58 protein-coding genes and 1 pseudogene are annotated in these 53,245 nt (G+C 63.7%); 22 read left to right on the top strand and 37 right to left on the bottom strand.

Annotated features, from left to right (window positions below):
* Positions 1-343: 343 nt before the first annotated feature.
* From JC607_RS20165 to JC607_RS20155, 3 genes are all read left to right on the top strand, one after another.
* Positions 344-514: a hypothetical protein gene (locus JC607_RS20165; RefSeq protein WP_198838625.1), complete on the top strand. Its 171-nt coding sequence runs from the start codon at positions 344-346 to the stop codon at positions 512-514.
* A 119-nt stretch (positions 515-633) separates the two neighbouring features.
* Positions 634-882, top strand: coding sequence for a type II toxin-antitoxin system ParD family antitoxin (locus JC607_RS20160; RefSeq protein ID WP_198838624.1), 249 nt, complete (start codon positions 634-636; stop codon positions 880-882).
* The gene (locus JC607_RS20155) at positions 879-1,172 is read left to right on the top strand and encodes a type II toxin-antitoxin system RelE/ParE family toxin (protein ID WP_198838623.1); all 294 of its coding nucleotides are present in this window, start codon (positions 879-881) and stop codon (positions 1,170-1,172) included. Before JC607_RS20160 ends, JC607_RS20155 begins: the two co-directional genes overlap by 4 nt.
* A gap of 294 nt (positions 1,173-1,466) precedes the next feature.
* On the opposite strand, the gene JC607_RS20150 is transcribed toward JC607_RS20155, so the two are convergent.
* From JC607_RS20150 to JC607_RS20075, 16 genes are all read right to left on the bottom strand, one after another.
* A complete protein-coding gene (locus JC607_RS20150; protein WP_198838622.1) occupies positions 1,467-1,706 on the bottom strand; it encodes a hypothetical protein in 240 nt (79 codons plus the stop codon).
* 132 nt (positions 1,707-1,838) lie between these two features.
* Positions 1,839-2,054, bottom strand: a complete 216-nt coding sequence (locus JC607_RS20145) for a hypothetical protein (RefSeq protein WP_198838621.1) — start codon at positions 2,052-2,054, stop codon at positions 1,839-1,841.
* A gap of 25 nt (positions 2,055-2,079) precedes the next feature.
* Entirely contained in the window at positions 2,080-2,421 is a 342-nt protein-coding gene (locus JC607_RS20140) for a single-stranded DNA-binding protein (protein WP_198838620.1), read from the bottom strand.
* A 52-nt stretch (positions 2,422-2,473) separates the two neighbouring features.
* The gene (locus JC607_RS20135; RefSeq protein WP_198838619.1) at positions 2,474-3,499 is read right to left on the bottom strand and encodes a type IV secretion system protein; all 1,026 of its coding nucleotides are present in this window, start codon (positions 3,497-3,499) and stop codon (positions 2,474-2,476) included.
* Positions 3,499-3,912 carry a hypothetical protein gene (locus JC607_RS20130; protein WP_198838618.1) on the bottom strand — a complete coding sequence of 138 codons (414 nt, stop codon included), beginning with the start codon at positions 3,910-3,912 and terminating at the stop codon, positions 3,499-3,501. Before JC607_RS20130 ends, JC607_RS20135 begins: the two co-directional genes overlap by 1 nt.
* Before the next feature lie 14 nt (positions 3,913-3,926).
* The gene (locus JC607_RS20125; RefSeq protein WP_198838617.1) at positions 3,927-4,931 is read right to left on the bottom strand and encodes an ATPase, T2SS/T4P/T4SS family; all 1,005 of its coding nucleotides are present in this window, start codon (positions 4,929-4,931) and stop codon (positions 3,927-3,929) included.
* Entirely contained in the window at positions 4,931-6,244 is a 1,314-nt protein-coding gene (locus JC607_RS20120; RefSeq protein ID WP_198838616.1) for a TrbI/VirB10 family protein, read from the bottom strand. The genes JC607_RS20125 and JC607_RS20120 overlap by 1 nt, the downstream gene beginning before the upstream one ends.
* Positions 6,241-6,966, bottom strand: coding sequence for a TrbG/VirB9 family P-type conjugative transfer protein (locus JC607_RS20115; protein ID WP_198838615.1), 726 nt, complete (start codon positions 6,964-6,966; stop codon positions 6,241-6,243). The genes JC607_RS20120 and JC607_RS20115 overlap by 4 nt, the downstream gene beginning before the upstream one ends.
* An 8-nt stretch (positions 6,967-6,974) precedes the next feature.
* Positions 6,975-7,622, bottom strand: a complete 648-nt coding sequence (locus tag JC607_RS20110; RefSeq protein ID WP_198838614.1) for a virB8 family protein — start codon at positions 7,620-7,622, stop codon at positions 6,975-6,977.
* A gap of 17 nt (positions 7,623-7,639) precedes the next feature.
* The gene (locus tag JC607_RS20105; protein ID WP_198838613.1) at positions 7,640-8,410 is read right to left on the bottom strand and encodes a type IV secretion system protein; all 771 of its coding nucleotides are present in this window, start codon (positions 8,408-8,410) and stop codon (positions 7,640-7,642) included.
* The gene (locus tag JC607_RS20100; protein WP_198838612.1) at positions 8,407-9,552 is read right to left on the bottom strand and encodes a lytic transglycosylase domain-containing protein; all 1,146 of its coding nucleotides are present in this window, start codon (positions 9,550-9,552) and stop codon (positions 8,407-8,409) included. Before JC607_RS20100 ends, JC607_RS20105 begins: the two co-directional genes overlap by 4 nt.
* Before the next feature lie 218 nt (positions 9,553-9,770).
* Positions 9,771-12,161, bottom strand: a complete 2,391-nt coding sequence (locus JC607_RS20095) for a type IV secretion system protein B4 (RefSeq protein WP_198838611.1) — start codon at positions 12,159-12,161, stop codon at positions 9,771-9,773.
* A complete protein-coding gene (locus JC607_RS20090) occupies positions 12,151-12,429 on the bottom strand; it encodes a type IV secretion system protein VirB3 (protein ID WP_035715013.1) in 279 nt (92 codons plus the stop codon). Before JC607_RS20090 ends, JC607_RS20095 begins: the two co-directional genes overlap by 11 nt.
* Positions 12,430-12,454: 25 nt before the next feature.
* Entirely contained in the window at positions 12,455-12,742 is a 288-nt protein-coding gene (locus tag JC607_RS20085; protein WP_198838610.1) for a TrbC/VirB2 family protein, read from the bottom strand.
* Positions 12,742-13,314, bottom strand: a complete 573-nt coding sequence (locus JC607_RS20080) for a lytic transglycosylase domain-containing protein (RefSeq protein WP_370584901.1) — start codon at positions 13,312-13,314, stop codon at positions 12,742-12,744. Before JC607_RS20080 ends, JC607_RS20085 begins: the two co-directional genes overlap by 1 nt.
* Before the next feature lie 82 nt (positions 13,315-13,396).
* Positions 13,397-13,732 carry a hypothetical protein gene (locus tag JC607_RS20075; RefSeq protein WP_198838609.1) on the bottom strand — a complete coding sequence of 112 codons (336 nt, stop codon included), beginning with the start codon at positions 13,730-13,732 and terminating at the stop codon, positions 13,397-13,399.
* Between the two features lie 592 nt (positions 13,733-14,324).
* On the opposite strand from JC607_RS20075, the gene JC607_RS25530 reads away from it, so the two are divergent.
* The 4 genes from JC607_RS25530 (at position 14,325) to JC607_RS20055 (ending at position 17,902) form a co-directional block, all read left to right on the top strand.
* Positions 14,325-14,969 (top strand): hypothetical protein, encoded by a 645-nt coding sequence (locus JC607_RS25530; protein ID WP_233093040.1) that lies wholly within the window; start codon positions 14,325-14,327, stop codon positions 14,967-14,969.
* 228 nt (positions 14,970-15,197) lie between these two features.
* Positions 15,198-16,031 carry a hypothetical protein gene (locus JC607_RS20065; protein WP_198838608.1) on the top strand — a complete coding sequence of 278 codons (834 nt, stop codon included), beginning with the start codon at positions 15,198-15,200 and terminating at the stop codon, positions 16,029-16,031.
* A 70-nt stretch (positions 16,032-16,101) separates the two neighbouring features.
* Positions 16,102-16,752: a TetR/AcrR family transcriptional regulator gene (locus JC607_RS20060; protein WP_198838607.1), complete on the top strand. Its 651-nt coding sequence runs from the start codon at positions 16,102-16,104 to the stop codon at positions 16,750-16,752.
* On the top strand, positions 16,745-17,902 hold the full coding sequence (locus JC607_RS20055; protein WP_198838606.1) for a DUF418 domain-containing protein: 1,158 nt from the start codon (positions 16,745-16,747) through the stop codon (positions 17,900-17,902). Before JC607_RS20060 ends, JC607_RS20055 begins: the two co-directional genes overlap by 8 nt.
* A 160-nt stretch (positions 17,903-18,062) precedes the next feature.
* Here JC607_RS20055 and JC607_RS20050 read toward each other — a convergent pair whose 3' ends face one another.
* From JC607_RS20050 to JC607_RS20015, 8 genes are all read right to left on the bottom strand, one after another.
* Complete coding sequence (locus JC607_RS20050; RefSeq protein WP_198838605.1) at positions 18,063-19,838, bottom strand: ABC transporter ATP-binding protein; 1,776 nt, start codon at positions 19,836-19,838, stop codon at positions 18,063-18,065.
* Positions 19,831-20,910: a HAMP domain-containing sensor histidine kinase gene (locus tag JC607_RS20045; RefSeq protein WP_233093039.1), complete on the bottom strand. Its 1,080-nt coding sequence runs from the start codon at positions 20,908-20,910 to the stop codon at positions 19,831-19,833. Before JC607_RS20045 ends, JC607_RS20050 begins: the two co-directional genes overlap by 8 nt.
* On the bottom strand, positions 20,900-21,598 hold the full coding sequence (locus JC607_RS20040) for a response regulator (RefSeq protein ID WP_198838604.1): 699 nt from the start codon (positions 21,596-21,598) through the stop codon (positions 20,900-20,902). The genes JC607_RS20045 and JC607_RS20040 overlap by 11 nt, the downstream gene beginning before the upstream one ends.
* Entirely contained in the window at positions 21,595-24,705 is a 3,111-nt protein-coding gene (locus JC607_RS20035; RefSeq protein WP_198838603.1) for a multidrug efflux RND transporter permease subunit, read from the bottom strand. Before JC607_RS20035 ends, JC607_RS20040 begins: the two co-directional genes overlap by 4 nt.
* A gap of 11 nt (positions 24,706-24,716) precedes the next feature.
* A complete protein-coding gene (locus JC607_RS20030; RefSeq protein WP_198838602.1) occupies positions 24,717-25,892 on the bottom strand; it encodes an efflux RND transporter periplasmic adaptor subunit in 1,176 nt (391 codons plus the stop codon).
* Positions 25,893-26,077: 185 nt separating this feature from the next.
* On the bottom strand, positions 26,078-27,412 hold the full coding sequence (locus JC607_RS20025) for an efflux transporter outer membrane subunit (protein WP_198838601.1): 1,335 nt from the start codon (positions 27,410-27,412) through the stop codon (positions 26,078-26,080).
* A gap of 1 nt (position 27,413) precedes the next feature.
* Positions 27,414-29,342, bottom strand: a complete 1,929-nt coding sequence (locus JC607_RS20020; RefSeq protein WP_198838600.1) for a MacB family efflux pump subunit — start codon at positions 29,340-29,342, stop codon at positions 27,414-27,416.
* The gene (locus JC607_RS20015; RefSeq protein WP_198838599.1) at positions 29,336-30,526 is read right to left on the bottom strand and encodes an efflux RND transporter periplasmic adaptor subunit; all 1,191 of its coding nucleotides are present in this window, start codon (positions 30,524-30,526) and stop codon (positions 29,336-29,338) included. Before JC607_RS20015 ends, JC607_RS20020 begins: the two co-directional genes overlap by 7 nt.
* 283 nt (positions 30,527-30,809) lie before the next feature.
* Here JC607_RS20015 and JC607_RS20010 point away from each other — a divergent pair, with 283 nt between their 5' ends.
* On the top strand, positions 30,810-31,403 hold the full coding sequence (locus JC607_RS20010) for an SDR family NAD(P)-dependent oxidoreductase (protein WP_198838598.1): 594 nt from the start codon (positions 30,810-30,812) through the stop codon (positions 31,401-31,403).
* A gap of 61 nt (positions 31,404-31,464) precedes the next feature.
* Entirely contained in the window at positions 31,465-31,923 is a 459-nt protein-coding gene (locus JC607_RS20005) for a carboxymuconolactone decarboxylase family protein (protein ID WP_198838597.1), read from the top strand.
* Here JC607_RS20005 and JC607_RS20000 read toward each other — a convergent pair.
* Positions 31,920-32,456: a TetR/AcrR family transcriptional regulator gene (locus tag JC607_RS20000; RefSeq protein WP_198838596.1), complete on the bottom strand. Its 537-nt coding sequence runs from the start codon at positions 32,454-32,456 to the stop codon at positions 31,920-31,922. The two genes, JC607_RS20005 and JC607_RS20000, sit on opposite strands and share 4 nt — an antisense overlap.
* A gap of 85 nt (positions 32,457-32,541) precedes the next feature.
* On the opposite strand from JC607_RS20000, the gene JC607_RS19995 reads away from it, so the two are divergent.
* Genes JC607_RS19995 through JC607_RS19990 form a run of 3 tightly spaced genes read left to right on the top strand, consistent with a single transcriptional unit; the run spans position 32,542 to position 34,637 of the window.
* Positions 32,542-33,927: an MFS transporter gene (locus JC607_RS19995; protein ID WP_233093038.1), complete on the top strand. Its 1,386-nt coding sequence runs from the start codon at positions 32,542-32,544 to the stop codon at positions 33,925-33,927.
* Complete coding sequence (locus tag JC607_RS25525) at positions 33,888-34,067, top strand: hypothetical protein (RefSeq protein WP_233093037.1); 180 nt, start codon at positions 33,888-33,890, stop codon at positions 34,065-34,067. Before JC607_RS19995 ends, JC607_RS25525 begins: the two co-directional genes overlap by 40 nt.
* Before the next feature lie 30 nt (positions 34,068-34,097).
* A complete protein-coding gene (locus JC607_RS19990) occupies positions 34,098-34,637 on the top strand; it encodes a GNAT family N-acetyltransferase (protein ID WP_198838595.1) in 540 nt (179 codons plus the stop codon).
* 14 nt (positions 34,638-34,651) lie between these two features.
* Here the strand turns inward: JC607_RS19990 and JC607_RS19985 are convergent, their stop codons facing one another.
* On the bottom strand, positions 34,652-35,866 hold the full coding sequence (locus tag JC607_RS19985) for a benzoate/H(+) symporter BenE family transporter (RefSeq protein WP_198838594.1): 1,215 nt from the start codon (positions 35,864-35,866) through the stop codon (positions 34,652-34,654).
* A gap of 207 nt (positions 35,867-36,073) precedes the next feature.
* Between JC607_RS19985 and JC607_RS19980 the strand changes: the two genes are divergently transcribed.
* Entirely contained in the window at positions 36,074-36,592 is a 519-nt protein-coding gene (locus JC607_RS19980; protein ID WP_198838627.1) for a GntR family transcriptional regulator, read from the top strand.
* Here JC607_RS19980 and JC607_RS19975 read toward each other — a convergent pair.
* Positions 36,577-37,038, bottom strand: a pseudogene (locus JC607_RS19975) (IS481 family transposase); the annotation flags it as partial. The gene JC607_RS19980 and the pseudogene JC607_RS19975 overlap by 16 nt on opposite strands.
* Positions 37,039-37,206: 168 nt before the next feature.
* On the opposite strand from JC607_RS19975, the gene JC607_RS19970 reads away from it, so the two are divergent.
* The 3 genes from JC607_RS19970 to JC607_RS19960 are packed head-to-tail and all read left to right on the top strand — an operon-like array spanning position 37,207 to position 39,354.
* Positions 37,207-38,553 (top strand): hypothetical protein, encoded by a 1,347-nt coding sequence (locus tag JC607_RS19970; protein ID WP_198838593.1) that lies wholly within the window; start codon positions 37,207-37,209, stop codon positions 38,551-38,553.
* Positions 38,550-39,077, top strand: coding sequence for a DUF2249 domain-containing protein (locus JC607_RS19965; protein WP_198838592.1), 528 nt, complete (start codon positions 38,550-38,552; stop codon positions 39,075-39,077). The genes JC607_RS19970 and JC607_RS19965 overlap by 4 nt, the downstream gene beginning before the upstream one ends.
* Entirely contained in the window at positions 39,070-39,354 is a 285-nt protein-coding gene (locus tag JC607_RS19960) for a metal-sulfur cluster assembly factor (protein WP_198838591.1), read from the top strand. The genes JC607_RS19965 and JC607_RS19960 overlap by 8 nt, the downstream gene beginning before the upstream one ends.
* Before the next feature lie 37 nt (positions 39,355-39,391).
* Here the strand turns inward: JC607_RS19960 and JC607_RS19955 are convergent, their stop codons facing one another.
* Positions 39,392-40,597 (bottom strand): NnrS family protein, encoded by a 1,206-nt coding sequence (locus JC607_RS19955; protein ID WP_198838590.1) that lies wholly within the window; start codon positions 40,595-40,597, stop codon positions 39,392-39,394.
* 208 nt (positions 40,598-40,805) lie between these two features.
* Between JC607_RS19955 and nirK the strand changes: the two genes are divergently transcribed.
* The 4 genes from nirK to JC607_RS19935 all read left to right on the top strand — a co-directional run bounded on the left by nirK (position 40,806) and on the right by JC607_RS19935 (position 44,220).
* Positions 40,806-41,930, top strand: a complete 1,125-nt coding sequence (gene nirK, locus JC607_RS19950; protein WP_198838589.1) for a copper-containing nitrite reductase — start codon at positions 40,806-40,808, stop codon at positions 41,928-41,930.
* An 81-nt stretch (positions 41,931-42,011) separates the two neighbouring features.
* Positions 42,012-42,830, top strand: a complete 819-nt coding sequence (locus tag JC607_RS19945) for an SUMF1/EgtB/PvdO family nonheme iron enzyme (protein ID WP_198838588.1) — start codon at positions 42,012-42,014, stop codon at positions 42,828-42,830.
* A gap of 107 nt (positions 42,831-42,937) precedes the next feature.
* Positions 42,938-43,645 carry a Crp/Fnr family transcriptional regulator gene (locus tag JC607_RS19940; RefSeq protein WP_370584898.1) on the top strand — a complete coding sequence of 236 codons (708 nt, stop codon included), beginning with the start codon at positions 42,938-42,940 and terminating at the stop codon, positions 43,643-43,645.
* Between the two features lie 137 nt (positions 43,646-43,782).
* Complete coding sequence (locus JC607_RS19935) at positions 43,783-44,220, top strand: pseudoazurin (RefSeq protein WP_198838587.1); 438 nt, start codon at positions 43,783-43,785, stop codon at positions 44,218-44,220.
* A 6-nt stretch (positions 44,221-44,226) separates the two neighbouring features.
* On the opposite strand, the gene JC607_RS19930 is transcribed toward JC607_RS19935, so the two are convergent.
* Entirely contained in the window at positions 44,227-44,892 is a 666-nt protein-coding gene (locus tag JC607_RS19930; RefSeq protein WP_198838586.1) for an NnrU family protein, read from the bottom strand.
* 32 nt (positions 44,893-44,924) lie between these two features.
* Here JC607_RS19930 and JC607_RS19925 point away from each other — a divergent pair, with 32 nt between their 5' ends.
* On the top strand, positions 44,925-45,641 hold the full coding sequence (locus tag JC607_RS19925) for a Crp/Fnr family transcriptional regulator (protein ID WP_198838585.1): 717 nt from the start codon (positions 44,925-44,927) through the stop codon (positions 45,639-45,641).
* A gap of 7 nt (positions 45,642-45,648) precedes the next feature.
* On the opposite strand, the gene JC607_RS19920 is transcribed toward JC607_RS19925, so the two are convergent.
* The 6 genes from JC607_RS19920 to JC607_RS19895 are packed head-to-tail and all read right to left on the bottom strand — an operon-like array spanning position 45,649 to position 51,033.
* A complete protein-coding gene (locus tag JC607_RS19920; protein WP_198838584.1) occupies positions 45,649-45,894 on the bottom strand; it encodes a cytochrome C oxidase subunit IV family protein in 246 nt (81 codons plus the stop codon).
* 5 nt (positions 45,895-45,899) lie between these two features.
* Entirely contained in the window at positions 45,900-46,436 is a 537-nt protein-coding gene (locus tag JC607_RS19915; protein ID WP_198838583.1) for a cytochrome c oxidase subunit 3, read from the bottom strand.
* 14 nt (positions 46,437-46,450) lie between these two features.
* The gene (locus tag JC607_RS19910) at positions 46,451-48,373 is read right to left on the bottom strand and encodes a nitric oxide reductase activation protein NorD (RefSeq protein ID WP_198838582.1); all 1,923 of its coding nucleotides are present in this window, start codon (positions 48,371-48,373) and stop codon (positions 46,451-46,453) included.
* Between the two features lie 4 nt (positions 48,374-48,377).
* Positions 48,378-49,193 (bottom strand): CbbQ/NirQ/NorQ/GpvN family protein, encoded by an 816-nt coding sequence (locus tag JC607_RS19905; RefSeq protein ID WP_198838581.1) that lies wholly within the window; start codon positions 49,191-49,193, stop codon positions 48,378-48,380.
* A 4-nt stretch (positions 49,194-49,197) separates the two neighbouring features.
* Positions 49,198-50,568: a cbb3-type cytochrome c oxidase subunit I gene (locus JC607_RS19900; protein WP_198838580.1), complete on the bottom strand. Its 1,371-nt coding sequence runs from the start codon at positions 50,566-50,568 to the stop codon at positions 49,198-49,200.
* Positions 50,569-50,580: 12 nt separating this feature from the next.
* Positions 50,581-51,033 carry a cytochrome c gene (locus tag JC607_RS19895; protein WP_198838579.1) on the bottom strand — a complete coding sequence of 151 codons (453 nt, stop codon included), beginning with the start codon at positions 51,031-51,033 and terminating at the stop codon, positions 50,581-50,583.
* Between the two features lie 141 nt (positions 51,034-51,174).
* Between JC607_RS19895 and JC607_RS19890 the strand changes: the two genes are divergently transcribed.
* Entirely contained in the window at positions 51,175-51,432 is a 258-nt protein-coding gene (locus JC607_RS19890; protein WP_198838578.1) for a hypothetical protein, read from the top strand.
* On the opposite strand, the gene JC607_RS19885 is transcribed toward JC607_RS19890, so the two are convergent.
* Both JC607_RS19885 and JC607_RS19880 read right to left on the bottom strand, forming a co-directional pair.
* Entirely contained in the window at positions 51,424-52,623 is a 1,200-nt protein-coding gene (locus JC607_RS19885) for an NnrS family protein (RefSeq protein ID WP_198838577.1), read from the bottom strand. The two genes, JC607_RS19890 and JC607_RS19885, sit on opposite strands and share 9 nt — an antisense overlap.
* Complete coding sequence (locus JC607_RS19880; RefSeq protein ID WP_198838576.1) at positions 52,620-53,096, bottom strand: ATP-binding cassette domain-containing protein; 477 nt, start codon at positions 53,094-53,096, stop codon at positions 52,620-52,622. Before JC607_RS19880 ends, JC607_RS19885 begins: the two co-directional genes overlap by 4 nt.
* Positions 53,097-53,245: the final 149 nt, after the last annotated feature.

Genomic DNA, 53,245 nt, shown 5'->3' with positions numbered 1-53,245 from the left:
CGGTCGGTGGGGTCCCTTTTGGACGCCGATCACCCCAGAAGCGGGGTCCTTATTGTAAGCCGTTCAACACCTGCTCACCCGCGCGCCAAAGGGGTCACTTTTGGACGCCGATCAGGGGGCCCGTTTGGATGCCGATTGACAGGTACCGATCCGGATCGGAGTTCGGAAATGGCTCGTACCTGAGTGAAGCAGTCCGTCCCCAGGAACGCCGACTGCGAAGGATGGTCATGAACGATGCGGCCACCGCGCGACGTCTCATGGCGCTGGAGTTGACGCGCGGTGCACCGAGCTGGGCAGCTGCTGCTGAATGGGCCGCTGATCGCCTGGTCCGGGAGAGAAGCTGATGACGTACTCAGAGAGCGCCGAGGGTGTGATCGTTACCAGGGCGCGGGCGCTGCTGGAGCTCCAAAGGCATGGGGTTTTTCGCGCTGAAGACATTGCGGAATTTCTCTTCGATTGCGGTGATCTGGAGAGCTACGATGCAGGAGATGTCCTGCGGTGGTTGGGCTACTGAAACCCTCGATTTGAGTTTTTGTAGGAACGGGCCCTCCTGCCCTCTGGACATGATGAGATTGCCTTTTGGTACTTGTTGGTATACTCTGACCCCTGTATAGAACTTTGAGGGGGATCGCGATGGCCCGTAATACGTCTGTGTCCCTTGGGGATCACCTTACAACCTTCATTGATGCTCAGGTACAGGCAGGTCGTTACGGATCGGCCAGTGATGTGGTCCGGGCAGGGTTGCGGCTCCTTCAGGAGCACGAGGCAAAAGTTAGGCTACTGGAGGCGTCCCTGATCGAAGGGGAAAACTCTGGTCCGCACCGCCCCTTCGATTTCGAGGCTTTCAAAGCACGTAAGCGCGCGGAGTATGAGGGTAGATGAAGGCCCTTTCCTTCACACCTTTGGCGGAAGCTGACATCGAGGCAATCTGGGATTACAGCGCTGAGAATTGGGGTCTGGAACAGGCCGAACTCTATACCGACGAAATCCGCCATGCCTGCCACGCACTGGCGTCCGGCAGAAATCTCGGGCGCGCGACGAATGTTCGCCCCGGCTATCGAAAATGCACCACCGGTTCGCATGTTATATACTTTCGCGACCGGGGCGATTGGCTGGAGATCGTCCGTATCCTCCATGTCGCGCAGGATGCTGAGCGGCACATAGTGGGTTAGAGATAAATCGGTCGATTTGGGCAGCGACTCTGTGTATGAGGCATCGAGCCAGAAGTGATTGCGTAGGTATTGGGGATCCGCAGCCCCATGTATTGAGTCTGCGATCTCCGCCCGGACGTCAGGGGCTTTTCATATCCCCTGCGCCAGAACCTCAGCCGAAGCGAAACATGCGGCCCTTACCTGCCGGCCGGCCTCAATCTTTGCCGCATGGCCGGATCCCCGGATGCCGACGTTCGACGCGCGCCGCAGCGAAGTACCGGCCATGACTGCATGGCTGTGGGCGCGCGAGCGGGATTAAGCATCAGGATGATCTGGCCAACTTTTCATTGCAAGTTCGATCGCAGCCTCCAACTCTTCGCGGCTTGCTCCATCACGTGCGGACATGGCGATTCCTAGTAGAAATGTGTTGAACATCGTGGCGACAGCTCGCGCATCGGTAGCCGGCGGCAGATGCCCCGACGATGCCGCACGTCGAATCTGGACAATCATCGCGTCGAAATTGGCTTTGCGTTCTGCTGCGATATCGGCCTGCACCGTAGTGAGATCGCGCTGATCGGTCGCTGACCCGCTGCCCTGTTTGTCGTTTGAGAAAGCCGTGAGCCTCGTCGCTCACGGCTTTTGTCGTTTCGGCTTAATCTCGGGATCATGTCGTCTGAAGGAGCCGTCTCAATCTGGGTCAAAGAGCAACGGCGGACCGGGATAAGGATTGGCGGGCCCATAGGCCACGCCGGCCTCCACGAAAAACCCAAGATGCCCGAGCAGCCATGCGCGATGCCAGTCTGATCTCGCCAACAGCCAGCGCAGCCAGCCGGGCGGGCGATAGCTGGAATAGCCCGCGAGCCAAACCCGATGCAAAAGGTTATCCCGGACGCGGGCCAGCAAGGCCAGACTTCCTGGCTATCCGGCCTCAGACATCCTTTCCGATTGGGACCACTGCAAACCGGTCGGCAGTCAGCGAGGTCTCATAGATCGTCTGACCGTCTTTTTCATAGTTGCTCTCGGCGATCCGTCCCCGGACATGCACCAGATCGCCCGGTTTCAGATGCTCCTTGAGCCAGGCGAAGCCTGCGGTACTGCGCTCAAAAAGGGTCACGGTGTTCCAGTCTGTGCGCTCGCGGAGTTCGCCACTGTCTTTGTCGCGCCAGCTGTCTGTGGCCGCGATGCTGACCTTCAGCACCTTGCCGCCCCCAAGCTCGGTTCTGCGCCCGACATATCCCTGAATCTGGAATTCAGCGTGGGTGTAAAACATCTCTTCTCTCCTCGTTACGATACAAGCTTAGACATGGAGGCCGCTCCTGGCGTTACTTGCCGAGGCGGCGGGCCCGCTCGGCGACGCGGGCGATCTGGCCACCGGCGGCCAGTGCAGCGGACTTCACAACGGGGGGGCTCTGCGCGATCTGGCGGCCGACCCTTTCGCCGGTGCTGAGGTTGCCCAGCCTGTCCCGGGACTGGACACTTCGGGTGTTCATCATACCCCGCGTCATGGCGGCAGTGCCCGCGGCTACAGCAGGGCCGGCCACCACCATGAAATTCCCCGAGATCCCGCGCACGATCAGCGGCGTCGCCGCAACGAACCCCTTGGCAAGGAATACGATGACGAAGAAGGGAACCAGTGATCCGATATTGGTCGCCGAAGCCGGGTCTCCCATTTGGGCCAGCAGCGCATTGGCCATGCCGACGACCGTCGAAAACATGGCAGCTATCACCACCGGGTAAAAGGCGTAGCTGACCGTGGTGGAGACCCAACGATGGAAGAAGTCCCTGGTTGCATCGAAGAGCGACAGAGCGATCATCACCGGCGCCAGACCGAGCATCAGCGAGAGCATCATCTTTGCGAAGATCAGCACGATCCCGGTCATGAAGCCGAGAATGCTCAGGAGAATGAGGCCGATACCCGCGAGGATCGCACCGGTCATCCAGCCAAGATTATCACCAATAACATTCAGATAGCCGGTAAACTGACCTATCAGATTGTCGAACTCACCCGCGAAATGGGAAGCGCCAGCTCCGCTGCCGCCAATGGAGCTGACCAGCGCGCCTGCGATGTATTCGAGCCCACCGATCACCGCGTTGGCGACGGCGTTGAAATGGGTCCAGTTAAAGGCAAAGAAACCGATCAGGGTCAGCTTCAGCAGGTACCAAAAGAAGGTCGCACCATCCATGCTGCGATACTGGAAACCCATGTTGATGCAGAGGCCGATAAGGGAAAGGGTCACCATCAGCAGGGTGATCGTGCCGATATTGCCAGCCACGGCCCCAAACTGCGATTCCGCAGCCGAGACGAGGAAGCCATCGGCAGATCCGACCATCCAGCTGACGACGCCCATTACCAGTTATCCTGCGCTTCGCAGATTGCTTTGACGGCCTGGCGCAGTTCACCCGCCTGTTCTCGTAGCGCCTGCTGGGCTTGCGTGTGCTCCGGCGCTGAGATGTCTGCGAACCGCTCGGTATACTCTGCCTCAGCCAGAGCCCATTCGGGAAAGCGGGTTTCGCAGGAGCAGTCTTTGCTGGCCAGAATGGCCTCCCAGGACCGCAATTCATAAAGTCCCATCAAAGTCAGAACCTTGTATGCTTCACGCGGAGCGATCTCCTCGACCCATGCCGGGCGCGCGGGCCGATCATTGCAGATCCGGTAGCGCTCTGGCTCGATAGTGACGGTCAAATCACCGGTGATCGGGGTCTGGGCGAGCGTCGGGCAGGCAATCGTCGCAAGACTTGCGGCAAGGCAGAGCATTCTCATGGGGTTTCCCTTCGTCATTCGGCAGCCATCCTGGCCTCAGCCTCTTCCTGACCAATGCCGGGCAGATAAAATTCGGTGATGCCTCTGGCCCCCTCATGGCGGCCGGCCTGAATGATCACATCGATGGAACCCTCGATGTAGGTGATCATGTCGGCATAGGTCATCGGAAGGTCCGTCTTCAGGGCAGCAATGGCAAGACGGCGGACGGCAAGTTGCGGCGTTTCGGCATGAAGCGTGGTCAGAGATCCGCCATGGCCGGTGTTGATTGCCTCGAGGAAGGTGAGGGCTTCCTTGCCGCGCACCTCGCCCAGCACAATCCGGTCTGGCCGCATCCGCAGCGTCGAGGTCAGGAGGGCATCAGCGCTGCGTGCTTCAGATTCCCGGTCAGAGATCAGCGTCACGACATTTGGCTGTTCAGGCCGGAGTTCCGCAGCCTCTTCGATGGTCAGGATGCGCTCCTGATCCGGGATGAGGGAGAGGATCTTGCGAGCGGCGACGGTTTTACCGGTGGAGGTGCCTCCGGAGATGATCATGTTCAACTTGTTCTCGACACAAAAGCGCAGCGCCGCCTCGATTTCACCGGATGCCACCACTTTCCGAAGGGCAAGATTGCGTTCTTTCCGTAGCCCTTCGAGGCTGCGTTCTCGCCCGTAGAGAAATCCAAGTCTGATCTGTTCGAGGGGAAGCGTCGAGAAAAAGCGAAGCGAGATGGAAAATCCGCCCTCGACCGCCGGCGGCTGGATAACCTGCGCTCGGATCGGCCGATCCCCCCAAAGGATGCTGACCGAGACGATGGGCTTGCGGGCGCTGAGCGTCGTGTTCGCCGCCGAGGCAATCTGGTTCCCGAGGTCTCTGATCTCGATCTGCGTAAGCGGCTGCCCCAGGTCCCGCATGAAATGATCACCCTGGAACTCGCCCCAGACCCGACCATCGGGGTTAATGCAGATCTCGATCACATATGGGCTGCGGATAGGGTCCCCCAGTCGGGCCAGCGAGGCTTCGAGGTAACTTGCCGCCATCAGAGGATCTCCAGATCGCGGTCAACCATCACTGTGATCCTGGCACCCTGCGGCACCCGGATCACCGGCCGGATCGAGAGGTAATCCTGCATCACACTGCGGCTGGCATCGCGAAGATCGGAGGCGACATCGCCGGCAGCGTCCGAAGTAGTCTCATCGTCGATACTGGCTGCGGCAGCAGCGGGCACGGCGCCGATCAGTGAAATCAGGGCCGCCGAGCCAAAACGCTGGCCAAAACGGGTATCGACATCGCCGGTGACGCCGGAGCGGCCGAGTTCGTCGCCGCCGAAGGCACTGATCTGAACCGTCTGGTTGTCAGGAAGGATGATGCGATCCCAGCCCACCATAACACGTGATTGCGCCAATGAGACCTCGGAGCGGTATCGTCCGATCAACTGCGCGCCACGCGGGATGAGCACCCGGCTGCCGTCAAAGGAATGCACATCCTCGGAAACCACGGCGCGGATCACGCCGGGCAGCGTGCTGTCCATTGCGGTTTCAAGGACAGCCTGAATCATCGTGCCCTGAACCACAGTGTGGCTCGGGTTGACGATGATTTCCGCCCGGGTGGAGGGTGCGGCGGCAGCGCCACTGCGCACAAATGCCTCATCATCACTCAAGCGGGCAGCCTCGGCTTCGGTTTCTCCATCCGTTCCTCCTCCCATGCCTGACCAGGCCAACATGGGGGAGGTCACCCGCGCCTCGCGGGCGGCGGCCTCCGCGGCGCGGCGGCGCTCGAGTTCCGCAAGCCGTGCATCTTCCTCACCCCCCGAGGGTGTGCCGAGGCGGGCAATCTCCAGGTCCATGCCGATCCGTTCCAACTCACGCTCGCGCTCAACAAGTTGCCGCTCAAGGGCGCTGCGCGCTTCCGCCGAGGCTGCTTCCAGCGCGGCCATTTGAGCCGTCAATTCGGTGATGGCCGCCTGCGCTGCCGGATCCCCGGCCTCTGCCGGCCTTGAACGCAACTCGGCCAGTTCAGCCTGCAGGGTGGCAAGGGCTTCTCGCAACTCGAGCTCAGATGCGCTTGGCCCTTCGGGCACCGGCTCCGCAGCAGGTGTGGGTTCAGCAACTGGCGTGGCAGGAAACTCCCCAAAACCTGATCCAGTGGTCTGAAACTCCTCTGCCGCCGCGGTCGGCATTGCCGGCTCGGGCTTTGGCTGCATCAGCATCCAGGCAAAGCCGCCGATTGTCAGAATGGCTGCACTGCCGAGCAGAGCCGTGAAGAGGGAAGGACGGGCGCGGGCCTTCCGCTTTCCGGTTGACGCCTCAAGGGCAGCGAGCCGGGTGGAGAGATCCTGTGGTTCGCCGGTCATGTCCCGGCCCCGGTCGTACTATCCGACATATCCTGAATGCAGATCACCTCCTCGCCGAGGCGCAAGACCCATTGTCGGTGCACGCCGGAGACGCGGATGATGCCCTCTTCCTGCGCCACCGAATTGACCGTCCGCTCGCGCCCGCCGGTCCAGCGGAAGATCGCGGGGATTGGTGCGTTTTTGCCGAAGCGGAGATAGGTGAAGGTGCCGTCATCCCAGACCGCAGCCGGCGCAAACTCCGCCTGGCTGCTGACCGCATAATTGCTGTTCGGAGCGCCGGCTGCGACGGCATTGGCCGCAGGCGTGCGGCTCTCAGGGTAGCGGAACTGCACCACGTAATGCGGGGTCTCCCGCGCTTCGACCACGTGGAAGTAGTAGGATCGGCGGTTTGTATAGACTGTGATATTGGTCGCCACGCCGGAGGCTACGGGCTTGATCGCAAAAGCGCGCCCTCCTGGGACACCATCGAACTGGAAGCCGGAGGTATCGCCCGCGATGATCGAGCGGATGGTCTCTCCCTCGCCAAACTCGACCGAGGTCACCCGGGTCAGATTGGTGACGACACGGTAGACCTGACCATCCATCCAGGTGGCGATCCTCACCCGCTTGTCATGCGACCCGGCGCGCGGCGTGGTTTCTGCGAAGGCGGGCATGGCAGCCACGATGAGGGCCGCAGCAATGAGCCGGGCAGGGGAGAGAAAGCGGGGCAGGGGGTGCGTCATGAGGCGGTTCACTCGGGCCGGTCCGATCTGATGGCATATTGGGTGACAGTGAAGCCGAAGGGGTTCTGCCAGACATCATCGATGCTGCGGGCCCGCTCGGGCCGGAATTCGAACATCAGGGTGGCCGTGAAGAGTCCGACCTGACCGCCCTGCGGGCTGGTCAGGCGTTTTCGCAATCGGACCTGAGCACGGTTTTCACCGATCAACGTGATACTGGCGATTTCGACCGCCATCTCGGATGTGGCGCCGTAGCGCGCGGGCGGGAAATTCTCCTGCCCGCTGGTCCACATCGCCCGCATGCCGGCTTCGGCCGCGCCCGCTGATTGCGCCAGGACCCGGTTCACCCGCAGATCATTGTCGAGCTGATTATAGGTCTCGCGATCAAGGATATAGCGATAGACCTGCGCCTCGATCACCGCTGGTCGTTCCGAAAGCCGCACGGACTGAACTGTGGCATTCGGCAGCGCGAGGCCACTTTCGGGATCGTAGGGCACCACGACGGGCAGGGGGGGCTCGACAAAGATTGCGACGGCCGCCGCAGCAAGGCAGCCAACAACGCCGAAGCCCGCGCCTGCAATCCCCATTACGCGCCATTGCCGCTCGCGGCGCAGCGCGCCGTAGACCAGCTCTTCTTCAACCACTTCCCTGATGCTCATTGCCGGATCCGCCACCCTCACTCGAGGCTCGGCATGGTGAAATCCATGAAGCGCCGCTCTTCGGCGATGGTCGCGGCATCCACCACGCCCGCATTCCCGGCACCAATGGTCTGGATCGCCTCCAACTCCCACATGCGGGTCATGGCAATGGCCAGCTCCGCCGTGACGCGGGTGTTATGGTCCATCGAGGCCTTCAGATCCTCCATTTCCGGGATCATCGACACCAGGCGCTCGACCCGGGCCAGCGACTGCGCGGCTTCCGCATGGCTGTTCTGCGCGGCAGCCGAGAGCACGGCACCGGTGGTCGCCCGGGTGGCAACACCCTCTGCGCCCGGCTTTCCGCTGGTGGCGATTTCGCGCAGGGAGTCTTCGTCGAAACCAGCGCTCGCCAGTGCTGATTGCATCTGGGTGCGCATCGGACCGGCCGTGGCGCCGATCAGCTTGCTCCAGTCGCCTTGCTGGATACCGCGGATCAGGCCGGGGATGTCCTCAAACTTGGCCTCGAGAAGCTGGTCCAACTCGCCGCCCATGATGAGGCCGAGGATTTCGCGTGGACCGGTCAGCGAGGCATACATGATCTCGAGCTGGTCGAATTGCTGCTGAAGCAGGTCAAGCTGGTCCAGCGCATTCTCAAAAATGTCGGTCTGGATCCCGAAGTCTTCCAGCATCTGCTGGAACTGGCGGATTTCCTGGGCGATGTTCTGGGTATCGACCGTGGGCACACCCTGAGCTGATGCGCCGCTCACGAGGCTCAGGCAGATCGCGGTGCTGATCAAAAACCGTTTCATTGCAAATCCTTCAATCGGAAATCCATGAACTTTCGCTCGGCGGCCTGGGCCGCAGCTATCGCGATCTGTTCATCACTCAGGGGTTGGGTGCGGGCAGCTTTCAGCCGGGTGCGGATGGCGACGATCCGGGCCAGTTCGGCGCGTGCGTATGTGTTCAGGGCAAGGGATTCCTGCACATCTTCCGTTTGGCTGATAAGCTCTATTATGTCATGTAAGCGCTGTGCGGCAGCCTGAACCGACACCATGGAATAGTTGCCATAGACGCCGGATCCATGCGCCGAGAGGCTGAAACTCGCATTGGCCAGCAGGACCGGATCGATGGTTCCGAGCGCATCGGGGCCGCCCACCATCGCGAGGTAGCGGTTGTACTGCGCCGGAATGACCACGACATAGTTCTGGGTCTCGGCAAAGGGCGGCACACCACTGTATTGCTGCACGCGGCCCGGACCTGCGTTGTAGGCGGCCAGCGCATGGATGATGTCGCCATCGAACATGCCGAGCATCTGCGCAAGGTAACGCGCGCCACCGGTCACCTGCAGATAGGGATCATCATAATAGGCCGGATAGATGCCGAGATCGCCGGCGGTGCCGGGCATGATTTGCGTCAGACCAAAGGCCCCGACGCCGGACTGAGCACCGATCTGGAAGCGGCTTTCCTGCCAGATCAGCGCCTGAAGAAGGCAGCGCCATTGCACCGGCGTCAGCCCGGCACGCGACACGCCGGAAAGAGAATAGGTGTCGCGGGCTCCGCGGATGATCAATTCCTCGACTGTCTCTCGGGCGTCGCCAAACATACGGGTGGCGGCTGGATTACCGTCTTCGGTCGCATAGAGCGCCGATGCAGCCGTCTCTTCCCCATTCCCGGCTTCCAGCGCTGTGACCGTACCCGCGATGGACATATTGGCACCGATAGTCATTGCGCCGAGGATGCTTTCAAGCGAGGCCAATTGCTGGCGCTCGATCTCAGCCAACTCCTCCGCACGGCTCAGCCGGTCGCGCTGCAGCGCGATATCGAGATCACGTTGGGCGATCGTCGCCGCCGTTCTGGCAAAGCCCTGAGCATCAAAGGTCGGCACTCCCTGCGCACCCAAAGGCTGCGCGAGCGAAATGCCGATCATAACCTGTGGCAAGATCCGCGCCATGGCGTCAGCCTGCCGTGCCGATCAAGGTAAAGGCGCACGGGACTGCCGCTCGCGAGACCTCACCGCCCATGGTCGAGACCGTGACGCCGGAGGGACGCTCCGTAAAGCTGAAGCAATTGGCTCGTGGGGCCTGCCCGCCTGCACAGGCGGCAAGGAGCAGGAGACTGCCGAGAAGGGGAAGATGGATAAACCGGACACCGTTTACACGAGACATCACACTACACCTTCCAGAAATCAGGGCGGTCGCGGTAATCCGCCCCCACGAGTTGCTCGCCCTTCTCCATCCCGCCAAGGACGGTCACGAGAGGGCCGAGGGCTGAGAGATCGGCATCGATGACGACCGATCCACGGTCGTCGCGAACCAGCGCGAGGCGCGAAGAGGTGCCCACACCAAGAAGGACATCGAGTTCCTTCTCGCTGAGGCCCAGCATCGCGTAATCGGCCGCACTGGCACGGATGTTCGGCAGAAGGATCTGGGTTGGAACTGCCTCGACGATGGTCTTGCCGGTCCGGGTGCGTTCGAGCTGGCTCGCATACTGCGTCATCATCACGACGACGGCGTTCTGTTTGCGGGCCGTGACGAGCCAGTTGCTCAGTCGGTCCGCGAAATAGCCATTATCGAGCGCCTTCCAGGCTTCATCAATCAGGATCACCGTCGGGCGGCGATCCTCGATCACCCGCTCGACCCGGCGGAAGAGGTAGGACAGCACAGCCATCCGCTCGCGCTCGCTCTCTGAATCGAGAATGCCGGTCAGATCGAAGCCCGAGACCTCACCGCCGAGCGAAAAGCTGTCCTGCGCGTTGGCCCCGAAGATCCAGCCATAGCGGCCGGTCTCGGTCCATTCCTGCATTCGCTCGAAGAGATCGCCATCGTCGTCGGTCGAGACCAGCAGCGAAGCGAAGTCCGACCAGTTGCGTAAGGATGCGTGATCGGCACCGGCGTTCTGGCGCACGATCTCCTGCAGGCGGTTGGTCTGTATCGGGGTCAACGGCCGGTCGCGGCGTTCCAGCAGTGTCGCCAGCCAATCAGCCAGCCAGGCCTGGCCGCGATTGTCGATCTCGGTCTGGAGCGGGTTCAGCCCAGTGGGCTTGCCCGCACGGACCGTGGCATAGCTGCCGCCGAGAGCGCGGACGGCCATTTCCATGCCGGCACGGTAATCGAAGATGAAGAGTCGCGCCCCGGCTCGGCGGGCCATGGTCATCAGAAAGGCGGCGAGCACCGACTTCCCGGAACCGGGACGCCCGAGGATCAGCGTGTGCCCGCCGGTCGGCTCCTTCTCCGGCGAGCCCTGTTCGTGGAAACTAAAGCGAAACCCGCTGCGCTCTGGTGTCGGAAACAGAGCGATCGGCACGCCCCATGGCAGCTCCTCGCCGGTCTTGCCGAGCGGGGTGCGATGGAAGGTCGCGAGATCCGCGAAGTTGTGGTTCGTGATTGCCGCCTTGCGGCTCCGCGCGCCGGTGTTTCCCGGGTGCTGCGCCATGTAATGCGCGCGTGACCCGAAGCCTTCCGAGATCAGGTTGATGCCGGAGCTGGCGGAAATATTGCGGATCTCGGCGCAGATGTCGTCGACATGAGCACGGGTCCGGGCATAGACAGCCACGGTCATATGGTGCTCGCCGAAGATCAGCCGCTTCGATTCCAGATCGTCCTGCGCCAGTTCCAGCTCTTGCGCGAGGCTGACCGCACCATCATTGGCGGCCTGCATCAGCCGAAGCTGGCGTTTGATCCGACCCCCCATGATGTTCGAATTGGTCGGCACGAAGGAATGGGTGACCACCATGTCGACCGGCAGGTTCAGCTCATCAAGCATCAGGCTGTCGGTCTTGGGCGGGTAGTTCTTGATCGCGAAGATCGCGCCGAACTTCTCGCCCACGGCGCCGTCGGTCAGGTGGATCTCTGCGCCGCGGAAGGTCACCCGGGTATTGGCGACATCCTCAGAAAGAATACCGAGGCGCGAGGCCGGGAAGAGCGGGTGTTCCTCCCCAGTGTTCAGGCTGCCAAGGAAGCCGAGCAACTCGCCATTCTCGGCCGTAAGCAGGCGCGGCTTCAGATCGGAGAAGCTGGAGAGTATGAAGCCCACCACCTCATCGAGCTTGCGCAGCCGCCGCGTGGTATCGGCGGCAAGTCGGGCGCGCGAGGCAGCAGCGATGAAGGGAATGCGGCTTCCCGACTCGGGGCGCTTCAGGATCGAAAGCGTCAGCGTCTTGTCGCGCAGCCCGCCTTTCGAGAGCTTTCCCTGCCATCGCGCATCGACCGCAGCCGCGAACCCATCGCCCGGTATCGGCGGCAGGCTGGTGTCCACCGCCTTCGAGACCTTGTGCAGATAAAACGAGAACTCCGTCCCGACCTGCGCCACCACACCGGCCAGCAGTGCCCCGATCCGGTCGAGATGGCTGTCCTCGGAAGTCGTACTGTTCACCCCTTCGAGCCGGATGCATTGCATCAACTCATTGCCCCGGGTGCGGATCGTGTTGCCGGCAACAAGGCTGACATAGGGCAGCATATGTGCGAGCCGCTTCTCCTTCCCGGCCCAATCCGGCAGGACCGCGATCGGATCGGAGGCAGGCCCTGCCTCTGCCTTTACGGCGTTCACGGCATCATGGGGCATAGCTGTCTCCCCCATGGTGCTTGCGGTTCCGTGTCGGTGGGGTTTCCTGCAGCGTGATCACCAGCACGTCGAGGAAGTTCGGATCCCAATCTGCCGCTTTCCATAAGAGCGGCCAGGCAATCCCGGCCGCCACGACGATGATCCAGCTCTGCACCCAGAGGAACAGCATCGACGAGCCAAAGAGCCAGACCATGGCATACATGATCGGCAACCCCATCAGTTTGGGGGGCCGCAAAAGGCCGATGAAAACGCGCGACTGTTCCGCCATGATGCGTTGCCCCCAGTGCTTGGCCTCAGGTGGTCCAGATCGCGGCAACGATGGTCGGCGCGGCGGCAATGCCGGCGATTGCCACCAGCACCCAGAGCGCTTGGCGGAAATCGAGAATCCCGAAGAGCCAGGACAGGAACACCCCGATCAGCGCCAGCGTGCCGATCACGATGCCCAGGGGGCCGGTGATCGCATCGACAATGCCTTGCAGCAGTGTCTGCACCGGCGAGAGGTCGATGCTCTGTGCCAGCGCAGGACCTGCCAGCACCACAAAGGCCATCGCCATGACGGCCGTGACGGAGGGGGACTTCATCAACTCGTTCCTTTCAGCCGCGCAAAAACGGCCTGCACACGGGCTACATGGCCCTGGGTCTCAACATAAGGGGGGATGCCACCGTGGCGGCTGACGGCCTCGGGCCCGGCATTATAGGCGGCCAGCGCCAGTTCCGGCGTGCCGAAGGTCTCGAGCATCAACAGGAGATAACGAGCCGATCCGTCGAGATTCTGCCGCCAGTCATTCGGATCGACCCCGAGGAAGTTGGCGGTATCGGGCATCAGTTGGCCAAGGCCGATCGCGCCGGCGTGACTGAGCGCGGAAGGGTTATAGGCGCTCTCGACTTCAATATTGGCGCGGTAGAAGAGCGCCCAGTCGGTGACAGAGAGCCCTACCCGCCTCAGCGCGGCATGGCCACCATAGCGCAGCGCGGTGTCTTCGATACCTTGCAGGATCTCGGGACTGGCGGAGACAAGACGAGGCGCTGCGGCACTGGCACCAGCATCCTGCGGCGACGTGAAGAGGAAGAGGCGCTCCGGCGTCTCGGCGCCGAACTGGCGCATGAAACCAGTATCGGTTGACACCGAGGCCAGTTGGCCATCCAGCGCCACCCGGAAGACAAAACCCTCTGCCCTGGCCCCTGCCGGAGCGAACCCGGCAAGGACGCAAAGGGCCAGAAGGAGGGATGCAGCCTTAACACTGCTGGGCGGGCGCGGGCTCCGGCAGTTGGTGGAGAGAGCGTCCCCCTTCTTCGAGCGGAATATGCGCCGTGCGCATTCCGATATCCGAGAGGAAGCTGACCAGCCCGGCGATGGTCTTGAACTCGCGGGCCTTGATGTAATTGCGGCTGGTGACGACGATCTTTTCATCGCCGCCCACAGGCCCGATGGCCCGCACATACCAGGAGCCATACCAGGCATTGAGGCGCTTCTCGGCTGCGGTCCGGCAAACCACCTCGGCCGAATAGCCCTGTGCCAGCAGCTGTCGCAATCCGTCTTCCGTAACCACATTCGGGGCGTCTTCTAGCATGGTCTCCCCGCGGCTCCTCTCCATAGAATGGGTCAAGCCATGGGGAATCAAATCACCATAGCCGTATCATTACACCATTGTTGATAGCAATGATTATTTGTCGTATTGACGGCAGATCATCGCTCCATAAGGGTGGATAGCCCAAGACTGTGGCAAATCAAAGCAATGACGGGGCTTCGTCCGAAACATGGTGAAGATGCGCCTGCTACCCTGTGTTGTCGCGATCATGGTGAGTTGCTCCTCCGCCTCGGCATCATGTGATCCTCCCGAACGGCCATGGTTGCCAAGCGACCCCTCCGACGTACGCGCCTATGCCGATCTGATCCGGGAGGACTTCGAGGGCTACATCTCCGCAGTGCAGGAGTACTTTCGTTGCCTTGATGCCGAGCGCGCCCGGGCCTTCTCAGAGGCGCAGGAGGTCAGTCAGGACTATGGTCGCTTCCAGAGCGTGGTGGGACACTGAGGCGAAGATCGGACGCGCCAACCACATGACAAGCAATGCAAGAATGTTGCATTCAATAATGGTGCATCGTAGCGATAGGGGGTAGCTGAGTGAGTCGCCTTCATGTACCCTGCCCTTCGAACCACCGTTTTGACAGCCTCTCTGGCCCTGACCGTCGCAGTATCGAGCCCTGACCCCGTTCAGGCACAGACCTACCAGATCGACTGCGCCATCCTTCTGTGCCTCGCTGGCGGATGGCCAGGCTCGGCCCCCTGTGCGCGGGCCCGCGCCGAGTTCATTCGCCGCATCACGCCCTGGCCGGTCGAGCCGCCCCTGCAAATCTGGCGCTGCCCGATGGGCGCATCCTTTGGCGGCGCTGCGTCGCCCAGCCCGATGGAACGGCTCTATGACATTGCGTTCCGGGAGCCGCAGGAAAACGCTCGGCCCACTCCTGCCGAGGCTGTGCCCGGGTTGATCCTCGCGCAAGCTCAGGAGCAGGCCGATATCGACATCTCCGGCGATGCCTTCGACTTCGTGCGCAGCATCCGGGTCTACCACATCCAGTTCAGTCAGCATCAGAACCGCGATGGCGACTGTATCCGCAGCGATTCCACCCGTCTCGGCTCCTATGGCACCCAAGGCGACTATGGCTGGGCAAGATCCTCTGTTGCCGCTGTCCCAGAAGCCTCTGACCTCGCGGTGCCCGAGCATTGCGGCAGCTATTCCTGGCGCTCGGTCTTCGTGGACTGGCGCGATCATGCCGGGAACTATGGATCGGAAGAGGTGCGCTATTGAAAAGCCGCCGGGGCATTGCGGCCCCGGCGGCTCTCTGTGTCGGGGACGTTCGATCCCCTTTTTGAAGACGACGCCAGACCAAAGGTCCAACACCAAAACCTCAAAGAACACTCACCTAGCCAGAGTGTTCTAGACCATCCTTTGAGGTTGCGCAACCAATAATGTTCTATTGTTTGCGATGGTGATGTATTGCTGTGGGCCTGGCGCGTCGTATCGGAGACGACGACCATGGAACTCACCACTGGCGCCATCCTTCGCCTCATCACCAACACCGACCTCTCCTGCGCCGCACACAAGCTTGCGACACTCATTCTCGACGGCATCTCCTGGAAGGAAGGCTACAACGGCCTGCCCCTTGGCACCGCCGCCTTCACCCTGAGCGATCTCGCCGAACGGATGGATGTCTCGCGGCAGCATCTGCACAGCCTGCTGACGGAGCTGGCGGCTTCCGGGCTGCGCCTCCTGCGATGCCGAGGAAAGGGCAGGTTCGCGCCCTGGCTCTTCCGGTTCGGGTGCTGCGATGAGCCGGATCTCGACGATGAGATGTCAACCACAGCTGACATCTCGCCTTATATAAGAGATTCAAACAAAAATGTATTTCATGGAACAATCATGGTGGATCGAGACAATCCGGACGTGACAGCGCAATGGATGGGGTTGATCAGGGAGGCCAAGGCCGCCCTGCCCTGCCGTACGGCAAACAGTCGGCATATCTGGGAGCGGTTCCGGGAGTTCAATCGCCGGCGTGGCCATGAGTCTGTGCCTGCTGGGTATTTGTTGGGGTTCATGCGGAATTGGCGAGGCTGTGACGTTTCTCGAACCGACACGGTTTCCGAAGCCAGCAGAGCAATCACGCCGCAGGAAAACCAGATGCGGCAGCTGATGGCGCCAGCTCCGTTCATCAACCGATATTTTCACGAAAGCGATTTGAAACGGGCGGTCGGCGAGGAACGCTATGAAGAGCGCGTGAGAGATCTGCGCAACAAGTTCGGGTGTTCCCGGCTCCAGGCGCAGATGGTGGCGCACGGTATGGCCGTCGCGGCGGGCACGATCCTACGATGATGTTTCATTGCGCCTGTAATCTCTTCGTAAACCCTGCACGCAAAGCTTGCAGCGTGCAAACCATTGAACTATGGGCGGATATGATCTAAATGAGAGTAAATACTCTGGTTTAGATCACATGCGAAAACCCAATCCAGCCAGTCAGGCCGCGCAGCGAGCCCATCTTATCGACGCCGCAAGGCGCTGCTTCTCCCGGTCCGGGTTTGACGGTACCAGCACCGAGGCTGTTCGCCGTGAGGCAATGACCAGTTCGGGCAAGCTGTTTCACTACTTCCCGACCAAACAGGCGCTGATCGAGGCGGTAGTGGCGCTTGACACTGCGGCCACGATCGAATGGCTGACGGCGCTGCGGGACCAGCAGGATGCCGGCCTGGCCCTTCGGCAGCTGCTGTCGGATGTGGTGGCGACGGCTGCCGATACCGAGGGCCGCCGCCTGGTCCTTGAAATTTCCGCTGCCGCTGCGCGAGATGCGACGATTGCAAAGCTCAGCGGTGAGGCCGGCCGGGCCATGAGAGCGGCGCTTTCCGCGCTGATCGACCGACAGGATCCGCCATTCGCACTGCCTCAGGGCCAAATGGTGGCGCTGCTGTCCACCTGGATTGACGGTGTCTTCAGCCGCGCGGCCACCGATCCCGGATTTGCCCCCCAGATGATGACGGCCAGCATTCACGCCCTGCTGGCCAGGCTGCAACAAAACTTCAGGAACGATACCGATGTCTGAACGGATAGACACCATAGATGCCGTGCGCGGCTTTGCCCTTGCCGGAATTCTTGTCGTCAACAGCATGGTCTTCGCCTCGACCTGGTATGGCAGCGGACTGCCTTCACCCGATGCAAGCACCCTCGACAAGCTGATCGAAGGCGTGATCTCGGCACTGTTCGAGCTGAAATTCTATCTGCTCTTCTCGTTCCTGTTCGGCTATTCGGTGACCTTGCAGATGCAATCGGCCGCGCGCGCCGGAGCGGGCTTTCTGCCGCGTATGCTGCGCCGGCAGGCGGGTCTGTTCGTGATAGGGGCACTGCATGCCGTGGTCCTGTTTCACGGCGATATTCTTACCACCTATGCGGTTCTGGGCCTGATCCTTCTGGCGCTTCGCAAGCGCGGCGACCGGCTTCTGATCGGGCTGGCGGTGGTGCTGATTGCGGCAACGGCGCTGTTCTGGCTGGGCATCGCCATATGGCAGGCCGGCCTGCCGTCGCTCGACCAGACCGATATCGCGCGGGACAGGATCCTTGCTGCGGCCGTGACCTGGCGTGGTACGACCGCCGAAATCGTTGCGGCCCATATCGGCGCGTTGCAGGATTTCCTGCCGCTGCTATTGCTTTTGCAGGCCCCGACGGCGCTGGCCATGTTTTTGCTGGGCTATGTCGCGGGCCGAAGAGAGCTGTTCGCCCATCTGGATAGCCTCCGGCAGAACTGGAAGGGGACGGTGATGTGGGCTGGCCTGCTTCTCGGCCTGCCCGGCGCTCTCGCCTATGCGGCGGGTGCCACGCTGGCGCCGGGAAGCTATTTTGAAACCGCCGGGCTGGCGCTGTCCATCGTCACCGCGCCCTTCCTTTCCGCCGCCATGGTGTTTGGGGTGGTGCAGATCCTGCGGCACCCTGCCGCCACCGGACTGCATACGCTGCTGGCTGCGGCGGGGCGCATGGCGCTGACCAACTATCTGCTGCAATCGCTGCTGCTTGCGCTGGTGTTTCATGGTTATGGACTGGGCCTGGTCAACCGGCTTTCACTGGCTCAGGTGCTACTGGTGGGTGCCGTGATCTTCGGCCTGCAACTGGTTCTGAGCAAACTCTGGCTGTCCCGCTTTCGCTATGGACCGCTAGAATGGCTGCTGCGCGCGCTCACCCGGTTCTCTTTCTCGCCGTAACCGGGCCGGGCGCGCCCGGCTGTCCACAAATCCCTCGCCCGATGCGGTGTCGGTCCCGGTGGCGGGAGCGGAGGCCGCATCCCGAACCGGAACCATTCGCTTCCTGATCCCGAGCTATCAAACGACTGGACGATCTTATAGCCCGCGCCTGTCCGCGCAATTATCCCCCGCTGCCAACCAGCCCGGCGTAGACGCCGCTTTGCGCCACCAGTGTCTCGTGGGTTCCACTCTCGACCACCCGGCCATTTTGCATCACCACGATCAGGTCGGCTTCGCGGATGGTCGAGAGCCGATGGGCAATCGTGATGGTCGTGCGGCCTTTGGACATAGCCTCAAGGGCAAGTGACATTGCGCGTTCGGTTTGGGTATCCAGCGCGCTTGTCGCCTCATCCAGCAGCAGGATCGGCGGATCGCGGAGGATGGTGCGGGCCAGCGCGAGGCGCTGCTTTTCACCACCAGAAAAGCGATAGCCGCCCTCGCCGACCAGCGTATCATAGCCCTGCGGCAGGGACGCGATATGGTCGTGGATCTGCGCCACCCGTGCGGCGGCGATCATCTCCGCCTCCGTGGCGTCGGGGCGGGCGAAACGCAGGTTTTCGGCGACCGAGGCATGCAGCAGATAGGGTTCCTGTGACACCACGCCCAGCATCTGAGACAGCGTATCAAAACTCAGATCGCGCAGATCCACCCCGTCGAACCGGATCGCGCCCGCATCCACATCGTAAAGCCGCGCCAGCAGATAGCCGAGCGTGGTCTTGCCCGAGCCCGTCGGCCCCACGATGGCGATATGGCTGCCTGCCGGAATGGTCAGGCTGACATCATTCACCGCCGGGCCGCGACCATCGGCATAGGAAAAACGGACATTCTCCAGCCGGACCTCGCCCCGCATCGCATCCCGCGCGACGGTCACAGGCTCGGAGCGCTCGGTGATCTCGACCGGCTTGTCGATATACTCAAAGATCCGGGCAAATAGCGCGCGGGTCTTGCGCATATCACGCCCGATTTCCAGCAATTGCTCGAAGGGCCACAACAGCTGTTCCTGCAAGGCGATCATCGCCACCAGCGTGCCGATACTGGCCGGATTGTCCCCAAGCATGAGGAAACCACCGGCAAGCAACGTCAGCGCCGGCAGAGTCGCCAGGGCAAAGCCGATCAGCGACCACTGCCATTCGCCCGCCGCATGCGATCTGACCTCCAGCCGCGCCAGATCGCGGGAAATGCTGGTAAACCGCTCGGTCAGCGAGGGGCCGCGCGCCATGGTTCGGGCGAGGATAATGCCCGAGGTCGAAAGCGTCTCCTGCACTGCGGCAGACATGTCGGCGGCGCGCTTTTGCTGCTCGAATGTCAGGGCCTCGCGCAACTGGGCGACGCGGGCGCTGATCAACACCGTCACCGGCACGATCAGCAGCACGAACAATGCCAACCGCCAGTCGAGAATGAAAATCGCCACCGCCGTCATCAGAACCGAGCTCAGCGAACGGCCAAGCTGGTTCGCGGTGTCGGTCATCAGCGATTGCAGCCCGGCAATGTCGCCAGCGATCCGCGATTGCACCTCGCCGCTGCGGGTGCCGGTGAAAAAGCGCAGCGACAGCGTCTGAAGGTGGGCATAGAGCCGGACACGCAGATCATGCAGGATCGCCTGACCGATGCGCGCGCTCATTACGACCTGCCAGGCACCGATACCCGCCGAGACAAGCGCCGCCGCAATCATACTCACGGCCAGCCAGACCAGCAGCGACAGATTCTGCTGCGGCAGGGCGGTGTCGATGATGGCGCGCAGCAGGAATGGCCCGGCAAGCCCGATGGCCGAGGCCAGCACCATCAGCACCGCCACCCCGGCAAGACGTTTGCCGTAGGGGGTGAAGAGGCTCAGCACACGGGCAATCGAGACGTGCCGTGCGGCCAAGTCGTCATAATCCTTGAGATCGTCAGTCATGGTGCTTTCCAAGTGTAGCAGAATGCCGCGGCAGGCGGATTTCGACCGTCAGGCCGGGGGTTTCGCGCGGTATGATCCGGGCTTCGCCGCCATGGGCGCGGGCGATAGCGCGCACAATTGGCAGGCCAAGACCCGAGCCGCCAAGGCTGCGGCCGCGCGACTCATCCGCGCGCCAGAAGCGATCAAAGGCGCGGGCATGGTTTTCGCCAGACAGCCCCGGCCCGGTATCTGAGCAGCGGAAGATCACCGCACCCGCTTCGGCCAGGGTCTCGACATGGACCTCGCTTTGCGGGGCATATCGGCGGCAATTGTCTAGCACAGCGACAAAAATCTGCCTGAGCCGCATCTGATCGGCCTCGACCGGGGCGGATGCCAGGCTGCGGGTGAGGTGGATGCCGGCAGCCGTCAGATCGGCCTCCTGGGTGGTCAGGGCGGCGGTAACCTCATCTGCGAGATCGAGGGGCCGGCAGTTCAGTTCCAGCTGCCCGGCAGTGCTGAGCGCAAGGGTGCGCAGCTCTTCGACGATGGCCGAGAGGTGGTCGACATGCGCGATCAGGCGGTCGTAGAGCTGCGGCGTCGGGTCAAAAACACCATCCGACAGCCCCTGCAAACGACCGCGCAGGATGGTCAGCGGCGTGCGCAACTCATGCGCGATGGCGGAATTGGAATAGGCCAGCTCGGTCTCGGCGCGCTCCAGGCGTTCTGCCATCAGGTTGAAGTCATCAAGCAGATCAGCTGCTTCGCGGAAACTGCCCCGGGGCAGTTCGGCGCGGGCCGAGAAATCGCCACTGGCGATCTGACGCGCGGCCCCCGCGACCGATTTCAGGGGGGTGACGATCCGCACCGCCAGCCGCCAGCCTATTCCCGAGGCGGTCAGCAGCCCGAAGGCCAGCAGCACCAGCACCATGACCGTGTCGGCGGTCCGCCACAGGGATTCAGAATCCGGGTCGGGATAGAGCCATTCATAGATGAAGAAGAAATAGACCATCAGGCCCACATAGACGACGGTCGCCGCAATCAGCGTCAGCGCGACAATCGTACGGCTGATGCGCGCATTCAGGTTAGCGGCCATGAGGTGCATCCAGGCGGTAGCCGATCCCGCGCACGCCTTCCAGCACATCCCCGGCCCCTGCTGTGGCAAGTTTGCGGCGCAGATTGCTGACATGGCTGTCAACGGTGCGATCCAGCGCGGCACTCTCGGGCAGGCAGGCATCGATCAGATCCCCCCGGCTGAAGGCACGGCCGGGATAGCGCGCCATATGGGCGAGGATGCGGAACTCGGTCGGCGTCAGGTCAAGGATGACTGGCGCGGGCCCGGCATCGATCATGGCGCGGTAGGCATCCGGATCAACAGTCAGCGGGCCAAGCCGCAACAGGTGATCCGCCCCCACCCCCCGCGTGCGGCGCAAAATGGCGCGGGCGCGGGCGACCACCTCCAGAGGGTTGAAGGGCTTGACCACATAATCATCCGCGCCGATCCGCAGCGCCTGGAGCTTATCGAGATCTTCGGCCAGCGCGGTGACCATGATCACAGGTGTCTGGCCGCGCCGCCGGATCGTGGCCAGCACCTCATAGCCGTCCTGGCCGGGCAGCTTGATATCGAGCACCACCAGATCGGGGCGCAGGCTCTGGTGATGCGCGAGCCCGGTGTTGCCATCGCGGGCCGAGATCACCCGAAACCCCTCGCGCGCAAAATAGCTTTCGAGGATTTCGGCAATCTCGGGCTCGTCCTCGACGATCAGGATCAGGGCGTCGCTCATAATTCGGCCTTTCCGGTCTGGTTGTCAGACGCCCTGCGCGTCAGGCGGCTGACCGTTACATAAAGCACCGGCACAAAGAAGATCGCCAGCACCGTTGCCGAGACCATGCCACCAAAGACACCCGTGCCGATGGCGTTCTGGATCTCGGACCCGGCACCGCGCGCCAACATCAGCGGCACTACGCCGAGGATAAAGGCAAGCGAGGTCATGATGATTGGGCGCAACCTCAGCTTTGCGGCCTGCAGCGTGGCGCGGCCAAGGCCCATGCCCCCTTCGCGCAGATGGCGGGCATATTCGACCATCAGGATCGCATTCTTGGCAGACAGGCCGATGATGGTGATCAGCCCGACCTTGAAGAACACGTCGTTATCCATACCCCGCAGCAGCACCGCCGCGACCGCCCCCAGAACGCCAAGCGGCACCACCAGCATCACCGAAAACGGCACCGACCAGCTTTCATAAAGCGCCGCCAGCACCAGGAAGACCACCAGCATCGAGGCCGCCATCAGCATCGGTGCCTGGCTGGCCGATTGCTTTTCCTGCAAGGATTGCCCGGTCCATTCCACGGCGAAGCCCCCGGGCAGCGCAGACGCCAGCCGCTCCATTTCAGCCATGGCGGCCCCGCTGGAAACCCCGCTGGCAGCAGAACCCGAGATGCGCGCCGCCGGATAGCCGTTATAGCGGGTCAGTTGCAGGGCGGTATCTTCCCAGACCGGGGTCACGACCTGCGACAGCGGCACCATCGCACCGTCAATGCTGCGGACCTCCAGCTTCAGCACGTCTTCGACATGCATCCGCGCGGGCGCATCGGCCTGGACGATAACCTGTTGCAGCCGCCCCTGATTGGGGAAGTCATTGACATAGGTTGATCCGATCGCGGTCGAGATCGTGTCGCTGACCGTGTCAAAGCGCAGGCCAAAAGCATGGGCCTTTTCGCGGTCGATCTTCAGCGCAATCGCCATGCCGTCGGGCAGGCCCTCGGACATGACACCCGACACCAGGGGGCTGGTCGCCGCCATCGCGATCAACCGATCCTCGGCGGCTTTCAGGGCGGCAGGCCCGGCATTGGCGCGATCCTCCAGCCGCAGCGAAAAGCCCGAGGTCGAGCCGAGCGATTCAATTGCTGGCGGTTTCATGATCATCGCCGTGCCTTCGGGAATATCCGCCATCGCGGCCTCGGCGGCTGCAATCTCGTCATCCACGCTGACCTTGCGATCGCTCCAGTCTTTCAGGCTGGTGAAGGACATCGCCGCATTCGGACCCGATCCCGAGAAGCCGAAGCCAAGGATTATGGTGTTTTCCGTAATATCGGGGCGGGTGGCGGTATGGGTCTCATAGGCCGCGATAACGGCGCGGGTACGCTCGGCAGTGGCACCGGCGGGCAGCTCGAACATGGCCATGAAGTTGCCCTGGTCTTCTTCAGGGACGAAAGAGGTCGGGATCCGCAGATAGCCATAGCCCATGGCCCCGATCAGCGCGGCATAGATCACCAGCATCCGCCCGCCGCGCCGAAGCGTCCAGCCGATCCAGCCGGTGTAGCGCCGGGTCAGCGCGTCGAAACGGCGGTTGAACCAGCCAAAGAAGCCCTTGCCCTCCCCGTGCGCGGTGACAGGTTTCAGGATTGTGGCACAAAGCGCAGGCGTCAGCGTCAGCGCAAGGAAGGCCGAGAACAGGATCGACACCGCCATGGACAGCGTGAACTGCCGGTAGATTGCGCCAACCGAGCCGCCCGCCAGCCCCATCGGGATGAAGACCGCCGCCAGAACCAGCGTGATGCCGATGATTGCGCCGGAAATCTCGCGCATGGCCTGCTGTGTCGCGGCCCGGGGCGAGAGGCCCTGGCGCGTCATGATCCGCTCGACATTCTCCACGACGACAATGGCATCGTCGACGATGATACCGATGGCCAGCACCATGCCGAACATGGTCAGCACGTTGATCGAATAGCCCGCCGCCCACATCACCCCGAATGTGCCCAGAAGCGCGACCGGGGCCACAATCGTCGGGATCAGCGTATAGCGGATCTTTTGCAGGAACAGCAGGATCACGAGGACGACCAGCGCCATGGCCTCAAGCAGCGTCTGGATCACCTTGGTGATCGAGACCTTCACGAAAGGCGCGGTATTATAAGAGATCGAGACCTCCATATCCTCGGGCATGGCAAGGCGAAGCTCGGCCAGTCTGGCCTCGATGGCGTCGGCTGTGCGCACCGCATTGGCGCCCGGCGACATCTGGATAGCCGCTGACGCCGCCCCTTTGCCATTGCTGCTGACGCTGAAGGCCATAGTCTGCGCGCCGATTTCCAGCCGCGCCACATCGCCCAGAACCAGGCGCGCGCCATCGGTGCTTGCGCGCAGCGGAATCGCGGCGAATGCCTCGGGCGAGGACAGCTGGCCCCGGATGGTCAGGGGGATGGAGACGCGGGTGCCGGGCACCGTCGGCTCTTGCCCAACCTGCCCAGGAGCTGCCTGGGCATTTTCACGCTGGATGGCCTCGGTCACATCCGTCATGGTGAGGCCGTAGGCGGCCAGTTTTGCAGGCTCCACCCAGACGCGCATCGCCCGCTCGGACCCGAATTGCTGCACCCGCCCGACGCCGGGAACGCGCTTCAGCTCTTCGGCGAGGTTGCGGGTCAGATAGTCGCCAAGGGTCAGCTCATCGGTCTTTCCTTCGCGCGAGCGCAGCGTGATCACCATCAGAAAGCCGGTATCCGCGGCCTCGACCCCAAGGCCCGCGCGGCGCACGGGGGCGGGCAGCAGCGCCTCGGCATTCTTCAGGCGGTTTTGCACATCGACCTGCGCCAGGTTGATATCGGTGCCGGGTTTGAAGGTGACCGAGATATTGGCACCACCCGTCGAATCCACGGTGGATTCGTAGTAAAGTACGTTCTTGACGCTGGAGAGTTCCTTTTCGATCGGGCGGATCACGCTGTCGCTGACGGTCTGCGCATCCGCCCCGGCATAGGTGGTGAAGATGCTGACGCTGGGCGGCGCGATATCGGGAAAGCGCGCAACCGGCAGCTGCGGGATCGCGACAACTCCGGCCAGCGAGATGAAGATCGCGATGACCCAGGCAAAGACCGGGCGGGTGATGAAGAATTGCGACATGGGCCGGTCTTTCAGGGCTGAGGAACAGAAGGCACCGCATCCGTCACCGGAGCATGTGCGGCAAGGATCGTGACCTGTATCGTGCTGCCATCAGGAACACGGTCCTGACCGCGGATCGCGACCCGCTCTCCGGCTGTAAGTCCCGAGGTGACCAGGATCCTGGTGCCGAGCCGGTCGCCGAGCCGGACATCGCACCGCCGCGCCTCTCCCTGATCGGAGACGACCACCAGCTGCGCAGTGCCGTCGCCTTTGCGCAAAACGGCATCCTCGGGGACCAGAAGCGCCCCGGCCTCCAGCCCGCGCGGCAAGGTGGCGCGCACGAACATTCCGGGCAGCAAGGCAAGGGTCGGGTTCGCGACCTCGACCCGGATCGAGGCATTTCCGGTGGCCGGATCCACGATCACATCCGAATATTTCAGCTGCCCTGTGAGGTCGCTGATGCCACCCGGTTGCTCGGATTTGATCCGGACCGGACCCAGCCCCTCTTCGGCGGCAAAGAGCAAGGCGTCGAGGTCTGCGGCAGGCACCCGCAGGTCGATATAGACCTTGTCCAGTTCCTGGAGTACCGCCAGCGGCTTTTCACTCCCGGTCGTCGCGAGTCCACCAATATCCGCAAGGCCTGCCGCCACATAACCGTCAACCGGCGATCGCAGCATGGAAAACTCCAGATCAAGTCGCTTGCGTTCGACTACGGCGCGGGCCTCGGCCACACTCGCTGTGGCCAGCAGCAGGTCATTGCGGGCGGTGTCGTTTTTCTCCCGGCTGACGGCATTGCGGTCAAGAAGCGCGTCAGAACGCGACACGACGGCGCGGGCGTGATCCTGTGCCGCCACGGCCCGGGCAAGCGCGGCCTCGGCCACGTCGAGATCCGCCTGCAAGGGCGCGGGATCGATGCGGAACAAGAGAGCGCCACTGGCAACCCTCGCCCCCTCCTCGACATGCCGCTCCAGGATCAGCCCGCCAACCTGCGGCCGGATCTCGACCCGGCGATAGGCGGCAACCCGGCCTGAGAGTTCCGCCTCCAGCACCACACGCTCGGGCTGGATAGGTTCGACGGAAAGCTGGATAGCGGGCTCATGTCCTTCCTCTCCGCCAGCAGCAACCTGGGGCCGGGCAAGGATGAAGAGGGCGACTGCTCCCGCCAGCATGGCAAGAAACAGCACGAGAAGAAGACTGCGGCGCGTCATGTCATGGTCCCTGACTTTTACAGGGCGCGCTATCGCATCAGTGCATCCACGAAATGCAGGGGTTTCGTGGAGTTTATGTGGAGGCCACTGGCAGGCTCTCCCGACAGTGCCTGAAATCCGGCAGTGACCGGCATCAGGCACGCTTTGCCCCGGCCCTTTGGCGGTGCGATTGGGACAGGATCGAGTTACCCACTGACCTCGGGGCTGGCCCCGAGGCTACGCAGCAGTTGCAGATCGGCCAGACGGCGGTCGAGATCGGCGGTATTAAGCGCGGATTGCGCGGCGCGTCGGCGCTCTTGTGCCTGCAATAGATCGCGCAAGGGGATCGCGCCCGCACCATATCGCAGCCCGGTCAGACGCTCCGCCTCCCGGGCGGCTGCCAGCGCGCGGGCCAGCTGGCCTTGCCGCTCGGCAATGCGTTCGCGTGATTTCAGCGCCAGATCGGTATCGCCGAAGGCCGCAAGCAGGCTTTGGCGGAAGGCGACGACGGCCTCCTCGTACTGCAATTGGGACACGAGGAGCGCGCGGCGCCCCGCGCCGGGATTGAGGAATGGCAGCGTCACCCCCACCCCAAGGGTCGACGCAGGATCGCGCAGGATCCGCCCCAGATCGGTGCTGCTGGTGCCGAGGCTGCCGGTCAGGGTGATCTGCGGGTAAAGCGCCGCCCTGGCCGCATCGACATCGCGCAGGCTGGCGCGCAGCCGCAGCTCTGCCGCCCGCAGATCGGGGCGGTTCGACAGCAGATCCGCGGGCAATCCCGCCGGAATCGAAAGCGCGGCCCGTACGCGCAGGGCCGTCGGTTCGGAGAATTCCCTGCCCGCGAGGATCTGCACCAGGCTGTTGCGCAAGACATCCCGCGCCTGGATCAGATCGGGGATCTGGGCGCGGGCCTCGGCCAGGGACTGATCCATCTGGGCGCGTTCCAGATCCGAGGCCGCACCGGAACTGACCTGGCGATCAACCAGCGCCGCAGTCTCGCGCAAGGTGGCGAGGTTCGTCTCGGCCTCGGCGATCCGCGCATTGGCATCGGCAAGCCGCCACCAGGCCTCGATGGCATTGGCGGTCACGGTCACCCGCGCGGTTTCCAGATCGGCGATGCTGGCGCGTGCCTCCAGCGCGGCGCGGTTGTTCTGCGCCAGCAGGCGGCCGCGCAGGTCGAGCTCATAGCTCGCGCCAAGGCTGGTGGAGTAGCTTTCGGTGCCACCGCTCCTGTTCGCCCCGACCGAGCCGGAAAGCTGCGGCCAAAGCGCGGCCCGCGCCTCGCCGGCCTGGATCATGGCGCGCTGCGCCCGCAGGCTGGCAGTCAGGATATCGGAGTTGGCGGCAAGCGCGGTCTGGACCAGCGCATCAATCCCGGGATCGCCAAAGGCGCGCCACCAGTCCTGCCCGGCATGACGCGAGGCCTCGGCCCCAGGCCAGCCGGGGGTGCCGGGCAGATCCGGGCGCTTATATTCCACCGGCACAGCACAGGCCGAGAGGGCAAGGGCGCTGACCAGAAGGCTTGCAAGGGGTTTTGTCATGTCAGCTCCGGTTCAGGGCTTCGATCGGGTCGAGGCGCGCGGCGTTCCGGGCGGGGAAGAAGCCGAAAATCAGGCCGATCCCACTTGCCGCAATCGTCGCCGTCAGAATGGCCTGAGGCGAGAAGACCAGCGGCGCCATATCGCGCAAAATCCAACCCGCGCCAAGCGCCAGCCCGATCCCGGCGGCCGCCCCCACGAGGCACAGCACCAGCGCCTCGATCAGGAATTGCGCCATGATGTCGAGCCTGCGCGCGCCGACCGCCATCCGCAGGCCGATCTCGGAAATCCGCTCGGTCACGGAGACCAGCATGATATTCATCACCCCGATGCCACCCACCACCAGCGCAATCCCGGCCACGGCGGAAATCAGCAGGGCCAGCGTGCCAAGCGAAGCCTCGGCGGCACGGCGCAGCTGATCATTGTTGAAGACAAAGAAATCCTTCACCCCATGCCGCGTCAGCATCACCGCCGTGATTGCACCTTCGGCCTGGGCCGAATCTGTGCCATCACGCAGCCGCACCACAATCGCGCTCAGCCTGCCTGCGCCTGAGATCCGGGTTGTGACCGCCGTATGCGGCATGAAGAGCTCAAGCGATTGCCCGGCATCCCTGCTCCGCGCGACAATGCCGATCACCTTTGCCGGAAACTGATCGAACATCAGGCTTTGACCAAGCGCGCTGCCACCCGGAAAGAACCGCTCGGCGGTGGTGGCGTCGATCACCGCGACCGGGGCGCGTGCCGCCAGATCAGAGGCATCAAACATCCGCCCCGCAACCAGCGCGCGGCCCCGCACATCCAGAAAATCCGGGCCGACGCCCGAGATGCTGACATTCAGCGACTGATTGCCCACGCGCCCCCGGGCAGAGGTCTGCACCACCGGCGAGGCCGACTGGACATAGGGCTGCGCCGAAAGCGCCAGGGCATCACCTGCGACAAGGGTGCGCAACTGGTCGGCTTTTTCGTCCCCCCAGCCAGTGCCGGGATAGATTTCCAGCGTGGCGGTGCCAAGCCCGTCCAGCTGCGCCGACATTTGCCGTCGAGACCCCTCGCCAAGGGCCGTCACCGCGACCACTGCCGCAATGCCGATCACGATGCCAAGCATGGTCAGCATGGCCCGCAAAGGCCGTGCAATCAGCGCGGCCAGCGCCATGTGACCGGCATTGGCCAGAAGCGTAAGCGGATTACCACGTCGCGCGGGCAGGGCAATCCGCCCGGTCGCAGGCTGGTCCGGCATTTGGTCGCCGGTCTTGCGGTCGGCGATGATCCGGCCTGCCTGCATCTCGATCACCCGGCCGGCCTGGGCGGCAAGGCGCATATCATGGGTCACGATGATGATCGTGTGGCCCGCCCGGTTCAGCTCGTGCAGGAACTCCATCACCACCCGCGCGCTTTCGGGATCCAGCGCGCCGGTCGGCTCATCGGCCAGAATGACCTCACCGCCATTCATCAGCGCCCGCGCGATGGAGACGCGCTGTTGCTGGCCGCCCGACATCTGGTTCGGATAGTGGCTGAGCCGGTCGCCAAGACCCAGCCGCGTCAGCAGGCTCCGCGCCCGCTCGGCCCGCGCGGCGGTCCCCAGGCCGTCATAGATCGCCGGAACCTCGACATTTCCCTGCGCGGTCAGGCCCGGCATCAGGTGATAGCGCTGGAAGATGAACCCGAAATGGCGCCGCCGCAGCCGCGCCAGGTCATCGGGGCCAAGGCGGGCGGTATCCTCGCCCGCGATGATGCAGCGCCCGGCATCGGGGCGGTCCAGACAGCCCAGAACATTCATCAGCGTCGATTTTCCCGAACCCGAGGCCCCGGTGATGGCCACCATCTCACCCGCATGGATCGTCAGGCTGACACCATCCAGGGCGCGCAGCACCTGATCCCCCAGCCGGAAGCTGCGGGTGATGTCTTCGACAGCGATCAGAGGGGCGCTTACCACAGGCCCATTTCCATCGGGGCCACGTCACTGACAGGCAGGACAACTTCATCGCCGGGCGCAAGGCCTTCGAGCACCTGAACCCGTTCCCCATCACTCAATCCGGTGCGGATCTGACGCACCACCGGGCCAGCCCTTGTCATTACCTCGACCTCATAGGCGCCGTCCGGCCCTGCAGCCCCGAGCGCAGATACAAGGATCAGGGGAACATCCCTGACTTGCGCCCGCACAAGCCGCACCTCGGCAGTCATCAGAGGGCGCAACCGCCCATCCGGGTTCGGGACGGTGAAACGGCCATTGAAGTAGATCGCCGGGCGAGTGGTCTGGGTGGCGCTGGCGTCGGCGGTCAGCTGCGCGAGATAAGCAGTGGGGGCCGGATCCACTTCGGCCAAATGCGCCTCATAGCGGGTCTGATCGCCACCCATCAGGGTGAACCAGACATCCTGTCCCGGGGTCACCCGGGCGATATCGGCCTCGGATATTTCGACCTTGACTGTCATCTGATCGAGCCGCGCGATGACGGCGATGGTCGGGGCGGCCTGAACCGCGCTCAGCGTCTGGCCCGCCCGGGTTGCGATGGCGATCACGGTGCCGCTGATCGGCGCGGTGATCGCAGTATAGCCAAGATTGACCCGCGCGGTTTCAACCTCGATCCGGGCGCGGGTGATCTGGGCCTCAAGTGCGGCTATATTGGCCTTGGCGGCCAGCCAGGCGGCCTCGGCCTGTTCGAAATCGCTGGTCGAGGTGGCGCGGCCTTTCAGAAGTTCCTGCTGACGGCGAAAGGTCAGTTCTGCCTGACGGGCCTGTGCGACCTGTGCGTCACGCTGCGCCTCGGCGGCGGCAAGCCCGCTTTCGGCAGCGGCCAGCGCGTTTTGCTGCGGCGCGCTGTCGATCTCGGCCACCGGATCGCCGGCGCTGACCTGCTGGCCTGGCTTCACATGCAAAACCCGGATCTGGCCCGAGACCTGCGCGCCCACGGCCACCACCTCAACCGGCTCGATCACGCCCTGCACGGTGATCGCATCTTCGATACTGCCGAGGACCACTTTGGTCGTCAACCGCGGCGGCGGTTCCGCCTCGCGCGGGACAAGGGCCCAGATCCCCACAACTGCCACAAGCGCCAGACTGCCGCGCCAAATCCATTTCCGCACAGTCACCACGGCCTTCTGATTGTTCCATTCGGGCATCTGATGGCAATTCCTGCAGATTGCAGCAAGACTTGGTGGAGGAATGATGGAGATCTGCCCAGAGACATCACGAGAGCTTTACCGTTTCTGTTCAATGCGATGCCCGGGCAGTGCGGAAACCGGAGGAACATAATGACCAGTCTCAACCAGAAAGTCGTTGGGGTGACTGGCGCAGGCAGGGGTCTTTGCGCGGCGTTCGACCTGTCACTTGCGGAAGAGGGGTGCGAGCTTGTTCTTTGCGGCAGAAGGGATGCCGACCATTCAGACATTCGCGACATGGTGATTGCACGTTCTGCGCGCACCTAGGCTTTCTGCGCTGGATCTGGCCGATGCAAACATTGTCGAGACATGTGTTGCAACGATTGCCAGCCTCACATCGCGGGTCGCTATCGTGATCAACAATGGCGCAATGTGGTTGGAGGCTTGGTCTGGGTCCTATGCCCTGGACGAGGTGCTTGCGGTTATCAATGCGGCGATTTCGGGCACTTTTCTGCTTTTCCAGGGGCTGCACCCGCTGATGGAAAACTCGGAGGAGCCAGATGTTCTGACGATCGGCTCGATCAGCGGCTTGCCAAATGCGGCGCTGCAATCGGTATCGGTACCCTTCTATGCCGCCAAGCGCGGCCAGGTCGCGCTGGCCGAGGGATGGCTTCAGGCGTTCAGGGGCAGCAGGTTCCGCTCGCTCCAGGTGAACCCGCCCTATCTGGACGAGGTTTTGCCGGGCCAGCAGGACTGGGACGAGGTCGAAACTCGCGGGAAAGACGCCCGCGCCACCAGCCGCGACGTGGTCGAGGCGGGGCTTGTCGCGCTGACGCGGCCGCGCCATATCTCGCTGACCATTGAGCCCGATGCGGATGACGGGGGCCTTTTCCCCTGATAGGGGGAACCGCGTGGAATAGGGCCGCCGCCCGGCCTCCAGGTTTCAGGGAGTCATGAGCATGTCTGTCAGGATGAACTATTACGCCGCCGCGCCAGAGGTGATGAAGGCGATGATGGCGCTTGATGAGGCGACGAACCAGGTCTCGATCCCGCTGATCCTGCGTGAGCTGATCAAGTTGCGTGTGTCGCAGATCAACGGCTGCGCCTATTGCCTGAACCTGCACGCGCCCGAGGCGCGCGCGGCGGGTGTCCCGCAGCAAAAGCTGGACGTTCTGTCGGCCTGGCGCGAAAGCCCCGCCTTTGATGCACGCGAGCGCGCCGCGCTGGCCTGGGCCGAGGCGCTGACCCGTCTGGAAAGCACCGGCGCGCCTGATGCGGATTACGCGGCCCTCGCGGAAGTCTTTGATGAGCGGGAGCGAGTGGAGCTGACCCTCATCACCAATACGATCAACGCTTGGAACCGCTTTGCCGTCGGCTTCCGCTCGCAGCATCCGGTGGGCACCCGCGCGCGGGGCTAACCCGTCACGCGGGACAGGATCGCCTCGACATCATCGAGCATTCCGGTCCAGGTGCCGTCTTCATCTATGCCATTGATCCGCATCAGAAACAGGCCTTCCACCGCAAGGAAGGCCACCCGCGCCGCCTGCGCTTCGAGTGATGGTCCGCCGAGGCGGGCAAAGATCCCGTGATACCAGTAGCGGGTTTCTCGCAGGGTGGCGGGGTCTTCGAGGTAATTGACCATCAGCGCAGCCATCTTGGCGTTCATCGCCTGTTGCGATTGCCGGGTCACCGCGATGTAGTGCCGGACGAAGCTGACCGGGTCCGCCCCCGGCTCATCGCCCAGAAGCGCGTCGAACTGGCTGGTCCAGCGGTCGATCAGTGCGCGAACCAGCGTGTCTTTGCTGGCGAAGGAATATTGCACGCCCCCTTTCGAGATGCCCGCCGCCTGCGCCAGCGCGCCGATGGTCAGCGCGGCTCCGCCGCCATGGCGCACGATCTCTTCAGCGAGATCCAGTAATCTGTCACGGCTGATTGTCGGTTTTCTGCCCATCTTCCCTATGGCTCACTTACATTTCAATTGAATTACATACGTATGTATTTATATCGGCGACTGCAATCGAATCCGTAGGTTTCCCATGTCCGTCTCTCCACCTGATCCGAAACGCTGGCTTGTCCTGCTGGCGGTGATGCTGGCCTTCTTGCCGGTCGTTCTCGACATTACAATCCTGCATGTCGCTGTACCCCGCCTCACCCAGGCCCTGGGCGCCTCGGGGACCGAGGTCTTGTGGATCATCGACATCTATCCGCTGCTGATGGCGGGCCTTCTGGTGCCGATGGGCACTCTGTCCGACCGGGTCGGCAACCACCGGATCCTGCTGACGGGGCTGGTCATCTTTGCCATGGCCTCGGCCTGGGCTGCCTTCGCGCAAAGCGCGGCAGAGCTGATCGGGGCGCGGGTCATGCTGGCGCTTGGCGGGTCGATGATCATGCCCTGCGTGCTGGGCCTTATCCGCAAAACCTTTGAGGATGACGCCGAGCGCGCAATGGCACTTGGGCTTTGGGGCACCGTCGGCGCTGCTGGGGCGGCACTCGGCCCGCTGGTGGGCGGCGCGCTGCTGGAGCATTTCTGGTGGGGGTCTGTCTTCCTGATCAACGTGCCGGTCATGCTGATCGTGGCCCCGGCCTGCTGGCTGCTGCTGCCTCGCAACGAGCTGACGGTGCCCGGGAAATGGGCCATCGGTCAGGCGCTGCTGCTGATCGCGGGGATGATTTCCATGGTCTACGGCATCAAGGCCGGGTTCGGGGGCAAGCACGCCTGGCCGGTGATCACCCTCGTGCTGGTGTTTGGCATTGCGATGCTGGCGCTGTTTGCGCGCAAGCAGTTGCGGTCGCCCGAGCCGATGCTGGACCTGTCGCTGCTGTCGCACCCCGCCATCGTCGCCGGGCTGATCATGGCGATTGTCGCCACCGGCGCACTGGCGGGGGTGGAGCTGACGCTGGCGCAGGAACTGCAATATGTTCTCGGCAAGACCCCGCTTCAGGCCGGGATCTTCATGATCCCGATCATGGCGGCGGCGGCCATTGGCGGGCCGATTGCGGGCTATCTGTCCAATCACTTCGGGCTGCGGCGGGTTGCCAGCCTCTCGCTGGTCCTTGCCGCAGCGGCGCTTGCCTATATCGCGCAGAGCGACTTCCACGACCCCGGCTTTACCGTGCCTACGGCGCTGGCCGTACTTGGCCTGACGCTCAGTATCGGGCTGACGGCCTCGTCCATCGCGATCATGGGTTCGGTCGAAGCCAGCAAGGGGGTGGGGCTGCCGGGTCACTGGAAGCCACCGGCTACGAGCTGGGAACCGGCCTCGGCATCACGTTTTTCGGCGTCTTCATGTCCGGCGTGTTCAGCCACGCAATCGAATTGCCCGCGAGTCTGCCGCCCGCTCTCGCAGAGCAGGCCGCCCGCAGCATCGGCGACAGCTATATCGTGGCGAGCGAACTGGGTGGCGCGCAGGGTGCCGCCCTGATCGAGGCCGGAAAGGCTGCCTTCACGCAGACCCATTCCGTACTGCTGAGCACCTCGGCCATCCTGATCCTGATCCTGTCAGGGGTGGTTTACATCGCCCTCGCCAGTTACAGCAAACCCGCCGGATCGCCGGCACACTGAGCGGCACGCGCCGCAATGGAGCCATGTGTCATGCAGCCGATCGAGACTGAACGACTCATCCTGCGCAACTTTCAGGAGGGTGATGCAGAGCGGCTGTTCGCCTATCTGCACACACCCGTATCCAGCTGCTTTCTGGACCTGAAACTTACGGATCTGGCGGCGGCCCGTGCGGATGCGGTGGCGCGCAGCGGCGATGACCAGCAGATCGCGGTTGCGCTGAAGGGTTCCGGTCAGCTGATCGGGGATCTCTTCGCCCATCCCGAAGCGGAAGAGCCCGACACCGTCTCGGCCGGCTGGAACTTCAACCCGGCCTTCGCGGGCCGGGGTTTTGCTCTTGAGGCGGCGCGGGCGCTTTTCGATCACCTCTTCAGCACTGCAGGCACGCGCCGCCTCTATGCCTATGTCGAGGATCATAACACCCGCTCGCGCCAGCTTTGCGAAAGGCTGGGGATGCGGCATGAGGGGACATTCGTCGAATATGTCACCTTCAGCAGCGATGCGGCAGGCGAGCCGATTTATGAGAACACCATGCAATACGCGATCCTGAGTCGCGAATGGGAAAAGGGCTGACCGGGAGCCCCCGGTCAGGCGGCTTTCCGTCTGCCACCCGTCAGGATCGCCCAGGCGATCAGACCAATCACCAGCCCCCAAAAGGCCCCGCCAATGCCCAGAAACCGGATATTCGCCGCCGAGGCGAGGAAGGTGATCAGCGCCGCTTCGCGCATGGCGGGGTCCGCCATCGCGCTGGCAAGGCTCCCCCCGATGGTTCCAAGCAGCGCCAGCCCGGCCAGTGCGGTGATGAAGACGGCCGGAAAGGTCATGAACAGGCTGGCCAGCGTCACGCCGAAAATCCCGATCATCGTATAGAACAGCCCCGCCGCGATACCGCCGATCCAGCGCTTTGCCGGGTCGTCATGCGCCTCTTTGCCGGTGACGATGGCTGCCGTGATCGCCGCGACGTTGACCGCGTGTGACCCGAACGGTGCCATCAGCAGCGAGCCGAGGCCCGTCACCGTCACGATGGGGCTGGCGCTGACCTGATAGCCGTCATTCCGCAGCACCAGCATGCCCGGCATATACTGGCCGGTCAGCGTGATCAGGAAGAGCGGCAGCGCAACGCTCAGCGCCGCATTCAGGGTGAAGACCGGCTGGGTCAGAACCGGGATCGCGAATTCCAGCGTCAGGCCCGACAGATCGACCTGACCCCGCAGCAAAAGCCAGGCAAGGCCGATCAGCAGGATGCCGACAATCGCGTAGCGGGCCGTAAAGCGCTTCAACACCAGATAGCTGGCAACCAGCAGCCCGATCAGCGCCGGATCGGTGCTGGCCCCGCCAAACGCACCGATCCCGAATTGCAAAAGCACCCCTGCCAGCAAGGCGGCGGCAATGGCGGGTGGAATCAACCGGATCAGCCGGTCAAAGAGCCCCGAGAGACCAAGGATCACAAAGGCCAGGCCTGAGAGGATATAGGCCCCGATGGCCTCGGGGTAGCTGACGGTGCCAAGTGCGGTGACCAGAAAGGCCGCCCCCGGCGTTGACCAGGCGGTGATCACCGGCATGCGGTAGTAGCAGCTGAGCAAAAGCCCCGTCAGCCCGACGCCGATTGACACCGACCAGACCCAGGAGGCCGTCTGCGCGGGATCAAGCCCGGCGATCCGCGCGGCCTGAAACACCAGGATGAAGGTGCCGCCATAATTGACAATGACCGAGACCAGTCCGGCAATGGTCGGATTGAGCAGATCCCGCGCGCGCAGGCGGGTCGGAGAGGCGGCATCTCGCGCAGTGGGTGGGGTAGACACGGTGGCAGGGTCTCTCACTTTCGCAGGCGAAACTGCCTGCATCCCCCTGATCACCGATTTCGGTCCGGTCAGGCCCGTCCAATTCGCTTATCATCGCCAGACCATTTCCGGGACCGAAGCCCGGCTCTCAGGTAAAAAGCCCTGTCATGCTCTGTGTAGTTGTGTGAGGCCGTGACAAGGCTCTCGCATTTGGCAATCCAAATTGGCATGGTTTTAGTTCAGTCTACTCATATTAGGTCAGTCCATTTGTTCCGTCATACCCAGCTTGAAACAGTGAAGGCCTGGCTGATCCAGCCCGATCATGCCGGCCTGCCACTCCATGCTCGCATCCAGCGGGCGATCCGTCAGCTGATCCTGGACGGGGCACTGACGGCAGGCAAACCCCTGCCTGCGACGCGCGGTCTTGCGAGCTCTCTCGGGGTGTCGCGCGATACGGTCGAGGCCGCCTACAGCCAGCTTCACGCCGAAGGGTTTATCCAGCGCAGGGTCGGCAGCGGCAGTTTCGTAGCAGAGATCCGCGACCTGCATCCCGCGCCGCGCCGGATCAGGTCACCGGCTGCGGCGCGGGGCGCGATGGGTCTCAGCGCCCGCGGCAGCGCCATACTAGCCAGCAATGGCACCAATAGCGGCGGCCCCCGGCGGCTCTTTCAGCAGGGCCTGCCCGAGACACGCAATTTCCCGTTGCGGGTCTGGGAGCAGCTGGAACGCCAGGCGACAAAGAGATAGAGCTTACCTTCTCCGGTCTGCACCTCGGCGATATCGATATGGAAGTAGCCGATGGGGTAATGCTTGAACCGCTGTCGTTTCGGCTTGTCGCCATCCACTTCCGGCAGGAGCGATATGCCGTGGCGTTGAAGGCAACGGTGCAGGGCCGAGCGTGTCAAATGCGGAAGAGAGGAATGCAAAGCATAGAGGCAATCATCCAATGGCAGCAGCGTATGCCGCCTGAAGGCCACGACCACCGCTTCCTCCTCCCCGCTCAGCACCGTCGAACGAGGCTCTTTCGGCCCCGTCTTCATGTCCGCGACCGTCTGACGTTTTCGCCACTTTGCAACGGTCTTGGGATTAATGCCCAGTTCGCAGCTCAGCGCCGCGGTCGAAGCCGCCGATCGCTGTGTTGCTGCTCGGATGGCGTGCGTGGTCGTGGCGCTGCCGTGACGAATTTGTCCGATAGGGCCTCCTTCCATTCCAAAGAAAGGGTCGCACCATCAAACGGCTCACTTCTGAGCGGTAATCAACAGGCAGGCGGCTGGCACGGCTTCCTCCAAGCTATTTGATAAAGAACAATGACGCTCTTCCGTATCTTGGTATCTTCAGGACCGGGCTTCCGAGGGATAAAGATGCCGGGAAAATCACTTTCACCCTGGACGCTGAGCTGGTTCGGAGCCGCGATGATGGCGCTTGTGCTCTCACTTTTGCTGGCACTGGCGACGGGTATCGGCCCGGAGGATTTTGACCGGCCAGAGGCGCTTGCGATTGTGCATCTCTTTGCGCTTGGCTGGCTGGCCCAGGTCATGCTGGGCGCGCTGGTCCAGTTCGTGCCGGTGCTCGCCGCGCGCCCGCTTGCCTTTTCTCGCCTCGCTCTGCCGGCTTTGCTCACCTCCTCATTCGGGACACTGGCACTGGCCGGAGGATTTCTCAGCCTTGACGGGTATGACATCGCCCGACCCTTCTTTCTGCTGGGGCCGGTTGCTCTGGGGCTCAGCTTTGCGATGCTGGCGGTGATGATCCTTTCGACCCTGATCACGCGGCAAACCCTGCGCCTGCCAGAGGTCAGGATGGTGATTGTCGCGCTGGCGGGTCTCGCGGGTCTCTGGCTGAGCGGGGCCGCGATGGTCTCGACCCTGACAGGCAGCCGCCTCGCAGTCGATATAAGCCAGGCACTTCCCCTGCATATGCTGTTCGGCATAGGCGGGTTTCTGACTTTTGCGGCCTGCGGCGTCAGCTACAAACTCTTTGCCATGTTTCTGCTGGCGCCCGAAGCGGCCAGCTGGCAGCGGCGCGCGGTGTTTGCACTGGCGGCGCTGATGGCAGGGCTGATGATGACCGGGCTCGTCATGCTCGCGGGGGCTGGCAGCGTGGCACCCCTGCTGATCGGAGTTTGCGGGATTTCGCTGGCGGGATGCGCGCTTTATCTCGACGATGTTCGTCGCCTCTGGCGCGCGCGCAGGCGCCCCACCCCCGAGCTGAACATGTCCTGCAGCCGGGTGGCGCTTGCCTTCCTCGCGCTTTCGGTGCTGCTTTTGCCCTTCGCAATCTGGCAGGGCGGCGCGCTGGCCCGGGCCAGCGTCTTCGCGGCGCTTGTTGGCTGGCTGTCGACACTCACCCTTGCGCAGATGATCCGCATCACCGCCTTTCTGACCTGGATCCAGATTTTCGCGCCGCTGATCGGGCGGCGCAAGGTACCTGTCGTGCAAAGCCTGACCCATCCGCGCCGCGCGGGCCCCGCGCTGACGATCTGGAGCCTCTCTGCCGGGATCGGCACGCTTTCCCTCGCAACCGGCTTTCACGCAGGCTTTCGTCTCGCGCTTTGCGGCCTGCTGATTGCCGCGACACAGATCCTGTGCGAGCTGGTGGCGATCCGCTGCCTCTCGCATCTGGCACCACCCGAGCGCCCCGCACGCCTGCCGCCCCTGATCCTGCCCAGCCTTATGAACCCCCCGCATTCCGCAGAGAACCAGATATGACAACGCCCCCTCCCCATGAGCTTGATGTCCGCCCGATCCTTGCGCAGGGTGAAGAGCCCTTCGGCGCCATCATGGCGGCGATTGATTCGCTTCAGCCCGGCCAGGCGCTCAGGCTGCTGGCGCCGTTCCGGCCCGCGCCTTTGTTCAATGTCATGGCCAATCGCGGCTTTGACTGCGCCGACCGGCGGCGCGATGACGGGGTCTGGGAAGTGACCTTTACCCCCCAGGGCAGCGGTCTTGCCGATGTGGGCATGGCGCCGGGATCGGCCCCCGGTGCAGGGTTCTGGCCCGATCCGGTGCTGGAGCTGGAGCTGATCGGGCTGGAACCGCCAGAGCCGATGGTGCGCATCCTGGAAGAGATCACCGCGCTGGAACCCGGTCAGGTGTTGTTTGCGCTCCTTGACCGCGAGCCGATGTTTCTCTTTCCCGAACTCGCGCAGCGCGGCCATGAATGGGCGGGGAATTATGCCGGCGACGGCCAGAGCTACCGGCTGATGGTGCGGGCGGGGGCGAAGGATGACTGACCTTGCCGCCGGACTGGAACAGACGCTGCGCAGGGTGGTTGACCCGGAAACCGGACGCGACCTGATCGCAATGGGGATGATATATGAGGCGCGGATCGCAGGAACTTGCGCCCATGTCACCATGACCACCACAACGCGCGGCTGCCCTTTGACGGAAATGCTGCGCCTCGGCGTCGAGGCGGCGCTGCTGGCGATGGCAGGCATTGAGACGGCCGAGGTCCGCCTCACCTGGGATCCGGCCTGGACGCCCGAACGGATGGAGCCGCTGAGCCTCTGAACCAAAAGGGCAGCTTTCGCTGCCCTTTTTCTGTCGGTCAGGCCCCCTCGCCGCGCGGCTTTCTGCGGACCCGGATCAGCATCGGGCCATATTCCAGAATGAACAGCGTGAAGGCGAGGATCCAGAGCGTCCCCGAAGCCTCCATCACCCCCGGCCAGCCGGTCAGATCCGCCAGTGGCCTCGCCAGTGCCGCCGCGAAAAGGCTCAGGTAAGAGGCAATGGTCAGACCAGAGGCCGCAAGCGGCCTGCCGGTATGGCCGCGCGTGGCCCGCGTCATCACCGCCAGCATCATCGTGGCGATCACGCCCACCGTCAGCACATGCAGCGCGGAAACCGGCTGGATCACCCCGAGCGCGGCCAGTGCAATGGCAATCAGCCCCAGCGGCACGAAAGCATAGGCAAGATGCAGCACCATAAGCAGCCATTCCGCCCTGACCGATGCCCCGCGCCAGCGCACGAGCCGCGCCATGTTCAGCGCCGCCGCGACCAGCGCAGGGGCTGCGATCAGCCGCTCTTCCGGCGCGAAGGTCCAGGCGGCCAGCGCCAGGGCGGAAAAGACAATCACCCCCATATCAAAGCGGTTATAGGCCACGGGCATCAGGGTCACCCCGCGCTGGTTCAGCCAGTTGCGGGTAAAGCTCGGGATGATGCGGCCACCGATGATCAGGATCAGCGCGACATAGCCCGCCACCGCACCGCGCAGCCACAGATGCGGATCACCGCCCAGATGCAGCGCGAGGTGAAAGCCCAGATTGCCGAGGCAGATGGCGAAGACCCCGGCCAGCACCTTCAGGTCATTCCATTTGCGGCCCCGGATGATCTCTCGCGCGCAAAGCGCCAGGAACACCGGCAGGAAGGCTGCATCCAGAAAGGAGGCAAGGACGGTGCCGGTCACCCCCGCGCAGGCCATCGCGATGCGCCCCGCCAGCCACAAACCCACCAGCCCGATCAGCGGGCGCCCCGCGACCGGCAGGCTGCCGGTCCAGTTCGGGATCGCGGTCAGCAAGAACCCCGCCAGCACCGCAGGCGCAAAGCCGAAGACCATCTCATGCGCGTGCCAGAGGGGGGCACCGAAATCGCCGCCCAAAGGCAGCCCCTTCGCCAGCGCGAGGATCCAGAGCACCATGGTCACGACCGCCCAGACCGCGCCGCCAAGGAAAAACGGGCGGAACCCATAGGACCAGATCGCAGGACCGTCCTGTTTCAGGCCGCGCGGAATACGGGGGCGTTTTGAGTCGTTCATGGTGCTGATTCTTTCGAAGGCCCTTGGGCGATTTGTCCAGGATCTAGAGCGGAAATCTCTCTGCTCTTTGTGCTGTCGCAAGCAAGGGACCATTTCGCAGGCCAAAGGTTGATCCGGCTCAACGAAGGCGGCGTCAGACCAGGGCATGATTGGCTTAACCGGATCAGAACCGAAACCAATTCAGTGACATGAGCGAAAGGAACCAGCCATGCCCACCCTGCCCGTAAGCCGCCGCACCATCCTTGCCGGCGCCGCCATTGCAGGCGCGATGACCCAGATGCGCCAGGCCGCCGCCGAAACGAAAGAGGTGCTGACCCCTGCGGCGGCGACCGACATCGCCAGCCTGCCGCGCGTCAAGGTGAAGCTGGTCGATCCGCCCTTTGTCCATGAACATGAACAGGTCGCGACCGGCGGCCCGAAAGTGGTCGAATTCGAGATGACCATCATCGAGAAGAAGATCACGCTTGACGACAGCGGTGCGACCTATTGGGCCTCGACCTTCAACGGCACGGTGCCGGGGCCGCTGATGGTGGTGCATGAGGGCGATTATGTCGAACTCACGCTGATCAACCCTGACACCAACGAGCTGATGCACAATATCGACTTCCACAGCTCGACCGGCGCGCTTGGCGGCGGGGCGCTGACCCAGGTGAACCCGGGCGAGAAAACCGTGCTGCGCTGGAAAGCCACGAAGCCAGGTGTCTTCGTCTATCACTGCGCCCCTCCGGGCATGGTGGCCTGGCATGTGGTCTCGGGGATGAATGGCGTGATCATGGTGCTGCCGCGCGACGGGCTGAAAGGCCGCAACGGCGAGCCGGTCACCTATGACAAGGTCTATTACATCGGCGAGCAGGATTTCTATGTGCCGCGCGACGAAGCCGGCAACTGGAAGCAATATGACAGCCCCGGCGAGAGCTATGAGGATACGCTGGCCGTGATGCGGACGCTCACGCCGACCCATGTGGTCTTCAATGGCGCGGTCGGTGCTCTGACCGGCGACCATGCGATGACGGCAAAGGTCGGCGAGACGGTCGCTTTCATCCACGGCCAGGCCAACCGCGACACGCGGCCCCACCTGATCGGCGGGCATGGCGATTATGTCTGGGCAACCGGCAAGTTCAACAACCCGCCCGAGCGCGGTCTGGAAACCTGGTTCATCCCAGGCGGAACCGCCGGCCTGATGGTCTATACCTTCGAGCAGCCCGGGGTTTACGCCTATGTGAACCACAATCTGATCGAGGCCTTCGAGCTTGGCGCCGCCGCCCATGTGGTCGTCGAGGGCGAGTGGAACGATGATCTGATGATGCAGGTTCTGGCCCCCAGCCCGATCTGATCACGGGCCGATCTGATCCGGCACCACCCCCGCCCGCTGCGCAGGCCATGTGCAGCGGGCCATTTTCACGGGAGATCTGCCATGCAAATCGGCACCCTGTTCCTTTCGGGCGTCGTGACCGCTCTTGCGGGCCTCTTGCCGCTCGCGCTGCCCGAGACGGCCAGTGAGCCCCCGCCGGAGGGGCCTCAGGTGGTGCGGCTCGACCCTCAGCCCTTTGAACATCGCATTGATGGCGACTGGCAAAGGGGCGGCCTGCCCGCAGATGCGCCGCTTGTTGTCGTCTCGATCCCGGCGCCGGTCGATATTATGGCGGTCCCGGTCAGCCATGGCGACTGGATGGACTGCGTGAACGCAGGAGCCTGCACGCCTCCGGGGCATATCGCCGCTCAACCCGATCTGCCGGTGACGGCGGTGAGCTGGCATGATGCCCAAAGCTATGCCGCCTGGCTGTCAGCGCGCGGCGGCGAGACCTGGCGCCTGCCCACCGATGTTGAATGGGCCCATGCGGCGGCGGAGCTTTTCCGCGACGATGCCCTTGGCGTCGAGAGCGATCCCGCTAACCCCGCCGTGCGCTGGCTGGCGGAATATCAGGTTGAATCGGCGCGCTCGCGCAATCTGGACCGCGAGATCCGGCCCGTGGGCCGCCTGAACGTCAATTCGCTGGGGGTGCATGATATCGGCGGCGCGGTCTGGGAATGGACCTCGACATGCCTGCGGCGCGGCGAGATCGATGCGCAAGGCCGCATCCTGCGCGAGACGGAAAGCTGCGGCATCTATATCGCCGAGGGGCTGCACCGGGCCGCGATGATCGACTTTGTCCGCGATCCGAAATCGGGTGGCTGCTCGGTCGGCGTGCCGCCGGCCAATCTGGGGTTCCGGCTGGTGCGGGAGGTGAGCTGAGCCGCGTCTGGTCTGTCGGGGGCGCCTCCGGCGGGAGTATTTGGGTCAGGATGAATATCAATGCTTTGCTTCTGCCCCGTTTTGCGGCACCGAAGGGAAAGGTCTGAGTGAAAGCGCAAAGCGTGGCGATTGACATTTCCCTGGTGCGAAATCTTCCCCTGTTCCGTCAGATGGAACCGGCGGCGCTGACGCGTCTGATGACGCGCGCCACACCTGTGCGGATTTTGCAGGGCGATACGGTTTTCGAGCAGGGCGGCGAGGCGGTGGCCTTTTACCTCTTGCTGCATGGGCGGCTGAAGGTCAGCCAGGTCACCCCTGATGGCCAGCAGGTCATGGTCCGGGTGGTGCATCCCGGGGATCTTTTCGGTTTTGCCCGGGCCCTGGCGCGACCCGACTATCCCGGCACCGCAAAGGCTGCGGTGGAATCGCTGGTAATTTCATGGCCAATGGCGGACTGGGATGCGGTGGTGGAGAACAATCCCCGCCTTGCGATCAATGCGATGCAGACCATCGGCCAGCGGCTGGATGAAGCCCATACAAGGCTGCGCGAGATGTCGACCCAGGAAGTGGAGCGCCGCGTGGCCCATGCCGTTTTGCGCCTTGCCGAAAAGGCGGGCCGGATCGAGGCGGCGGGAACGCGCATCGACTTTCCCATCACCCGCCAGGATATTGCCGAAATGACCGGCACCACGCTGCACACCGTCTCGCGGCTGCTTTCGTCATGGGAGGGCCAGGGGCTGGTGGAAGGCGGGCGGCAGAAACTGACCGTAGTCGACGCCGCCGCGCTGGCAAAGATCGCCGATCCCGAAGGCTGAGGCCCGCGCCGGGCAGCTGCTCAGAAAAGATATTTGCTGCTTTGTTCTTTGCGTTTACGCAAAGTCCGGGCGGCATCCCCGGCCTAGATTTCCCTCAACGGACCGGAACCCCGATCCGCATGACCCGGAGATCTGACATGAAACTTGCCACCCTTCTCGCCGCTCCCACTTTCGTTCTTGCGCTTGCAGGGGCAGGCTTTGCTGCCGAACACGAAGTCCATATGCTGAACAAGGGCGAAAGCGCAACCATGGTGTTCGAGCCCGCCTACGTGAAGGCCGAGCCCGGCGACACCATCCATTTCATCCCGACCGACAAGAGCCATAACGTCGAGGCGATCAAGGATATTCTGCCCGAAGGCGTCGAGGTCTTCAAAAGCAAGATCAATGAGGAATATGTGCTGACCGTCACCGAGGCCGGGCTTTACGGCGTGAAATGCACCCCGCATTTTGCCATGGGCATGGTGGCTCTGATCCAGGTCGGCGATGCGCCTGCGAACCTTGAGGCCGCCAAAACCGCCAAGATGGCCAAAAAAGCCCGCGAGCGGATGGATGCGGCAATCGCTCAGGTGCAATGATCTGCCTCAGGGCAAGGGCGACACCCCGATGACATGCGGATGGGCGGCAAGAACTGCCGCCCATATTGCTGCGAAAGCCAGCAGGCGGGGCAGCGTCAGGGCGGGGATAAGCCGCAGAGGGCGCGGCAGGTTCGCGGTCTCCGCTGCGAGGCGGTGCCACTCCGCATCCCCCATTTCCCGGCGACGGCGACGGTCCAGCATCCCCATCCCCATAAGGCAGAAGACTGCGAAAACGCCAAAGAGGATCACATGCGCCAGATCGCCGTTGACCAGAAGATGCGCCGCCGACCACAGGAACAGCGCCCAGAGAAGCGGATGGCGCGCAAAGCCCGCAATGCCGGGGCGCGCCGGGTCAAATCCAGTGCGGCGCCCGCCGAAACTCAGCGGATTGGGGCGAGTTGCGGCCAGCACAAAGATCAGAAGGGCGAGTGGCATCAGGATATTGGTCGCCCACCGCATCCAGGGATAGTGCGGCCAGACTTCGATATAGGGCGCGCGGCCCGCTGCGATCACCACCCAGACGAGCACCGCCAGCGAAAGGGCGCCAAAGACCGCACCATAGCCAGCCCGGCCGAGGCGCTGTTTCAGCCCCGCCTTGACCGCAGGCATGGCCGGAATCGCGTGGCTTGCGAAAAAAGCCGCCAGTGCCAGTGCAAAGTTCAGCCAGTCCATATGCTGTCTCCCTGTCCGAAAGGCCAAAGCCCATGCGCCCGACCCTGACCCCGCTCCACCGCAGGATCGCCTGCCAGTCGCGGCTTTTCTCCAGCCTGCCCCCCGAGATTGCGACACGGTTGCTCGACGGCGCGCATGTCAGAAAGCTCAGACGCGGGCAAGCGCTGTTCCATCACGGCGATACGGCGCAGGCGATCCATATCGTGACAGAGGGCTGGGTGAAGCTCTACCGGATTGCGCCGAACGGCACCGAGGCGGTGGTCGGCGTGATGACCCGCGGCCAGAGCTTTGGCGAGCCGATCGCGCTGCGCCGGGCCGCCTATCCCGTTTCTGCCGAGGCAACGACTGCCGCCGAGGTGCTGGCGGTTCCCGCGCAGGGCTTTCTGGATCTCCTGCACGCGCATCCCGAAACCGCGATCTCGGTTCTCTCGGCGACTTTTCTGCATCTGCAGGGGCTTGTGGAACAGATCGAGCAGCTGAAGGCGCGCTCTGGCGCGCAGCGGGTGGCGGAATTCCTGCTGGAGTTGTGCCCCGAAGGCGCGGAAAGCGCGACCGTGCGGCTGCCCTATGACAAGGCACTGATCGCCGGGCGGCTGGGGATGAAACCCGAAAGCCTCAGCCGCGCCTTTGCCCGGCTGCGCGATTTCGGGGTGAGCGTGACCCAGACCAGCGCCGCCATCGCCTCGGTCACGGCGTTGCAGGCGCTGGCCCATGATGATGGTTCCGGCGCTTTCAGCCGCGCTATCTGAGGGCCCGCTATCTGAGGGTGAGCGCATAGCCCGCTCCGATCAGACAGAGCCATATCCCGATCGGCACTGTGAAGGCCGAAAGCCAGCCCGGTGCCGCGCCCAGATGCAGGAAGCGGCCAAGGATCAGCCGCGCCTTCAGGGAGGCAAGCCCCAGCACGGCGATCACCGCAAGCCGGCCAGAGACACCGGCAAGCGCGGTGGTCGCCGCTGTCAGCGCGATGAGGGCGCCCCATGTTTTGGTCAGGGGGTCCATGCTCTTCACCAGATCAGCCAGATTGCGGGCAGGATCAGCACCCAGACCAGATCCACCATATGCCAGAACATCGCACCGGCCTGCACCGCGTCGGGGCGCGCGCGGCGAGCGACCAGCAACAAGACCACCACACCCGCGATCACATGCGCCGCGTGAAAGCCGCTGAGCAGGTAGTAAAAGGTAAAGAACGGGTGGCTGTCGATGCCGATCCCCGCCCTGATGTCCTGGGTATATTCCCCCCCCTTAACGATCAGAAAGATCACGCCGCCCAGGGCCGCCAGAAAGAGCCCCCGGCGCGCTGTTGCCTCCTGGCCCGCAAAACCCGCCCGCTCGGCCCGGGCCGCAAAGAGGCCCGAAGTTACCAGAACGACCGTGTTCAGCGTGGCCATCCGCCCGTCCAGCTGTCCCTGCGCCTGGGCGAACCCCTCGGGGTCCATCAGGCCGAGGATCACCATGACCGAGACCCCCGCCATAAAGACCGCCAGCTCGGAGACGATCAGCACCCAGAGGATCAGCTCGCCCGGCAGATCGTCGATTGTCATGGCGCGCGCCGCCATCACAGCACCAGCTGGCGGTAGATTTCGGGCAGCGCGGTGATCAGGCGGTCGGGTTCGCGGATCACCTGGAAACCTCCCTGGCCGAAGATCCTCGGGAACCAGCTTTGCGCATCGCGGTCGATGGTGATGCCGAAGACCGCATGGCCGGCGCGGCGCGCCTCACGCACGGCCATGGCGCTGTCCTCGATGCCATGGCGGCCCTCGTAATGGTCGAGGTCATTGGGTTTGCCATCGGTGATCACGATCATCAGCCGGCGCGAACGGCCCTCCTGCGTGAGGCCGTGCGAGGCATGGCGGATCGCCGCGCCGAGACGGGTGTAGAACCCAGGCCGCAGCGCGTGGATGCGGGCCTCAATGCCCATGCCCATCGGCTCGTCAAAGCCCTTGCAGTCATGGATCCAGACCCGGTCGCGTTTCAGGGACGAAAAGCCCTGGACCCTGAAACGGTCGCCGCAGGCCTCAAGCCCCCAGGCCAGCGCCGTCAGCGCCTGGCGCGCGATGTCGATCACCGCGCGGCCCGTCACGGCGCTTTCGGTTGATCGCGAGACATCCATCAGGATCGAGACCGCCAGATCGCGGTTTTCAGGCCGTGACTGCTGCCAGATCCGGTCAGAACCCCGGCCCGTGGCGCGCAGATCGGTGACACTGCGCAGGGCCGCGTCAAGGTCGAGATCCTCGCCATCGGGCTGGGCGTGATGGATCAGCTTGGCCGGGCGCAGAGCCTCGAACTGGCGTTTCACGGCGCGGATGCGGCGGCGGGCGGCCTCATCGGTAATGCCCTGCCAGTCGGGCGCGGGTTCGGTGGGCATCGCCAGCACGCGGCAGTGATCGGGCAGATACGCATTCGCCCGCGCATCCCATTCGGGATAGGTCGAGACGCCCGCAATCCGTTCACGGTCCACATCCGCGGGCGCGAGGTCGAGATGCAGTTTCAGCTTTGTCGCCGGAGCCTGAGAGAGCTGGCCAAGCACGATTTCCTCATGGTCCTCCGCCGCTTTCTTCGCATTGTCGAGGTCATCGTCCTCGACACGGCGATTGATGTTCATCATCTCGGCCCAGGTCAGCATGGCCTCGAATTTATAGAGGATCAGGCTGTCTTTGCGTTCGACCTGATCGGCCTTCATGCGGCGCGCTTTACGGGCGGAGCCGTCACCCGATTCCTCGGGCGTGCCTTGCGTCGGCAGCGTGGCCACCTCGGTCGGATTGCCGCGCGAAAGCCGTCTGAGATCGGGCCAGAGCGGCACCGGAAGGAAGGGGCGGTAGCTTTTTGGCGCCTGCCAATGGGCGGGCGGATCGTCGTAATGCAGCAAAAGATCGGGCTCAAACGCGGCGGTGTCGCCAAGCAGGTGCCGGACCAGCCCCTCGATATGCGCCTCGGTACCGCGCAAGGCGGGGCGCTGGCGCAGGGCCAGATGCGCCGCGCAAAGATGGCTGTGAATATCGCGAAGACCGGGGGCGGCGGCGAGCGTGGCGCGGGTCATCACCATCCCCGCCCGGATCGCCGCCAAATCGGCGCGCAGCGGGTCAGTTTCCGGCGCAATGTCAGGCGCATGAGCGGCGGCGGCGGCCAGCCAGAGGTAAAGCGATTCATTATCCGCGCGCTCGGGGAAGGCCGCGATCTCCACCGGCAGACGCAGGGCCTCGCCGTCAAAACTGGCACGGGGCAGCTGTTCCGCGTCAAAGGCGAGCCAGCGCCGCCAGGAAATCCGGTGGCGCGAGGTCTCATCCGCCACCGGCTTCAACTCGACATCATGGTCACCGCCGAGGCCACGAAACAGCACGGCGATCCGGCCGCGCATTTCGTCAAACCGCACCGCAGCTGCGTCAAACCGCTCTGGCGGGTCCATGCGGGCGGCCAGCCGGTGCCAGAGCTTGCCGACGGTTTCCTCGGGCTCCCAGGGGGTGATGTCGAGATGGGCCATGGCGTTACCCCACCACAGCCACGGTCAGATCCATCAGCCCCCGGCGGGTGTCGGGATCGTCGGTCAGCGGCTCAATCATCGCGGCACGGATGGCGCGATTCAGATCCATCCCGCCGGCGATCAGGGTTGCGGCATAGACGACGAGGCGGGTGGAAACGCCCTCTTCCAGGTCCTGGCCTTTCAACCCGCGCAGCTTGCCCGCCAGACGCACCAAGAGCGACACCCGCCCCTCATCCAGCCCGCTTTCGCGCATCACCACAGGGATTTCATGCGCCGGTTTCGGGAAGGTGAATTCGACCGAGAGGAACCGCTGCCTCGTTGAGGGTTTCAGCGTCTTGAGAATGTTCTGGTAGCCGGGGTTATAGCTTGCCACGAGCATGAAGCCGGGGGCCGCCTGCAATTCCTCGCCTGTGCGGTCGATCGGCAGGATGCGGCGGTCATCGGTCAGTGGGTGGAGTACCACCGCCACGTCCTTGCGCGCCTCGACCACCTCATCAAGGTAGCAGATCGCGCCTTCCCGCACGGCGCGGGTCAGCGGGCCATCGACCCAAGAAGTCTCGCCACCCTTCAGCAGGTAGCGCCCGATCAGATCGGCGGCGGAAAGGTCATCATGGCAGGCCACGGTGTAAAGCGGCCGGGCCAGCTGCGCCGCCATATGGGTGACGAAGCGCGTCTTGCCGCAGCCGGTCGGGCCTTTCAGCAGCAAAGGCAGACGGTTGGCCCAGGCGGCGGCGAAGACATCGCATTCATCGCCCTGCGCCAGGTAGAAGGGGGCCTGAGCCCCCTCCCCATGATTTTTGGTCGCGAAATTGCCGTCCATGGGATCACTCCGCTGCATGTTTGATGACGGGGCCAGGCTCGATGATCTCGCGGCGCGGCACGAGGAGGGCGTAGAGCAGGATATAGACCCCGATCACCACCGCGACGCCCGAACCAAGCCGCATCCAGTAGAAGAGCGCGATCTGGTCCTGGACCTCCATGTAATACTGGCCCATGACACGCTGCAGATGGGTCTGGATGGTGCCTGCAAAGGTCAACACGAAGGTCATGAAGACCATCCCCGCCGACATCAGCCAGAAGCCGACCATGTTCAGCACCTGGTTATAGGGGTCGCGCTGTTTCAGGATCGGCAGCGCATAGGTGAAGAGCGCGAGATTGACGCAGACATAGGCGCCGTAGAAGGCCAGATGCCCGTGGGCCGCCGTCACCTGCGTGCCGTGGGTATAGTAGTTCACCCCGTGCAGCGTATGCAGGAACCCCCAGACGCCCGCGCCGAAGAAGGCGAGAACCGCGCAGCCGAGGCTCCACAAAAGCGCGGCCTTGTTTGGGTGATCGCGCCGCCCCTTCCAGACCATGACAAAGGCGAAGGCCATCATCGCAAAGAACGGCACCACCTCGAAAGACGAGAAGATCGAGCCGATCCATTGCCAGTAAGCGGGCAACCCGATCCAGAAATAGTGGTGGCCGGTGCCGAGGATGCCGGAAAACAGCGCGGTTGCGACAATGACATAGAGCCATTTCTCGACGACCTCACGGTCCACCCCGGTCAGCTTCAGCATCAGGAAGCCGAGGATCGAGGCCATGATCAGCTCCCACACGCCTTCGACCCAGAGATGGACCACGTTCCACCAGTATTGTTTGTCGAGCGCCAGGTTCTCGGGGTTGTAGAAGGAAAACAGGAACAAAAGCGCCAGCCCCCAGAGGCCAATCAACAGGATCGAGGAAATCACCGTCTTGCGCCCTTTGGCGACGGTCATGGTGACGTTCCACAGGAAGATCAGCGCCGCGACGACGATGCCCGCCTTGACCCAGCGGGGTTGTTCCAGAAACTCGCGACCCTCGCGACCCAGCAGGAAATTGCCCTCAAAGAGGTTGAAGAGATAGGTGACGACGACGCCCCCCGTGCCCAGCACCAGGATCGCCAGCTGGATATAGGCGGCTTTCACGGAATGGATCTCGCGCTCGGCCTCTTCCGGGATCAGGAAATAGGCCGCGCCGAAAAAGCCGGTCAGCAGCCAGACGATCAGCGAGTTGGTATGCAGCATCCGCGCCACCGAGAAGGGCAGCACTTCGGCGAGGAAATTCGGCTGGACATAGATATAGCCCAGCACGACGCCCATCGTCACCTGCACGGCGAAAAGGGCCAGCGCGACCAGGATATAGGCCAGCGCGATCTTTTGGGATTGGTATTTCATCTGCTTGCCTCCTCAGCCGGCATCATTCGGGGGCCAGCCCTGGGTGTTGATCTTTCCGGTCCAGATCAGGAAATCCGACAGCCCCCGGATGTCTTCGTCCGAGAGGTTGAATTGCGGCATCTGGCGGCGGCCCTCGACGCCCGAGGGTTGGGCCTCCATCCAGCCTTTCATGGTCTCGAATGCGGCTTCGGGATCGTCCTGGACGCCCCAGCGGGCCATGACATTGCCGACCTCGGGGGCGAAATAGGCCCCTTCGCCGAGGATCGAATGGCAATTCACGCAGGCTTTCTTTTCCCAGACATGTTTGCCGCGTGCGACGGAGTCGGTGATCCCCGCATGGTCGGTCGAGACATTGACGATGTACCAGTGGCCATGAATGAAAAGGCCGATGAAGATGAGGATGAAGAACAGGGACCCGCCGTAAAAGATGTTCCGGGCCATGCTCTTCGTCAGGACTTCGCGCATGGCGAGGGTCTCCCGGAGCTGTTGGCGATGGAACCGGCTTGCGCCCTGGAGGCGAGTCTCTCCTTAACAAAAGTCAAGGATGCGGGATTTCGCGCGTGGCAAAACCGGGCGGGCAGGACGTTGTCAACGCAGGAGGCCGGAATGGGACAGGAGATCAGGAGATCCGCCCCCTATTGGAGCGCGGGGAAGCTCGCGCTGCTGCTTTACATCTTCGCTGCGGCGGCGGTGGCGATCAATCTCTTCATGCTGGGGCTGTTGCTGCAGGCCTTCGGCTTTACCGCGCTGCCGCCGGTGACGGCACTGATCGCGGCGGGGCCGCTCGGGGTGCCAGCGGCCTGGGCTGCGGGGCGGTGGGTGCGTCATCTGCTGGATGAGGCGGACCAGAAGCCCTCAGTGTAGCTGTCCCAGCGTCGCAGGGTCGCGCAAGGCGGGCCAGTAGTCCCAGAGCCACAGCAGGAATTCCGCAGCCCAGGCCAGCGCCGCAAGCCCGTGCAAAGGGCCGAGCGGCCAGGGCATCAGCTCCATTTCAGGCAGCACGCGCAGGCAGGTGGCAAGCGCGATCAGCGCAAAGGCTGCTCTTGTGCGGCGCGAAAGCCCCAGACCCTGGCCGGTGTGAAACCGCCCCGCAATCGCCAGCACCGCCAGCACACCAAGGCCAAGCCCCCCCATCATTACCAGATGCAATGCCGCCGCCTCGGGCCATGGCGCCCCCAGCCTTGCCGCGCCAAGCGCCAGCATCCCGGCCCCCGAGAACCCCGCCGCCGCCATCAGCCCGAGGATCTCACAGCGCAAAGCCGCGCGGCCGATGAACCCCTCGGCCATCCGCTCCATCATCGCAGCCCCTGCGCCCAGCCAGAGCCAGCCGGTGACGGCGGGCGAGGCTCCGGCGAGGTCTGCGCACAGCGCCGCCGCCACCAGCCCCGGCGCAAGGTTCAGCCGCCCCGGATGCGGGCGGAAGGGCGATGTGCGGCCGCTCGGGTCCAGCACCTCATTGGTGACGGGAACGGTGATCCGCGCCAGCGTCAGGGCGAGCAGGCCCGCAAAAAGCAATGCCGCCAGCCGGACGATGCGCAGCGCCGTCTCTGCATCACCCAGGGCCATCTGCACCCTGGCAAAGGCGGCGAATAGAGTCAGCACCAGCACCCAGCCGGCGAAAGACAGCACGCGATCGGTGCGCTTTCGCCAGGACAGAACCAGCAAATAGCAGGGCAGAAACCCGAGCCAGACCAGATCGGCCAGCGCAGCGGGCCAGATCAGCAGATCAGCCCCTGTCAGGCCACAGATCCGGGCAAACCCCCAGGCAACAGCCAGACCCCACAGGGCCCGCCCTTGCAGGCGCGGTGTGTCGGTCCATTCCGGCGCGGCTGTGGTCAGAAAGCCAATCAGCGCCGCCCCCCAGGCACCGAAGATCATCTCATAGCCGTGCCAGACGCCGGGCGGCAGGTCGCCTGCGAAGGGCAGACCGAAGGACCAGAGCACCCCCCAGACCAGCGGCCAGAGGCCTGCATGCAGCGCCGCCAGCGGGAAGAAGATACGAAACCCCTCATCCGAGAGGATGCGGTGCAGCGGCATTTGCGCAGCATTGGTCATGACTGCCGCCTTTCGTCGAGATCGTGGATATGGGCGAACAGCGGGTCTTCGGCCAGGAAAACCTCGCGCTGCGCGAAAACCCATGGCTCGCGGCGAGTGGCGGGATCGCCTGCGATGATACGCTCGCCTGCGATCCCCTGGCCCATGGGATCAAGGACAAGGATGCGGTGGCTGATGCGGATCGCCTCCATCAGGTCATGGGTGATGAAAAGCGCGGAAAACCGGGCCGCAGCCGAGGCCCCGATCACCAGATCCTGCATCCGCCGCTTCAGCGCGACATCCAGCGCGGTGAAGGGCTCGTCGAAATAGAGGAAATCAGGGTCGGTGACGAGGGCGCGGGCAATGGCGCTGCGCTGGCGCATGCCACAGGACAGCTCGACCGGGTATTTGTCCAGGTCTTCCGGTGCAAGGCCCGCCGCCAGCGCTGCCGCCAGCACCCGGCTTGTGCGGGCCTTGCGCGGGACATGCGCCATTTTCAGCGCGAAGGGGCTTTGTTGCGCTATTCAGATTGCGTCCGCAGATACCCCTCGCCCGATTATCTTCAGCGCATGCGGACGGTCTCGGGCGTTCCGAGTGATGTGAAACGGTTCATGAGTGCGATACGGATCTGAACCTCTGCATC

Origin of the sequence: Paracoccus sp. IB05 (assembly GCF_016405985.1) — a bacterium.
GTDB lineage: Bacteria > Pseudomonadota > Alphaproteobacteria > Rhodobacterales > Rhodobacteraceae > Pseudogemmobacter.
The sequence above is the reverse complement of the archived record's forward strand: the minus strand, read 5'-3'. Positions and strand labels throughout refer to the sequence as shown.

Bases quoted from the DNA above. Each gene is read 5' to 3' on its own strand.
- JC607_RS20040 (WP_198838604.1), bottom strand. From the start codon at position 21,598: ATGAGCGACGCCCTGATCCTGATCGTCGAGGACGAGCCCGAGATTGCC.
- JC607_RS19970 (WP_198838593.1), top strand. From the start codon at position 37,207: ATGCCGGGAAAATCACTTTCACCCTGGACGCTGAGCTGGTTCGGAGCC.
- JC607_RS20065 (WP_198838608.1), top strand. From the start codon at position 15,198: ATGGAACTCACCACTGGCGCCATCCTTCGCCTCATCACCAACACCGAC.
- JC607_RS20095 (WP_198838611.1), bottom strand. From the start codon at position 12,161: ATGCCCCATGATGCCGTGAACGCCGTAAAGGCAGAGGCAGGGCCTGCC.
- JC607_RS19890 (WP_198838578.1), top strand. From the start codon at position 51,175: ATGGGACAGGAGATCAGGAGATCCGCCCCCTATTGGAGCGCGGGGAAG.
- JC607_RS20165 (WP_198838625.1), top strand. From the start codon at position 344: ATGACGTACTCAGAGAGCGCCGAGGGTGTGATCGTTACCAGGGCGCGG.
- JC607_RS20130 (WP_198838618.1), bottom strand. From the start codon at position 3,912: ATGAGAATGCTCTGCCTTGCCGCAAGTCTTGCGACGATTGCCTGCCCG.
- JC607_RS20105 (WP_198838613.1), bottom strand. From the start codon at position 8,410: ATGAAACGGTTTTTGATCAGCACCGCGATCTGCCTGAGCCTCGTGAGC.
- JC607_RS20155 (WP_198838623.1), top strand. From the start codon at position 879: ATGAAGGCCCTTTCCTTCACACCTTTGGCGGAAGCTGACATCGAGGCA.
- JC607_RS20035 (WP_198838603.1), bottom strand. From the start codon at position 24,705: ATGTCGCAATTCTTCATCACCCGCCCGGTCTTTGCCTGGGTCATCGCG.
- JC607_RS20090 (WP_035715013.1), bottom strand. From the start codon at position 12,429: ATGGCGGAACAGTCGCGCGTTTTCATCGGCCTTTTGCGGCCCCCCAAA.
- JC607_RS20110 (WP_198838614.1), bottom strand. From the start codon at position 7,622: ATGAGCATCAGGGAAGTGGTTGAAGAAGAGCTGGTCTACGGCGCGCTG.
- JC607_RS19885 (WP_198838577.1), bottom strand. From the start codon at position 52,623: ATGACCAATGCTGCGCAAATGCCGCTGCACCGCATCCTCTCGGATGAG.
- JC607_RS19965 (WP_198838592.1), top strand. From the start codon at position 38,550: ATGACAACGCCCCCTCCCCATGAGCTTGATGTCCGCCCGATCCTTGCG.
- JC607_RS19960 (WP_198838591.1), top strand. From the start codon at position 39,070: ATGACTGACCTTGCCGCCGGACTGGAACAGACGCTGCGCAGGGTGGTT.
- JC607_RS20050 (WP_198838605.1), bottom strand. From the start codon at position 19,838: ATGACTGACGATCTCAAGGATTATGACGACTTGGCCGCACGGCACGTC.
- JC607_RS19895 (WP_198838579.1), bottom strand. From the start codon at position 51,033: ATGCGCGAAGTCCTGACGAAGAGCATGGCCCGGAACATCTTTTACGGC.
- JC607_RS19945 (WP_198838588.1), top strand. From the start codon at position 42,012: ATGCAAATCGGCACCCTGTTCCTTTCGGGCGTCGTGACCGCTCTTGCG.
- JC607_RS19920 (WP_198838584.1), bottom strand. From the start codon at position 45,894: ATGGACCCCCTGACCAAAACATGGGGCGCCCTCATCGCGCTGACAGCG.
- JC607_RS19880 (WP_198838576.1), bottom strand. From the start codon at position 53,096: ATGGCGCATGTCCCGCGCAAGGCCCGCACAAGCCGGGTGCTGGCGGCA.
- JC607_RS20160 (WP_198838624.1), top strand. From the start codon at position 634: ATGGCCCGTAATACGTCTGTGTCCCTTGGGGATCACCTTACAACCTTC.
- JC607_RS19995 (WP_233093038.1), top strand. From the start codon at position 32,542: ATGTCCGTCTCTCCACCTGATCCGAAACGCTGGCTTGTCCTGCTGGCG.
- JC607_RS20100 (WP_198838612.1), bottom strand. From the start codon at position 9,552: ATGGCGCGGATCTTGCCACAGGTTATGATCGGCATTTCGCTCGCGCAG.
- JC607_RS20115 (WP_198838615.1), bottom strand. From the start codon at position 6,966: ATGACGCACCCCCTGCCCCGCTTTCTCTCCCCTGCCCGGCTCATTGCT.
- JC607_RS20005 (WP_198838597.1), top strand. From the start codon at position 31,465: ATGTCTGTCAGGATGAACTATTACGCCGCCGCGCCAGAGGTGATGAAG.
- JC607_RS20045 (WP_233093039.1), bottom strand. From the start codon at position 20,910: ATGGCCGCTAACCTGAATGCGCGCATCAGCCGTACGATTGTCGCGCTG.
- JC607_RS19990 (WP_198838595.1), top strand. From the start codon at position 34,098: ATGCAGCCGATCGAGACTGAACGACTCATCCTGCGCAACTTTCAGGAG.
- JC607_RS20135 (WP_198838619.1), bottom strand. From the start codon at position 3,499: ATGGGCGTCGTCAGCTGGATGGTCGGATCTGCCGATGGCTTCCTCGTC.
- JC607_RS20030 (WP_198838602.1), bottom strand. From the start codon at position 25,892: ATGACGCGCCGCAGTCTTCTTCTCGTGCTGTTTCTTGCCATGCTGGCG.
- JC607_RS20025 (WP_198838601.1), bottom strand. From the start codon at position 27,412: ATGACAAAACCCCTTGCAAGCCTTCTGGTCAGCGCCCTTGCCCTCTCG.
- JC607_RS19980 (WP_198838627.1), top strand. From the start codon at position 36,074: ATGGTTTTAGTTCAGTCTACTCATATTAGGTCAGTCCATTTGTTCCGT.
- nirK (WP_198838589.1), top strand. From the start codon at position 40,806: ATGCCCACCCTGCCCGTAAGCCGCCGCACCATCCTTGCCGGCGCCGCC.
- JC607_RS20120 (WP_198838616.1), bottom strand. From the start codon at position 6,244: ATGACCGGCGAACCACAGGATCTCTCCACCCGGCTCGCTGCCCTTGAG.
- JC607_RS20085 (WP_198838610.1), bottom strand. From the start codon at position 12,742: ATGAAGTCCCCCTCCGTCACGGCCGTCATGGCGATGGCCTTTGTGGTG.
- JC607_RS19915 (WP_198838583.1), bottom strand. From the start codon at position 46,436: ATGACAATCGACGATCTGCCGGGCGAGCTGATCCTCTGGGTGCTGATC.
- JC607_RS19930 (WP_198838586.1), bottom strand. From the start codon at position 44,892: ATGGACTGGCTGAACTTTGCACTGGCACTGGCGGCTTTTTTCGCAAGC.
- JC607_RS19925 (WP_198838585.1), top strand. From the start codon at position 44,925: ATGCGCCCGACCCTGACCCCGCTCCACCGCAGGATCGCCTGCCAGTCG.
- JC607_RS19935 (WP_198838587.1), top strand. From the start codon at position 43,783: ATGAAACTTGCCACCCTTCTCGCCGCTCCCACTTTCGTTCTTGCGCTT.
- JC607_RS20015 (WP_198838599.1), bottom strand. From the start codon at position 30,526: ATGCCCGAATGGAACAATCAGAAGGCCGTGGTGACTGTGCGGAAATGG.
- JC607_RS20000 (WP_198838596.1), bottom strand. From the start codon at position 32,456: ATGGGCAGAAAACCGACAATCAGCCGTGACAGATTACTGGATCTCGCT.
- JC607_RS19955 (WP_198838590.1), bottom strand. From the start codon at position 40,597: ATGAACGACTCAAAACGCCCCCGTATTCCGCGCGGCCTGAAACAGGAC.
- JC607_RS20060 (WP_198838607.1), top strand. From the start codon at position 16,102: ATGGGCGGATATGATCTAAATGAGAGTAAATACTCTGGTTTAGATCAC.
- JC607_RS19905 (WP_198838581.1), bottom strand. From the start codon at position 49,193: ATGGACGGCAATTTCGCGACCAAAAATCATGGGGAGGGGGCTCAGGCC.
- JC607_RS20055 (WP_198838606.1), top strand. From the start codon at position 16,745: ATGTCTGAACGGATAGACACCATAGATGCCGTGCGCGGCTTTGCCCTT.
- JC607_RS20125 (WP_198838617.1), bottom strand. From the start codon at position 4,931: ATGGCGGCAAGTTACCTCGAAGCCTCGCTGGCCCGACTGGGGGACCCT.
- JC607_RS20140 (WP_198838620.1), bottom strand. From the start codon at position 2,421: ATGTTTTACACCCACGCTGAATTCCAGATTCAGGGATATGTCGGGCGC.
- JC607_RS19900 (WP_198838580.1), bottom strand. From the start codon at position 50,568: ATGAAATACCAATCCCAAAAGATCGCGCTGGCCTATATCCTGGTCGCG.
- JC607_RS19910 (WP_198838582.1), bottom strand. From the start codon at position 48,373: ATGGCCCATCTCGACATCACCCCCTGGGAGCCCGAGGAAACCGTCGGC.
- JC607_RS20075 (WP_198838609.1), bottom strand. From the start codon at position 13,732: ATGCTAGAAGACGCCCCGAATGTGGTTACGGAAGACGGATTGCGACAG.